Annotated in this window: 54 protein-coding genes and 1 pseudogene (2 of these 55 only partly in view); 36 read left to right on the top strand and 19 right to left on the bottom strand. The window is 70.0% G+C overall.

What is annotated here, in order from left to right:
- The 8 genes in view from SACGLDRAFT_RS10280 to SACGLDRAFT_RS10315 are tightly spaced (at most 19 nt apart) and all read left to right on the top strand, a layout consistent with a single transcriptional unit that may run on beyond the window.
- Nucleotides 1–250, top strand: partial view of an antibiotic biosynthesis monooxygenase family protein gene (locus SACGLDRAFT_RS10280; protein ID WP_040918897.1) — the 3' portion only. The gene continues 104 nt to the left of window position 1, outside the view; the window shows 250 of its 354 coding nt (coding positions 105–354); its start codon lies beyond the left edge, outside the window; the stop codon is at nucleotides 248–250.
- A 16-nt stretch (nucleotides 251–266) separates the two neighbouring features.
- Complete coding sequence (locus SACGLDRAFT_RS10285) at nucleotides 267–1016, top strand: SchA/CurD-like domain-containing protein (RefSeq protein WP_083852942.1); 750 nt, start codon at nucleotides 267–269, stop codon at nucleotides 1014–1016.
- A gap of 14 nt (nucleotides 1017–1030) precedes the next feature.
- Complete coding sequence (locus SACGLDRAFT_RS10290; protein WP_005464300.1) at nucleotides 1031–1507, top strand: cupin domain-containing protein; 477 nt, start codon at nucleotides 1031–1033, stop codon at nucleotides 1505–1507.
- Entirely contained in the window at nucleotides 1504–2772 is a 1269-nt protein-coding gene (locus SACGLDRAFT_RS10295) for a beta-ketoacyl-[acyl-carrier-protein] synthase family protein (RefSeq protein ID WP_005464301.1), read from the top strand. The genes SACGLDRAFT_RS10290 and SACGLDRAFT_RS10295 overlap by 4 nt, the downstream gene beginning before the upstream one ends.
- Entirely contained in the window at nucleotides 2769–4010 is a 1242-nt protein-coding gene (locus tag SACGLDRAFT_RS10300; RefSeq protein ID WP_005464302.1) for a beta-ketoacyl synthase N-terminal-like domain-containing protein, read from the top strand. The genes SACGLDRAFT_RS10295 and SACGLDRAFT_RS10300 overlap by 4 nt, the downstream gene beginning before the upstream one ends.
- Before the next feature lie 19 nt (nucleotides 4011–4029).
- Complete coding sequence (locus tag SACGLDRAFT_RS10305; RefSeq protein ID WP_005464303.1) at nucleotides 4030–4284, top strand: acyl carrier protein; 255 nt, start codon at nucleotides 4030–4032, stop codon at nucleotides 4282–4284.
- A gap of 1 nt (nucleotide 4285) precedes the next feature.
- Nucleotides 4286–4780: an SRPBCC family protein gene (locus SACGLDRAFT_RS10310; RefSeq protein WP_005464304.1), complete on the top strand. Its 495-nt coding sequence runs from the start codon at nucleotides 4286–4288 to the stop codon at nucleotides 4778–4780.
- The gene (locus SACGLDRAFT_RS10315; RefSeq protein ID WP_005464305.1) at nucleotides 4777–5103 is read left to right on the top strand and encodes a TcmI family type II polyketide cyclase; all 327 of its coding nucleotides are present in this window, start codon (nucleotides 4777–4779) and stop codon (nucleotides 5101–5103) included. The genes SACGLDRAFT_RS10310 and SACGLDRAFT_RS10315 overlap by 4 nt, the downstream gene beginning before the upstream one ends.
- 520 nt (nucleotides 5104–5623) lie before the next feature.
- Here SACGLDRAFT_RS10315 and SACGLDRAFT_RS10320 read toward each other — a convergent pair.
- Complete coding sequence (locus SACGLDRAFT_RS10320) at nucleotides 5624–6178, bottom strand: NADPH-dependent FMN reductase (RefSeq protein WP_005464306.1); 555 nt, start codon at nucleotides 6176–6178, stop codon at nucleotides 5624–5626.
- Between the two features lie 215 nt (nucleotides 6179–6393).
- Here SACGLDRAFT_RS10320 and SACGLDRAFT_RS10325 point away from each other — a divergent pair, with 215 nt between their 5' ends.
- The gene (locus tag SACGLDRAFT_RS10325) at nucleotides 6394–6972 is read left to right on the top strand and encodes a TetR/AcrR family transcriptional regulator (RefSeq protein WP_232284118.1); all 579 of its coding nucleotides are present in this window, start codon (nucleotides 6394–6396) and stop codon (nucleotides 6970–6972) included.
- Here the strand turns inward: SACGLDRAFT_RS10325 and SACGLDRAFT_RS10330 are convergent.
- From SACGLDRAFT_RS10330 to SACGLDRAFT_RS10345, 3 genes are all read right to left on the bottom strand, one after another.
- A complete protein-coding gene (locus SACGLDRAFT_RS10330) occupies nucleotides 6953–7147 on the bottom strand; it encodes a hypothetical protein (RefSeq protein WP_005464308.1) in 195 nt (64 codons plus the stop codon). The two genes, SACGLDRAFT_RS10325 and SACGLDRAFT_RS10330, sit on opposite strands and share 20 nt — an antisense overlap.
- Nucleotides 7148–7391: 244 nt before the next feature.
- Nucleotides 7392–7883 carry a ribonuclease E activity regulator RraA gene (gene rraA, locus SACGLDRAFT_RS10335; protein ID WP_005464309.1) on the bottom strand — a complete coding sequence of 164 codons (492 nt, stop codon included), beginning with the start codon at nucleotides 7881–7883 and terminating at the stop codon, nucleotides 7392–7394.
- Between the two features lie 391 nt (nucleotides 7884–8274).
- On the bottom strand, nucleotides 8275–8739 hold the full coding sequence (locus SACGLDRAFT_RS10345) for a DIP1984 family protein (RefSeq protein WP_005464310.1): 465 nt from the start codon (nucleotides 8737–8739) through the stop codon (nucleotides 8275–8277).
- Between the two features lie 274 nt (nucleotides 8740–9013).
- Here SACGLDRAFT_RS10345 and SACGLDRAFT_RS10350 point away from each other — a divergent pair, with 274 nt between their 5' ends.
- The 9 genes from SACGLDRAFT_RS10350 to SACGLDRAFT_RS10390 all read left to right on the top strand — a co-directional run bounded on the left by SACGLDRAFT_RS10350 (nucleotide 9014) and on the right by SACGLDRAFT_RS10390 (nucleotide 22116).
- Nucleotides 9014–9913 carry a DMT family transporter gene (locus SACGLDRAFT_RS10350; protein WP_005464311.1) on the top strand — a complete coding sequence of 300 codons (900 nt, stop codon included), beginning with the start codon at nucleotides 9014–9016 and terminating at the stop codon, nucleotides 9911–9913.
- Nucleotides 9876–11051 (top strand): glycosyltransferase, encoded by a 1176-nt coding sequence (locus tag SACGLDRAFT_RS10355; protein WP_005464312.1) that lies wholly within the window; start codon nucleotides 9876–9878, stop codon nucleotides 11049–11051. Before SACGLDRAFT_RS10350 ends, SACGLDRAFT_RS10355 begins: the two co-directional genes overlap by 38 nt.
- 138 nt (nucleotides 11052–11189) lie before the next feature.
- Complete coding sequence (locus tag SACGLDRAFT_RS10360) at nucleotides 11190–12410, top strand: glycine cleavage T C-terminal barrel domain-containing protein (protein ID WP_005464334.1); 1221 nt, start codon at nucleotides 11190–11192, stop codon at nucleotides 12408–12410.
- Between the two features lie 17 nt (nucleotides 12411–12427).
- Entirely contained in the window at nucleotides 12428–13297 is an 870-nt protein-coding gene (locus SACGLDRAFT_RS10365; protein WP_005464336.1) for a methylenetetrahydrofolate reductase, read from the top strand.
- Between the two features lie 13 nt (nucleotides 13298–13310).
- Nucleotides 13311–15002, top strand: a complete 1692-nt coding sequence (locus SACGLDRAFT_RS10370) for a formate--tetrahydrofolate ligase (protein ID WP_005464347.1) — start codon at nucleotides 13311–13313, stop codon at nucleotides 15000–15002.
- Nucleotides 15003–15042: 40 nt separating this feature from the next.
- The gene (locus SACGLDRAFT_RS10375) at nucleotides 15043–17577 is read left to right on the top strand and encodes a GcvT family protein (RefSeq protein WP_005464348.1); all 2535 of its coding nucleotides are present in this window, start codon (nucleotides 15043–15045) and stop codon (nucleotides 17575–17577) included.
- Nucleotides 17578–17794: 217 nt separating this feature from the next.
- Nucleotides 17795–18628, top strand: coding sequence for an SAM-dependent methyltransferase (locus SACGLDRAFT_RS10380; protein WP_005464349.1), 834 nt, complete (start codon nucleotides 17795–17797; stop codon nucleotides 18626–18628).
- Nucleotides 18628–19494, top strand: coding sequence for a PhzF family phenazine biosynthesis isomerase (locus SACGLDRAFT_RS10385; protein WP_005464350.1), 867 nt, complete (start codon nucleotides 18628–18630; stop codon nucleotides 19492–19494). Before SACGLDRAFT_RS10380 ends, SACGLDRAFT_RS10385 begins: the two co-directional genes overlap by 1 nt.
- 420 nt (nucleotides 19495–19914) lie before the next feature.
- Nucleotides 19915–22116, top strand: a complete 2202-nt coding sequence (locus tag SACGLDRAFT_RS10390; protein ID WP_005464351.1) for a DUF6351 family protein — start codon at nucleotides 19915–19917, stop codon at nucleotides 22114–22116.
- On the opposite strand, the gene SACGLDRAFT_RS10395 is transcribed toward SACGLDRAFT_RS10390, so the two are convergent.
- Genes SACGLDRAFT_RS10395 through SACGLDRAFT_RS10405 form a run of 3 tightly spaced genes read right to left on the bottom strand, consistent with a single transcriptional unit; the run spans nucleotide 22098 to nucleotide 25829 of the window.
- Nucleotides 22098–23120: a glycosyltransferase family 4 protein gene (locus SACGLDRAFT_RS10395; RefSeq protein ID WP_005464352.1), complete on the bottom strand. Its 1023-nt coding sequence runs from the start codon at nucleotides 23118–23120 to the stop codon at nucleotides 22098–22100. The genes SACGLDRAFT_RS10390 and SACGLDRAFT_RS10395 overlap by 19 nt on opposite strands.
- 60 nt (nucleotides 23121–23180) lie before the next feature.
- On the bottom strand, nucleotides 23181–25253 hold the full coding sequence (locus SACGLDRAFT_RS10400; RefSeq protein ID WP_005464354.1) for an amylo-alpha-1,6-glucosidase: 2073 nt from the start codon (nucleotides 25251–25253) through the stop codon (nucleotides 23181–23183).
- A 45-nt stretch (nucleotides 25254–25298) separates the two neighbouring features.
- Complete coding sequence (locus tag SACGLDRAFT_RS10405) at nucleotides 25299–25829, bottom strand: DUF2231 domain-containing protein (RefSeq protein WP_040919838.1); 531 nt, start codon at nucleotides 25827–25829, stop codon at nucleotides 25299–25301.
- A gap of 211 nt (nucleotides 25830–26040) precedes the next feature.
- On the opposite strand from SACGLDRAFT_RS10405, the gene SACGLDRAFT_RS10410 reads away from it, so the two are divergent.
- Nucleotides 26041–26394, top strand: a complete 354-nt coding sequence (locus tag SACGLDRAFT_RS10410; protein ID WP_005464361.1) for a hypothetical protein — start codon at nucleotides 26041–26043, stop codon at nucleotides 26392–26394.
- 2 nt (nucleotides 26395–26396) lie between these two features.
- On the opposite strand, the gene SACGLDRAFT_RS10415 is transcribed toward SACGLDRAFT_RS10410, so the two are convergent.
- Nucleotides 26397–27365, bottom strand: a complete 969-nt coding sequence (locus SACGLDRAFT_RS10415) for a bile acid:sodium symporter family protein (RefSeq protein WP_005464362.1) — start codon at nucleotides 27363–27365, stop codon at nucleotides 26397–26399.
- A 173-nt stretch (nucleotides 27366–27538) separates the two neighbouring features.
- On the opposite strand from SACGLDRAFT_RS10415, the gene SACGLDRAFT_RS10420 reads away from it, so the two are divergent.
- On the top strand, nucleotides 27539–27994 hold the full coding sequence (locus tag SACGLDRAFT_RS10420; RefSeq protein ID WP_005464363.1) for an SRPBCC family protein: 456 nt from the start codon (nucleotides 27539–27541) through the stop codon (nucleotides 27992–27994).
- Between the two features lie 6 nt (nucleotides 27995–28000).
- On the opposite strand, the gene SACGLDRAFT_RS22725 is transcribed toward SACGLDRAFT_RS10420, so the two are convergent.
- Complete coding sequence (locus SACGLDRAFT_RS22725) at nucleotides 28001–28354, bottom strand: Rossmann-fold NAD(P)-binding domain-containing protein (RefSeq protein ID WP_232284187.1); 354 nt, start codon at nucleotides 28352–28354, stop codon at nucleotides 28001–28003.
- 71 nt (nucleotides 28355–28425) lie between these two features.
- A pseudogene (locus SACGLDRAFT_RS22730) lies at nucleotides 28426–29271 on the bottom strand (NAD-dependent epimerase/dehydratase family protein); the annotation flags it as partial.
- On the opposite strand from SACGLDRAFT_RS22730, the gene SACGLDRAFT_RS10430 reads away from it, so the two are divergent.
- The 6 genes from SACGLDRAFT_RS10430 to SACGLDRAFT_RS22500 all read left to right on the top strand — a co-directional run bounded on the left by SACGLDRAFT_RS10430 (nucleotide 29168) and on the right by SACGLDRAFT_RS22500 (nucleotide 35292).
- Nucleotides 29168–30799 (top strand): phytoene desaturase family protein, encoded by a 1632-nt coding sequence (locus tag SACGLDRAFT_RS10430; RefSeq protein ID WP_051036195.1) that lies wholly within the window; start codon nucleotides 29168–29170, stop codon nucleotides 30797–30799. The pseudogene SACGLDRAFT_RS22730 and the gene SACGLDRAFT_RS10430 sit on opposite strands and share 104 nt — an antisense overlap.
- A 67-nt stretch (nucleotides 30800–30866) precedes the next feature.
- Nucleotides 30867–31361 carry a hypothetical protein gene (locus SACGLDRAFT_RS10435; protein ID WP_005464365.1) on the top strand — a complete coding sequence of 165 codons (495 nt, stop codon included), beginning with the start codon at nucleotides 30867–30869 and terminating at the stop codon, nucleotides 31359–31361.
- Nucleotides 31362–31501: 140 nt separating this feature from the next.
- Entirely contained in the window at nucleotides 31502–33775 is a 2274-nt protein-coding gene (locus SACGLDRAFT_RS10440) for a xanthine dehydrogenase family protein molybdopterin-binding subunit (RefSeq protein ID WP_005464369.1), read from the top strand.
- 5 nt (nucleotides 33776–33780) lie between these two features.
- Nucleotides 33781–34251 carry a (2Fe-2S)-binding protein gene (locus SACGLDRAFT_RS10445; protein WP_005464371.1) on the top strand — a complete coding sequence of 157 codons (471 nt, stop codon included), beginning with the start codon at nucleotides 33781–33783 and terminating at the stop codon, nucleotides 34249–34251.
- On the top strand, nucleotides 34248–35063 hold the full coding sequence (locus SACGLDRAFT_RS10450; RefSeq protein ID WP_005464373.1) for an FAD binding domain-containing protein: 816 nt from the start codon (nucleotides 34248–34250) through the stop codon (nucleotides 35061–35063). Before SACGLDRAFT_RS10445 ends, SACGLDRAFT_RS10450 begins: the two co-directional genes overlap by 4 nt.
- A 58-nt stretch (nucleotides 35064–35121) precedes the next feature.
- The gene (locus SACGLDRAFT_RS22500; protein ID WP_198283537.1) at nucleotides 35122–35292 is read left to right on the top strand and encodes a hypothetical protein; all 171 of its coding nucleotides are present in this window, start codon (nucleotides 35122–35124) and stop codon (nucleotides 35290–35292) included.
- Nucleotides 35293–35544: 252 nt separating this feature from the next.
- Here the strand turns inward: SACGLDRAFT_RS22500 and SACGLDRAFT_RS10460 are convergent, their stop codons facing one another.
- A complete protein-coding gene (locus tag SACGLDRAFT_RS10460) occupies nucleotides 35545–35769 on the bottom strand; it encodes a hypothetical protein (protein WP_005464374.1) in 225 nt (74 codons plus the stop codon).
- A gap of 188 nt (nucleotides 35770–35957) precedes the next feature.
- Here SACGLDRAFT_RS10460 and SACGLDRAFT_RS10465 point away from each other — a divergent pair, with 188 nt between their 5' ends.
- Nucleotides 35958–36578 (top strand): L-threonylcarbamoyladenylate synthase, encoded by a 621-nt coding sequence (locus SACGLDRAFT_RS10465; RefSeq protein WP_005464376.1) that lies wholly within the window; start codon nucleotides 35958–35960, stop codon nucleotides 36576–36578.
- A gap of 16 nt (nucleotides 36579–36594) precedes the next feature.
- Here SACGLDRAFT_RS10465 and SACGLDRAFT_RS10470 read toward each other — a convergent pair whose 3' ends face one another.
- Complete coding sequence (locus SACGLDRAFT_RS10470; protein WP_005464378.1) at nucleotides 36595–37560, bottom strand: helix-turn-helix transcriptional regulator; 966 nt, start codon at nucleotides 37558–37560, stop codon at nucleotides 36595–36597.
- An 87-nt stretch (nucleotides 37561–37647) separates the two neighbouring features.
- On the opposite strand from SACGLDRAFT_RS10470, the gene SACGLDRAFT_RS10475 reads away from it, so the two are divergent.
- Entirely contained in the window at nucleotides 37648–39117 is a 1470-nt protein-coding gene (locus SACGLDRAFT_RS10475) for an FAD-binding oxidoreductase (RefSeq protein ID WP_005464380.1), read from the top strand.
- Here SACGLDRAFT_RS10475 and SACGLDRAFT_RS10480 read toward each other — a convergent pair.
- The 3 genes from SACGLDRAFT_RS10480 to SACGLDRAFT_RS10490 are packed head-to-tail and all read right to left on the bottom strand — an operon-like array spanning nucleotide 39076 to nucleotide 41290.
- Nucleotides 39076–39303, bottom strand: a complete 228-nt coding sequence (locus SACGLDRAFT_RS10480; protein WP_005464381.1) for a DUF5703 family protein — start codon at nucleotides 39301–39303, stop codon at nucleotides 39076–39078. The two genes, SACGLDRAFT_RS10475 and SACGLDRAFT_RS10480, sit on opposite strands and share 42 nt — an antisense overlap.
- Nucleotides 39300–40328 carry a YncE family protein gene (locus tag SACGLDRAFT_RS10485; protein ID WP_005464382.1) on the bottom strand — a complete coding sequence of 343 codons (1029 nt, stop codon included), beginning with the start codon at nucleotides 40326–40328 and terminating at the stop codon, nucleotides 39300–39302. Before SACGLDRAFT_RS10485 ends, SACGLDRAFT_RS10480 begins: the two co-directional genes overlap by 4 nt.
- A complete protein-coding gene (locus tag SACGLDRAFT_RS10490) occupies nucleotides 40325–41290 on the bottom strand; it encodes an aldo/keto reductase (RefSeq protein ID WP_005464384.1) in 966 nt (321 codons plus the stop codon). Before SACGLDRAFT_RS10490 ends, SACGLDRAFT_RS10485 begins: the two co-directional genes overlap by 4 nt.
- Nucleotides 41291–41543: 253 nt before the next feature.
- Between SACGLDRAFT_RS10490 and SACGLDRAFT_RS10495 the strand changes: the two genes are divergently transcribed.
- Genes SACGLDRAFT_RS10495 through SACGLDRAFT_RS10510 form a run of 4 tightly spaced genes read left to right on the top strand, consistent with a single transcriptional unit; the run spans nucleotide 41544 to nucleotide 46229 of the window.
- Nucleotides 41544–42587 carry an LLM class F420-dependent oxidoreductase gene (locus SACGLDRAFT_RS10495; RefSeq protein ID WP_005464386.1) on the top strand — a complete coding sequence of 348 codons (1044 nt, stop codon included), beginning with the start codon at nucleotides 41544–41546 and terminating at the stop codon, nucleotides 42585–42587.
- Nucleotides 42587–43447, top strand: a complete 861-nt coding sequence (locus tag SACGLDRAFT_RS10500; RefSeq protein WP_005464388.1) for an undecaprenyl-diphosphate phosphatase — start codon at nucleotides 42587–42589, stop codon at nucleotides 43445–43447. The genes SACGLDRAFT_RS10495 and SACGLDRAFT_RS10500 overlap by 1 nt, the downstream gene beginning before the upstream one ends.
- A gap of 17 nt (nucleotides 43448–43464) precedes the next feature.
- Nucleotides 43465–44175 carry a histidine phosphatase family protein gene (locus SACGLDRAFT_RS10505; protein WP_005464390.1) on the top strand — a complete coding sequence of 237 codons (711 nt, stop codon included), beginning with the start codon at nucleotides 43465–43467 and terminating at the stop codon, nucleotides 44173–44175.
- 2 nt (nucleotides 44176–44177) lie between these two features.
- A complete protein-coding gene (locus SACGLDRAFT_RS10510; protein ID WP_005464392.1) occupies nucleotides 44178–46229 on the top strand; it encodes a M3 family metallopeptidase in 2052 nt (683 codons plus the stop codon).
- Between the two features lie 17 nt (nucleotides 46230–46246).
- Here the strand turns inward: SACGLDRAFT_RS10510 and SACGLDRAFT_RS10515 are convergent, their stop codons facing one another.
- Nucleotides 46247–46987, bottom strand: a complete 741-nt coding sequence (locus SACGLDRAFT_RS10515; RefSeq protein WP_005464394.1) for a YwaF family protein — start codon at nucleotides 46985–46987, stop codon at nucleotides 46247–46249.
- Nucleotides 46988–47267: 280 nt separating this feature from the next.
- On the opposite strand from SACGLDRAFT_RS10515, the gene SACGLDRAFT_RS10520 reads away from it, so the two are divergent.
- On the top strand, nucleotides 47268–47894 hold the full coding sequence (locus SACGLDRAFT_RS10520) for a hypothetical protein (RefSeq protein WP_005464396.1): 627 nt from the start codon (nucleotides 47268–47270) through the stop codon (nucleotides 47892–47894).
- Nucleotides 47895–47945: 51 nt separating this feature from the next.
- Here the strand turns inward: SACGLDRAFT_RS10520 and SACGLDRAFT_RS10525 are convergent, their stop codons facing one another.
- Nucleotides 47946–48935: a malate dehydrogenase gene (locus SACGLDRAFT_RS10525; RefSeq protein ID WP_005464398.1), complete on the bottom strand. Its 990-nt coding sequence runs from the start codon at nucleotides 48933–48935 to the stop codon at nucleotides 47946–47948.
- Nucleotides 48936–49150: 215 nt separating this feature from the next.
- Between SACGLDRAFT_RS10525 and SACGLDRAFT_RS10530 the strand changes: the two genes are divergently transcribed.
- Nucleotides 49151–50242: a winged helix DNA-binding domain-containing protein gene (locus tag SACGLDRAFT_RS10530; RefSeq protein ID WP_040919845.1), complete on the top strand. Its 1092-nt coding sequence runs from the start codon at nucleotides 49151–49153 to the stop codon at nucleotides 50240–50242.
- Nucleotides 50243–50260: 18 nt separating this feature from the next.
- Here the strand turns inward: SACGLDRAFT_RS10530 and SACGLDRAFT_RS10535 are convergent, their stop codons facing one another.
- A complete protein-coding gene (locus SACGLDRAFT_RS10535) occupies nucleotides 50261–51565 on the bottom strand; it encodes a M20/M25/M40 family metallo-hydrolase (RefSeq protein WP_005464402.1) in 1305 nt (434 codons plus the stop codon).
- Nucleotides 51566–51614: 49 nt separating this feature from the next.
- Complete coding sequence (locus SACGLDRAFT_RS10540; RefSeq protein ID WP_005464404.1) at nucleotides 51615–52433, bottom strand: M55 family metallopeptidase; 819 nt, start codon at nucleotides 52431–52433, stop codon at nucleotides 51615–51617.
- Nucleotides 52434–52568: 135 nt separating this feature from the next.
- On the opposite strand from SACGLDRAFT_RS10540, the gene SACGLDRAFT_RS10545 reads away from it, so the two are divergent.
- Both SACGLDRAFT_RS10545 and SACGLDRAFT_RS10550 read left to right on the top strand, forming a co-directional pair.
- Nucleotides 52569–54383 carry an ABC transporter substrate-binding protein gene (locus SACGLDRAFT_RS10545; RefSeq protein WP_005464406.1) on the top strand — a complete coding sequence of 605 codons (1815 nt, stop codon included), beginning with the start codon at nucleotides 52569–52571 and terminating at the stop codon, nucleotides 54381–54383.
- An 8-nt stretch (nucleotides 54384–54391) separates the two neighbouring features.
- Nucleotides 54392–55268: the 5' portion of an ABC transporter permease gene (locus SACGLDRAFT_RS10550; RefSeq protein WP_005464407.1), read on the top strand. 164 nt of this gene lie beyond the right edge of the window; only the first 877 of its 1041 coding nucleotides appear in the window; its start codon is at nucleotides 54392–54394; its stop codon lies off the right edge, out of view.

Here is a 55268-nt window from a genome sequence, read left to right on the forward strand (position 1 = left end):
GAGCGTTCCGGGCCATCTGGGAGACCAGGTGTGTCAGTCCACTGAGGACCCCAACGAGTGGGTGCTCACCAGTCAGTGGCGCAGTGCCGAGGACTTCCTGGCCTGGGAACGGACCCCCGAGCACCGCGCGTTGGCGGCACCCATGATGGCGGTCGTCGAGAAGAGGCGCTCCCTGCGTTACGTCATCCGTCGCGAGACGGTCCGCGAAGTACCCGGACCCGGTGACGCCGTCGACGTCGAATCGTGCTGATCCGGGAGGAGGATCGATGGAACGACATGCTCTGACATTCCCGGTGCGACCGGGGACCGAGGACCGGGTGCGCCGGATACTCGCGAGCTATCCGCGTCCGCGCACCGAGATCGGTGGTGGCAGTCGGCTGCTCGCGACCTCGGTGTTTCTGTGGAAGAACCACGTCGTACGGGTGATCGACGTGGAGGGACCGCTACCGGTGGTGGTGCGACACCTGACGAGCGATCCCGCCATTCGCGAGACCGAGGAGGAACTCAACCCGTTCCTGGTGCGCCCCCGCGACTTCAGCGACCCGGAATCCGTGCGCTGGTTCTTCCGCCGCGCCATGATGACGCGGGTCGTGCACCAGGACGCCGGGCCCCGCCCGTCCGGTTCGCGGGAGGGCCGCACGCGGGTGGCCCTGCGGTATCCCGTGCGGCCCGGCAGGGGGGACGCGGTGGCGCAGATGTTCTCGTGGGGGCAGTCCCTCCCGCTGGGGGCCGCCCTGCGTACCGGCTTGATCGGCACGACCGTGTTCCGCCACGGGGACCTCGTCATCCGGGTCCTCGACGTGGAGGGCGACCCCGATGAGGCGATCGACCGTCTCGGCCCGGCCGTCGTCGGAGGCCCCACCGCGAAGGCGATGACCGAACTGCTGGAGCCGGGATGGAACCTCACCACGGCCGCCGGCCGCGCGCGGTTCCTCTCCGAACAACGCCTGACGTTGGTGACCCACCGCGAGGCGGGCGACGCCACGGAAGGCGCCGAGTTTCCGTCGTCGAGTTGATTGTGGGAGGCATCATGGTGGACACGGTCGAGTCCTCGACCGAGGCGGAACCCGTCGGCGTGCACGAACGTCCGGCCGACCGCCCGTTGTTTCGCGTTCACGAGTCGGAGATCGCCCCGGACCGGCGCCGAGGGGGCGAGCTTCGCACGCTGCTCAGCCCACGCAACGCGGGATCGGTGTCCGGTTTCCTCGGGGTGGCGCGGCTGCGGCCGGGGGAGCGCATCGCCGAGCACTACCACCCGTACTCGGAGGAGTTCCTGTACGTGGCGGACGGGGACCTGACGGTCGACCTCGACGGCGAGCCGTGGAGCCTCGACCGTGGTTCGGCGCTGCTCATCCCCCCGGGCACCCGGCACCGGCTCCGCAACGAGGGGTCCGAACCGGTCCGCGTGATCTTCCAACTCGGTCCCCTCGCCCCCCGTCCCGAACTCGGGCACGTGGACACCGAGTCCGCCACGACCCCCGAACCGGACAGTGGAGGTGGCAGATGACGCGCCGGGTCGCCGTCACCGGCCTCGGGGTCGTGGCGCCGGGCGGGATCGGGGTGAAGGCGTTCTGGGACCTGCTCACCTCCGGCGTCACCGCGACACGGGGGATCACGCTGTTCGATCCGCAGGGGTTCCGGTCGCGGATCGCGGCGGAGTGCGACTTCGACCCGATCGGAGAGGGCCTGAGCCCCGCCGAGGTCGCCCGCCTCGACCGGCACGTGCAGTTCGCGCTCGTGGCGGCCCGCGAGGCGGTGAACGACTCCGGACTCGAACTCGGCCCGATGGACCCGTGGCGGGTCGGGGTGAGCATGGGGACGGCGGTCGGTTCGACGATCCGGCTGGAGGAGGGGTACGTCCAGGTCTCCGGCGGGGGAGCGGAGTGGCTCGTCGACCCCGAGCGCGCCGACCCGTTCCTGTACCACGCGCTGGTCCCCAGCACGCTCGCCGCGGAGATCGCCGACGCGCACGGCGCGCGCGGGCCGGTGCGCACCATCTCGACGGGGTGCACGTCGGGGCTCGACGCCGTCGGGTACGGCGCGATGATGATCGAGGAGGGCGCCGCGGACGTGGTGATCGCGGGAGCCTCGGACGCGCCCATCTCCCCCATCACGGTCGCGTGTTTCGACGCCATCAAGGCCACCAGCACCCGCAACGACGAGCCCGAGGCGGCGAGCCGGCCGTTCGACGCGTTGCGCGACGGGTTCGTCCTCGGCGAAGGCGCGGGAGTTCTCGTGCTGGAGGACCTGGAACGGGCTCGGCGCCGGGGCGCGCGGGTGTACTGCGAGGTCGCCGGGTTCGCCACCTACGGCAACGCCCACCACATGACCGGGTTGACCACCGAGGGCATCGAGATGGCCAGGGCGATCACCATGGCGTTGCGGGCGGCGAAGGCGGCGCCCGAGGAGGTGGGCTACGTCAACGCGCACGGGTCGAGCACGAAGCAGAACGACCGGCACGAGACGGCGGCGGTGAAGCGCAGTCTGGGGGAGCACGCCTATCGGACGCCGATGAGCTCGATCAAGTCGATGATCGGCCATTCCCTCGGCGCGATCGGAAGCGTCGAACTCGTCGCGTGCGTGCTCGCGATGGACACCAGTGTCGTTCCGCCCACGGCGAACTACGAGCACCGCGACCCGGAGTGCGATCTGGACTACGTGCCGAAACAGGCTCGCGAACAGGGCGTCGACCTGGTGCTGAGCGTGGGCAGCGGCTTCGGGGGCTTCCAGTCGGCCGTGGTGCTGGACACGGCGGGAAGGAGGGCACGGTGACCGACGCGGTCATCACCGGGCTCGGCGTGGTGGCACCGACCGGATTGAACACCGACGAGTTCTGGCAGTCCACACTGGACGGGGTCAGTGGTATCGGCCGGATCAGCCGGTTCGACGCGAGCCGCTATCCCGTCCGATACGCGGGGGAGGTCACCGAGTTCGATCCCTCGCGTTCCCTTGACCCGCGCATCGTGGTGCAGACGGACCTGTGGACGCAGTTCGCGCTGGAGGCCACCCGGCAGGCACTGGAGTCCGCCGCGCTCGACCCGAAGGAGTACGACAGCTTCGACATCGGGGTCACGACGTCGGCCGCCTCCGGCGGCAACGCGTTCGGACAGCGGGAGATCGAGGCGTTGTGGGCGCGCGGGCCGCGTTACGTGGGCCCGTACCAGTCCATCGCATGGTTCTACGCCGCGTCCACGGGGCAGATCTCGATCGGTAACAAGCTGCGGGGTCCGTGCGCGGTGGTGTGCAGCGAGTCCGCGGGCGGGTTGGACGCCGTGGCGCACAGCCGTCGGGCCATCCGGCGGGGCTGCCGGGTGCAGGTCTGCGGCGGGACGGAAGCCCCGGTGAGCCCCTACGCGCTCACCTGCCAGTGGCGATCGGGACTGCTCAGCGAACGGGACTCCCCGGACGCGTACCGCCCGTTCGCCCACGACGCCTCGGGCTACGTTCCCAGTGAGGGCGGCGCGGTGTTGGTGATGGAGGACGCCGACCACGCCCGTGAGCGGGGAGCACGTGCTCTGGCGGTGGTGGCCGGACACGCGGCGACCTTCACCGGAGCGCAGTGGTCGGTGAGCGAGGGCGACTACTGGCACCGCGCCGCCGAGGCGCTCGCGGCCGCGATCCGGCTCGCACTCGCGGACGCCCACGTCGCGCCCGAGGACGTCGACGTCGTGTTCGCCGACGGGATGGCGATGCCCTCGGCCGACCGCGCCGAGATCGCCGCTTTACGCCAGGTCTTCGGTTCCACCTTCGACCGGATCCCGGTGACGGTGATGGCGGCGGGGCTCGGTCGCGCGTACTCGGGGGCGGGGGCGTTCGCCGTGGCCGCCGCGACCCTGGCGTTGCGGGACGGCGTGGTCCCCCCGACGTCCGGACTCACCGTCGACGACGTCGCCGTGTCCGCCGACGTGGTCACCGGCGCGCCCCGGCGAAGACCGTTGCGACACGCGTTGGTGCTCGCAAGGGGCTTCGGCGGCTTCAACTCCGCACTCGTGCTCTCGGCGGGTGCGTAACCGAGGAACGGAGGACAACATGAGCGATCCGGACATCTCGATGGAGGAGCTCGGCGAGCTGCTGTCGTCGAGCAGTGGAGTGCGGGTCGACACGGCCGAGTTGACCGCGGCGACGACGTTCGACGACCTCGGACTCGACTCGCTCGCCGTGCTCGGCGTGATCACGGCGATCGAACGCAACCGTGGCGTGGTCCTGCCGCCCGAGGCACAGGAGACGCGCTCGGTGCGGGAATTCCTCACCATCCTCAACGACACACTGCGGAAGGCGGCCTGACATGCCGGGACACACGGAGAACCACGTCATCATCCGCGCGCCGATGGACCACGTCTGGGCGCGGACCAACGACGTCGCCGACTGGCCGAACCTGTTCACGGAGTACGCCGCGGCCGAGGTGCTGGAGGACACGGGCGATCGGGTCCGCTTCCGCTTGACCATGCACCCCGACGAGGAGGGGCGGGTCTGGTCGTGGGTGTCCGAACGACACCTCGACCCGGACACCCGCACGGTGGTGGCGCACCGCGTCGAGACCGGCCCGTTCGAGTACATGCGCATCCGGTGGACCTACCACGAGGTCGAGGACGGCGTGCTCATGCGATGGACCCAGGACTTCGCGATGAAGCCGGACGCACCGGTGGACGACGCGGGCATGACCGAGCGCATCAACGCCAACACACCGATCCAGATGAACGCCATCAAACGGGTACTGGAGGCGGAGGCCGCCGCGCTGCCCGCTCCGGGAACCGAGACACCGAGCTCGGAGACGTCATGAGCCGAACCCTGATCGTCGCGCGGATGGCCGAGACCGACAGGGAGGCGGTCGCCGCGTTGTTCGCCGAGTCGGACGCGGGTCCCCTGCCCCACAAGGTGGGGGTCCGCGCCCGGACCCTCTTCCACTACCACGGCCTGTACTTCCATCTGATCGAGTCGGACGACGGCGTCGACGACCGGATCGAGGCCGTGCGCGGCGACCGCGACTTCCGGGACCTCAGTGCCGCGCTCGACGCCTACATCCGACCGTACGACCCGGACACGTGGCGCTCGCCCGCCGACGCGATGGCCACGGCGTTCTACCACTGGCGGCGGGATGCCTGACCCACGACCGCCGTCGGATCGGTGGGACGGGACCGTGTACCGGGCCCGTCCCACCGTGGCGTCGCCGCTCGGCGGCAGGCATGTCGTCGCCGATCCCCGCGAGCCCCGATCGCCCGTCCGCCGGCACGGGTGGCTCGTCGGGGAGGCGGAGTCGGCGTCCGCGCCCGGCTTTTCCGCCGGCCACGACGGCGTCGTAGCCGTAGTGCAGCCGTAGCGCACACGCATATCGCCGCCCACGGTCGCAACTGTCGCGAGTGGTGGGGTTCCACGCCATCGCGGTGTCCCTAATGGACCCTCCGATGGGGGTGAACTCCGTGCCCTCGCGGCCACTGCCGTAGACGTCCACGGTGAGTTCCCGGTGCGGCACCACGGCGGCCCGTGGTTGTCCGAACTCGTTTTCGCGTATTTTCCGCTGGCTTTTCGCCGGGGGAGCGACGGGAGCCGGATATCGGATGTGGTGAAAGGTGTGTTCCACCTTCGCGGGTGTCCGAGGGCCCGGTCGTGGACACCCGCGAAGGGGTCAGGCCGCCATGGTGTCGGAGGAGAGTCGATCGAGCACCTTGCACAGGCTCTCGATCACCTCGGCGTCCTTCTCCGGGTGCGTTTCGGCGAAGCGGTTCACCGAGCCGGGGACGGCGAGGAGCACCTCGTCGACGACCTTGGCTCCCGCGATGCCCAGGGACTTGCGGATCTCTTCCTGCGCCCACACGCCGCCGTACTGTCCGGCCGCCGTGCCGGCCACGGCGGCCGGCTTGTTCTTGATGACACCGGCACCGTGCGGGCGGGAGATCCAGTCGATCGCGTTCTTCAATACGGCGGGCATCGTGCCGTTGTACTCGGGAGAGAACAGCAGCAGGGCGTCGGCTTCGGAGACGGCGGCGCGCAGTCGTCTCGCCTGCTCGGGCGTGTTCGCCTCGGCGTCGAGATCTTCGTTGTAGAACGGCACCTCGCCGAGCCCTTCGAAGATCTCCACGGTCACGCCGTCGGGCGCGTGCTTGACCGCCGCCTCGGCCAGCTGTCGGTTGTGCGAGCCCGCTCGGAGGCTACCCACGAGCGCGAGGACGCGAATTGCCATGAAAACTCCCGGTTCTCTAAAGCGCTGGAGGTATCGCGACGGTCCTACGTTGACGCGCCGCCAGTAAACGGACCGTGGTCCGTTTCTTGTTTAGCATTGGGGTGGGATGGTGGTCAACGGGACGTGGCCCGAGTTACGCTGAAGCAGTGGCTCGCTCGTCCTCTCCTTCGAACGTCGTGCCCGAGTGTGCTTCGGCTGGTCTTTCGCTCTCACTCGTGCCGATCAACGAACCCGGACGCCAGCGTGCCGACGCCGTCCGTAATCGAGCACGGGTACTCGACGCCGCCATGCGGGTCGCCGCGCGGGATGGTGCGGCCAATCTCACGATGGACGCGGTCGCGGCGGAGGCGAAGGTGGGCAAGGGCACGGTGTTCCGCCACTTCGGTGACCGCACCGGCCTGATAGGCGCGTTGCTCGACCAAGCCGAGCACGAGCTGCAGGAAGGCTTTCTGAACGGCCCGCCCCCACTGGGCCCCGGAGCCGACCCCCACCAAAGACTCCTGGCGTTCGGTTCGGCGGTGCTCCACCACGAGCAGGACCACCAGGACCTCTACCACGCCGTGGTGAAGGACACCCACCGGCGATTCACCGTTCCCGCCCGCCAGGTTCGGTACACCCACGTGACCATGCTCGTGCGGCAACTCGACCCGACCATGGACGCCGAGCTGATGGCCCATACCCTGCTCGGCTTCCTCGACACCGCGTTGACGAATCACCTGCTGCGGGAACGCGGCATGAAACTGGACCGCCTGGAGGCCGCGTGGAAGGACCTCGTCAACCGGTTGTGCTCCTGACCACCGTCGGCTCCGCCTCTTCCTTACGCGACCGGCCGAGGTAGGCGTCGTGCTCGGCCTCCACCCGGTCCGGGAAGACGTCGATCACGCCGCCTCCGATCGGGATCGGCCCTTCCGCGCGGTTGTCGCCCGGCACCGAACGAATCGCGCTCGTGGCGTCGGCGAACGTCCACATCCGCTGCCGAGCCCGCTCCGTCCCGGCGGCGTCGCCGATGCCTCGGCCACGGCTCGCGCCAGTGCGCGCAGGCCACGTAGTGCGCGCGGGTCACCCGCGTCGTGGCGACCACAGTGGTCGGAGCCGCCGACACGGCCGGCCGGATACCGAAACGTGCCATGCGACCACCCCGCTGTGATCTCCGATTGGTCCGGACGAATCTCGGGGATCACGGCGGGAAGTTCGGGCCCGCTGCGCCGCGACGTCAGTCGGCGGGCAGCAGCACCACTCCGTCGTCGTCGGCGTGGAGCACGTCACCGGGGAAGAACGTGACCCCGCCGAACCCCACGGGAACGTCGACGGCGCCCCGGCCATCCTTCGCGCTCTTGCGAGGATTGGTGCCCAGGGCCTTGATCCCGATCGGCAGCTCGGCGAGAGCGGCACTGTCCCGCACGGCGCCGTTGACGACGAGGCCCGCCCAGCCGTTCTCGACCGCCGAGGCCGCGATGAGGTCTCCGGTGAGCGCGGTGTGCACGGAACCACCGCCGTCCACCACCAGCACGCAGCCCTCGCCGGGGGTCCGCAGCAGTTCCTTCACCAGCCCGTTGTCCTCGTGGCACGAGATCGTGCGGACCCGTCCGCAGAAAGCCCGCCGCCCGCCGAACTGGCGGAACTGGGTGTCGCACACCCGCAGTCGGTCCCCGTACTCGTCGACGAGGTCGGCGGTGGGCAGAGGCGTGAGCGCGTCGGTCACCATGGGCCTTTCGTCGTGTGGTCGAGGGTGCGCTCATCCTGCCCCGGGCGGGGCGGGAAACACGAGTGGGACGGCGACCGTACGTGACCAACATCTCGACGCTCCCCAGGCTTTCCGTCCCGATCGGGCCGCCGGAGGTGACCGTGCGTGGTGGCCGCCGGATCGTGACGACCACCACGCACGGCAGCTCGGTCCCCGTACCCACCCTCGTCGTCCGGGACCAACACGACGGTGATGCGATGTACGCCGTGCGTCGTCACCTGTGCGCGTTGCTGGGCCTGCACCGTCAAGGGAGAGTCGAACTCCCGCGCCGCCCTCGGCGCACCGGGGGACCGGAATGACCGCCGGCCTCGGTTTCGTGTTCGCTTCCCGAAGCGACTACCTGCTGCCGATCTCAGTCCGCCAGCTCGGCCTCCCAGTTCACCTTCTGAATGGCGAGGTCGACCTCCCGGAGCTCACGAGCCACCCGATCGGCCCGCTCACGGAGTCCGCGCACGTCGAGCGCGGAGACGTAGGGCAGCTCCGAGCGGAGTTGGCGTCCGTAGTGGCCGTCCTTGCCCGCCGCGGCGTCGGCGGCCGCGGTGAGGAGGTTGTACTGGATGCGCAGCACGTCGCGGCGCGCCAGGGCATCGGTCACCGTGCCCGAGCCCAGCGGGGTGCTCGCGTTGGTGCGGTTGATGCGACGGATCAGCTCCTCCAGCTCCGCGCATGCCTCGACGGCTTCGGACAGCAGGGCGGAGGCGTCCTCGGCGGGAGGCTCGCCCTCCTGGTAACGGGCGTTGTTCGCGATCCGATTCTGGAGTCGCTGGATGCGTCGCTGGGTGTCCGCTCGGGCGGCCAGGGCCTCGGCCAACTTCATCGTCCTGCTCCTCGGGAATGTCCGCTGAGGACACTCTGGCATGAACGCCCCTCACCGTGCATGCGGTTTTCGTCGGACGAGCCGTCGTGGCACGAATGTCCACTCCGGTGGGAGCGGGTGGTTCGGGACCGGACGGGTGACCCCCGTGCTCACCGACCGGGCATATCCGGCGACCGACCGGGGTACTCGGGCGCCCGTGGGAGTGCGTGCGAGGTGACGTGGAACGTGTCCGGCCCGGCCGTGACGTCCGTGCCGCCCGAGGAGCGGGACTAGCGTGCTCACGATCGCGGTTGCCCTCGCGGTGGTCGGGGCGTTCCTCATCGCGGTCGGTTCCGCGCTGCAGGAACGAGTCGTGGTGGGCATGCGGTTCCTGGGCGGCCGGGGAGTGCGATGGCTGTGGCGGCTGGTGAGGCAACCCCGGTGGCTGTTCGGAGCCGCCGTCGCGGGAGCGGGTGTGGGCCTGCACGTGCTGGCCCTCAGCCACGGACCCGTGAGCGTCATCCAACCGGTGGGGACCAGCGGACTGCTGTTCGCGCTGGTGGTCAAGGCGGTGCTGGACCGCCGACGGCTACGGCTTCCCGAAGCACTCGGTGGGGTGGCCATCGTGGCCGGGCTGGTGGGACTGCTGTTCGCGTTACCGGCCACCGGGAAGGACCCGAACCTGTCGACGGCCACCGCGGTGTTGCTCGCCGTCGTCACCCTCGCCACGGCGGCCGTGGCGGTGCTGGTCGCGTGGCTGGTGTACTCGGCCAGCGTGCGGGCCGGGGCGCTGGCGTTCGCCGCCGGGACCACGTTCGGGGTGGGCTCGGCGTTGGTGAGCACGGTCGGGCACCGGATGCTCGGCGATCCCCTCGCGATCTGGGACTGGCCCACCCTTTTGGTGATCGTGTTGCTCTCGACCGGGGGACTCGCCCAGCAGCACGCGTACCGCATGCGGCGCTTCGCGCTCACATTCGCCATGCTGGAAGTCGCGGACCCCGTCACGGCCGCGACGGTCGGCGTACTCGTGTTGGGTGAGCCCCTTCCCGACACGGCGTTGGCGGCGGCCTGGATGGGGTTGTCGGCCACGGTCATCGTGGTCGGCGTCGTCGTGCTCGCCCGCTCGTACCTCGTGGAAACTCCGGGACACACTGCTCATGCGCGTGTTGATAGCGACCGACACCTACCCTCCTGACGTCAGCGGGAGCTCCTTCTTCGCGCATCGCCTCGCCGTCGGGCTGGCCGGCCGGGGGCACGACGTGCACGTGGTCTGTGCGTCCGAGACGGGACCCCGCAAGATCGTGCGGGACTCCGGCGTGTGTCTGCACCGCCTGCGTTCGGTGCCGCTCCTCATTCACCCGAGCGTGCGGTTCGTGCCGCCGCCCGGAGTCCCGGCACTGCTGCGCCGGCTCGTCGCGACGATGCGGCCGGACGTGGTGCACACGCAGGACCACTTCACCATCGGTCGCGCCGCCGTCCGCGCGGCGAAGCGCTGGAACGTCCCCGTCGTCGCCACCAACCACTTCATGCCCGACAACCTGTTGCCCTACCTTCCGCGCCACCTGCATCGGCCGGTGGCCGACGTGGCGTGGCGGGACTTCCGGCGTGTCTACGACCGGGCCGACCACGTCACCACGCCGACGAGGGCGGCGGCGAACCTGCTCGCGGCGAACGGGTTCGACGGCTCCGTGGAGCCCGTGTCGTGCGGTGTGGACACGACGCGCTTCTCCCCGGACGGGGCCCCGCCCGGTGTGCACCGCCGGAAGCTCGGGCTTCCCGACGTGCCCACGGTGCTCTACGTCGGACGACTCGACGCCGAGAAACGGCTCGACGAGTTGATTCGGGCGCTACCGAGGGTGTCGGTCGGGGACGTGCAGCTCGTCCTGGCGGGCACGGGTACCCGACGCGCGGAACTCGAACGGCTCGCCGCCCGGTGTGGGGTGGCGAGACGGGTACGGTTCCTCGGCTTCGTGCCCGACGACCGGCTTCCGTCGGTGTACCGGGCGGCGGACGTGTTCGCGATCCCCGGCGTGGCCGAACTCCAGAGCATCGCGACGCTGGAGGCCATGGCCTGCGCGCTGCCGGTCGTCGCGGCCAACGCCGTCGCGCTGCCGCACCTGGTGTCGCACGGCGACAACGGATACCTCGTGGAGCCGGGGGACGTCGCGGGGCTGGGTGCCGCGCTCGACGCGATCCTGACCTCGGCCGACCTGCGACGCCGGATGGGCGGACTGAGCAGGGCGATCGCCCTCACCCACGACGAACACCGCACACTCGCGCGGTTCGAGGAGATCTACCACGCCGTCGCGCGGGGCCGCGCGGGCCGAGGTTGACGACCGGGCAGGGCGCGGATCACACTGAAGTTGTACATATCACAACTCGATGCGCGATACGCAACAAGCGCAGTCGATTTGGGCACGCCTTCCGAGCGTGAGCGAGATCGTCGCCGGGCGTGAATCGAGGTGCCTCTCATGGCCGAGGTCGTCCAGTCGTCCCGTCCCCGGCGGCCCCCCGCCACGGCCACCGCCGTGTCGGAGCCGTCGATCCTGCTGTACCCGCGGTTGCGGAAGTCCCCCTACTTCCGGAAGTCCCGCGCGCACGGCGCCGCGTGCTACAGCGTCTACAACCACACCTATCACCCACGGCACTACGGCGACCCCGTCGGCGAGTACTGGGCGCTGTTGGAGGGCGTCACCCTATGGGACGTGGGCGTCGAGCGGCAACTGGAGATCACGGGCCCCGACGCGTTCGACTTCACCAACATGCTCGTGCCCAGGGACCTCACCAAGTGCGACGTGGGGCAGTGCAAGTACGTGTTCGTCACGGCGCCCGACGGGGGCATCGTCAACGATCCCGTGTTGCTGCGGCTGGAGCCCGACCGGTTCTGGCTCTCGTTGGCGGACAGCGACGTCGGGCTGTGGGCGATGGGGCTCGCCCATGCGGGTGGCTGGGACGTGACGATTCACGAGGCCGACGTCGCGCCGTTGCAGATCCAGGGCCCACGGGCGAAGGAGGTGCTGACCGAGCTGTTCGGCGCGTCGATCCTGGACGTGCCCTACTACCGGCTGCGCGCCTATGACCTCGACGGCATGCGGGTCGTGGTCAGCCGCACCGGCTACTCGGGCGAGGTGGGCTACGAGATCTACCTTCTCGACGCCTCCCGTCACGCCGAGCGGCTCTGGGACCGGGTGTGGGAGGCGGGCACGCCGTACGGGCTCCGGCCGATCGGCCCCTGCCACATCCGTCGCATCGAGGCGGGCATGCTCGCCTACGGCTGCGACATCACGCTCGACACCAACCCATTCGAAGTGGGCTACGACTACCGCTGGATGGTCGACCTCGACCAGGAGGCCGACTTCGTGGGCAAGGAAGCGTTGCGTCGGGTGAAGGCGGAGGGGGTACGCCGGCTGCTCGTCGGGGTGGAGATCGACGGTGCCCCGCTGGGCAGCTACAACGACGGGTCGATGATCGAGCCGTTCGCCGTGGTCGCGGGTGGAGCGCACCCGGTGGGAGCGGTGACCAGCGCCTGCTACTCGCCCCGGCTGAAGGCCAACATCGGCCTGGCGATGGTGCCGGTGGAGCTGAGCGGTGTGGGTACGCACGTCACCGTCGAGACCCCCACCGGCTACCGGGACGCGAGGGTGGTGGACAAACCGTTCATCGATCCCCGCAAGGAAACGCCGAAACGCTGAAAGCCGGAGGGGCGATCATGGGACTTCACGACCGCGGTCGGCACCGGCCCGCCGTCCCCTCCGGTGTCCTCGCCTCCCGGTTGGACTCGACGCGCTACGAGGTGCTGCCCCTGCCCGGCGTGCTCGACCAGACGGCGCGATTGGCGGAGGGAACGACGGTCACCGTCACGGCCTCGCCGTCCCGTGGTCTCGACGCGACGGTGGAGTTGTGCGAGAAACTCGCCGCGCAACGGTTGCGCGCCGTCGCCCACCTCGCCGCCCGGCAGGTCCGCGACACGCCCCACCTGCGCGATGTGCTCGACCGGCTCGCGGGCGCCGAAGTCGACGAGGTGTTCGTGATCGCCGGGGACGCGCGGACCCCGGCGGGACCGTTCGAGGACGGCCTGTCCCTGCTGCGCGCGATCGAGGAGTCGGGTCGCAGACCCCGACGCGTGGGCGTGCCGTGCTATCCCGAGGGACACCCGCTGCTGTCGGACGACGCACTGTGGGCCGCGCTCACCGCCAAGCAGCCCCACGCCGACTACGCGGTGAGTCAGCTGTGCTTCGACGCGACCGTCGTGTGCCGGTTCCTCCGCCTCGCACGGGAGAGGGGAGTGACACTGCCGGTGTACGTCGGGCTGGCCGGGGTAGTGGACCCGGCGAAACTGCTGCGGGTCGGTGCCCGCATCGGGGTCGGGGACTCCCTGGCGTTTCTGAGGAAGAACCGGGCGGCGCTCGCCGGGTTCACCCGGTCCGCCCACCACGATCCCGGCCGGTTCCTCACCGCGCTCGCGGAACGGACGACCGACGGCGGCTGCGTTCCCGCCGGGCTGCACTTCTACACGTTCAACCGCGTCACCGCCACCGTCGAGTGGGTGGACGCGGCGAGAGCCCGCCGTGCCGAGTGAGGAGCGAGCGTCGATGCCGACGAACCTGGAGATCTCCCGCAACACCGTCCGCAAACCGCTCACCGACGTGGCGGCCGACATGGGCATCGAGCCGCGCTTCGTCGAGCCCTACGGCACCGCGGTCGCGAAGCTGTCGTTGGAGACGGTGAGCGAGCTGGCCGACCGGCCGAAGGCCCGGTACGTCGTCGTGTCGTCGCTGACACCGACCCCCCTGGGCGAGGGAAAGACCACCACCACGGTCGGACTCGGACAAGGCTTCGCCCACCTGGGCAAACGCGCCGTCGTCGCCATTCGGCAGTCGTCGCTGGGGCCGACGTTCGGCATCAAGGGCGGCGCGGCCGGTGGTGGCTACGCCCAGGTGGTGCCGATGGAGACCGTGAACCTGCATCTCACCGGCGATCTCCACGCGGTCACCAGCGCCCACAACCTGCTGGCGGCCATGCTCGACAACCACCTCCACAAGGGCAACGCCCTCGACCTCGATCCGTTCGGCATCACCTGGCGGCGGGTGCTCGACGTCAACGACCGGGAGCTGCGGCAGATCGTCACCGGCCTCGGCGGCCGAGGGGACGGCACTCCCCGGCAGACCGGGTTCGACATCACCGCGGCCAGCGAGGTGATGGCGGTGCTGGCACTGTGCTCGTCGTTGCCGGACCTACGACGCAGGCTCGGGCGGATCGTCGTCGGCTACGACCGGACGGGCAACCCCGTGACGGCGGAGCAGTTGCGGGCCGCGGGAGCCATGTGCGTGCAACTGCGGGAGGCCGTCAAACCCAACCTCATGCAGTCGGTCGAGCAGACCCCCGTGCTGATCCACTGCGGACCATTCGGCAACATCGCGCACGGCAACTCGTCCGTCCTGGCCGACCTCGTCGGTATCCGCTGCGGCGACTACCTCGTCACCGAGGCCGGGTTCGGAGCCGACATGGGAGCCGAGAGGTTCTTCAACATCAAGTGCCGGGCGTCCGGCCTTGTCCCCGACGCCGCCGTCGTGGTGGTCACCGTCCGCGCGATGAAGGCGCACTCGGGACGGTACCGCGTGGTGGCGGGCAGGCCCCTGCCCGAGGAGATGCTGCGGGAGAGCCCCGACGACGTGTACGCGGGGGCGGCGAACCTGCGCAAGCAGCTCGCCAACATCCGGGCGCACGGGGTGACCCCGGTGGTGGCCGTGAACGCCTTCGCCGGTGACGCCGACAGCGAACACCGGGCGATCCTGGACATCGCTACGGAGGAGGGGGTGCGCGCGGCCGTGAGCACCCACGTCGCGAAGGGGGGCAAGGGAGCGGCCGAACTGGCCGACGCGGTGGCCGGGGCCTGCGAGGAGAGCGGCGGGTTCCGGTATCTGTATCCCGACGAGCTACCACTGGCGGACAAGATCGACGTGGTGGCGCGTCGTATGTACGGCGCCGACGGGATCGACCTCAGCCCCACCGCACGGCGGCAACTCGACACCTACACGCGGTGCGGTTTCGGTTCGCTGCCCGTGTGCATTGCCAAGACCCACCTGTCGTTGTCCGACGACCCCGATCGTAAGGGGGCGCCCAAGGGCTGGCGGTTGCCGGTGCGGGAGGTCCGGGCCTCGGTCGGCGCCGGGTTCGTCTATCCGATCTGTGGAGACATGCGCACGATGCCGGGGCTGTCGTCGCATCCGGCAGCGGAGCGCATCGACATCGACGACGCCGGCCGGGTGGTGGGGCTGGCCTGAGTGTCCCCGGTGCCGTCGCGCAGGAACACAGGAGGTCGCCATGAGCGCGTTTCCCACCGAGGCCGACGTCGTCGTCATCGGAGCCGGAATCGTCGGCAACTCGCTGACCCGTCACCTCGCCGAGGAGGGCTGGCGACGTATCGTCCTGGTGGACAAAGGCCCCCTGCCCGATCCGGGCGGGTCCACGGGACACGCGTCGAACTTCATCTTCCCCGTCGATCACTCGAAGGAGATCACCGCGCTCACGGTGGACTCGCTTCGCCAGTACGAAAAGCTCGGCGTCGTCACCACGTGCGGGGGCCTGGAACTCGCGCGTACCCCCGAGCGGGTCGACGAGCTGCGGCGCCGGACGGCCTCGGCTCGCGCGTACGGCGTGGAGGCGGAACTCGTCGACGCGGCCCGCGTGGGGGAGCTGGTGCCGTTCGTGAACACCGACCCGGTGCTCGCGGGATTCTGGACGCCGTCGGTCGCGGTGGTGGACCCGGTGCGAGCCGGGGCGTCGCTGCGGGCGCGGGCCGAGGAACTGGGCGCGCTCACCGTGGTGCCCGACACTGAGGTCACCGGAATCCGGGTGGAGCGCGGACACGTCCGCGGTGTCGAGACGGACGCGGGCGAGATCGCCACCGACACGGTGGTGGTCGCGTGCGGTGTGTGGAGCCCTCGGATCGCGGCGACGGCGGGCGCGCGCATCCCGCTGACCCCCGCCGTGCACCAGATGATCGACGTGGGACCGATCCCGGAACTGGAGCGGACGAACACCGAGATCGCCCATCCCCTGGTGCGGGACATGGACGCGATGATGTACGAGCGTCAGAAGTGGGCGGACCTGGAGATCGGCTCCTACGCCCACCGGCCGATCCTGCACGATCCCTCGGAGATCCCGTCGCTCGCCGAGGCCGCGCTGTCACCCACCCAGCTGCCGTTCACCCCGGACGACTTCCGCGCCCAGTTCGAGGACGCGCGGACCCTCGTCGGTTCCCTGATCGACACGCCGGGGGTCGAGGTCCGCCACGCCATCAACGGGTTGTTGTCGATGACCCCGGACGGCGCTCCCGTGCTGGGGGAGACCCCCGAGGTACGGGGACTCTGGTCGGCGGCCGCGGTGTGGATCAAGGAGGGGCCGGGGGTCGGGCGGATGCTCGCGCAGTGGATGACCCACGGCGAACCCGAGATCGATCTCCACGGGGCGGACATCGCCCGTTTCTATCCGCACCAGCGCACCAAGGCCGCCGTACGCGCGCGAGCGGCGGAGGGGTTCAACAAGACCTACGGCATCGTGCACCCGAGGGAGCAGTGGAGGTCGGTGCGGCCGCAGCGCATCTCGCCGTTCCATGCGCGACAGACGGCTCTCGGCGCCGTGTTCTTCGAGGTCGGCGGCTGGGAACGCCCGCAGTGGTACGGCGCGAACGAGACACTGCTGGAGGAGTTCGGCGACCGGGTGCCACGGCGTGAGCACGAGTGGGACGCTCGCTGGTGGTCGCCGATCGTCGAGGCGGAGCACCTGGCGATGCGGGAGCGCGGAGCCGTGATCGACCTGTCGGCGTTCGCGCAGTTCGACGTCGTCGGTCCGGGTGCGCTCGACTACCTGCAACGTCTGGTCGTCGCGCGGGTCGACCGCCCGGTGGGGTCGCTGGTCTACACGCCCGTGTTGACGCCGCACGGCGGTTTCCGCAGCGATCTGACCCTCGTGCGGCTCGGGCAGCGGCACTTCCGCGTCGTCACCGGCGCGGCGGACGGCGCCCGTGACGCGTTCTGGTTCACCCGGCACCTGCCCGACGACGGCTCGGTGACGTTCACCGAGGTCACTTCGGCGGTCTGCACGCTCGGGCTGTGGGGGCCGCGGGCTCGTGACGTGCTCACCGCCGTCACCGAGGACGACGTCTCGGACACCGCGCTGCCGTTCGGGCGGGCGAAGCACATCACCGTGGACACCGTGGACGTGCTGGCGGTCCGGGTGTCCTACGTCGGCGAGTCCGGGTGGGAGTTGCACGCGCCGTTCGAGCAGGGCCGGCGGCTGTGGGACGTGATCGTGGAGGCCGGTGCGGAGGTGGGCGTCGTCCCCGCGGGCATCGGTGTCTACGGCACCACCGGGCGGTTGGAGAAGGGCTATCGCCTGATGGGCGCCGAACTGGACTCCGAACACGATCCCGTGGAGGCTGGGCTGGCCCTGCCGAAGGTGAAGGCGGCCGACTTCATGGGCAAGGACGCCTACCTGGCGGCACGGGAGAACGGGCCGGTGGCCGTGCTCTGCTCCCTCGCCATGGGAGAGCCGCGCGACCACGTGGACGCCCACGGTGTCGTGCGGTACCCGCAGGGCGGGGAACCGATCCTGGCCCCGACGGGGAAACGCCTCGTCGACTCGCGGGGGAGGCCGTCGCAGGTGACGAGCGCGGGGCCCGCGCCGTCACTGGGCACCTACCTGCTGCTGGCCTACCTGCCACGGGAACTCGCCGTCGAAGGCGAGCGGCTGCTGGTGGAGTACTTCGGCGAACGGTATCCCGTCACCGTGGCGCGGGTGGGCCGCAGGCCGCTGTTCGATCCCGACGACACGCGGATGAAGGGCGCGGCGCGGTGAGCGAGCCGGTTCCGCGGAGCCGGTCGGACGACCCGCGACAACAGCCGCCTGTATAACGCCCTATACGGTCGGGCTCGTCGTGTCGCAACGGGGCACGAGCATCGTTCATAGGGTGCGATTCGTGTCCCAATGGCCGACTCGGTGTGTGACGTCACGGCGTGAGAAGGCACACTATCGTCGTCACCGTAATGATCATGACATGAGGAGTGGGTGCCCGATGTCGGCGAGCAACACCGACCGACTCGCTGAGTCGGTGAACAAGGTCTCGGTGGGTCGTGTGTACGACTATCTGCTCGGTGGGGTGCACAACTACGCGGTCGACCAGGCGTTCGCCGAGGAACAGCTACGGCTGCTTCCCGACATCCGCGACTTCGCGGTGTCCAACAGGGCCTTCCTCGGCCGCGCGGTGAAGTACGCCGTCAGCCAGGGCATTCGACAGTTCGTCGACATCGGATCGGGACTGCCGACCCAGGGCAACGTGCACGAGGTCGCCGACGAGGTGGCGCCGGGAGAGTGCCGGGTCGTGTACATCGACAACGAGCCCATCGCCAGGGCGCACGCCGAGATCCTGCTGGAGAAGACCGCGGACCCGGCTCGTCACCGTGCCATCGACGCGGACTTCTTCGACGGCGGGCTGCTGTGGGAGCGGGTGCTTGCGACCGGGGTCATCGACGAGACGCAACCGATCGCGCTGCTCGCGGTGGCGTTGCTGCACTTCATGCCGCCCGAGACCCACCCGGAGCGGATGCTCGCCTACTACCGCGATCGACTTCCCGAGGGCAGCCTGGTGGTGGTGTCCCACGCCCACATCGACCCGTCGGACACCGAGGCGCTCGCGGTGGCGAAGAAGCTGACCGAGTCGTACACGAAGAAGGCCAACAGCCCGGCGATGCCGCGCCCGCGCGAGGAGATCGCCGCGTTCTTCGAGGGCCTGGAGATGGTGGAACCGGGTCTGGTGTGGCTGCCGGAATGGCGCCCCGAGGGGCAGGATCCGTACAGCGACGACCCCGCGCGGGCGCGTGGCCTGGCGGGCGTGGGAAGGAAGATCTGATGGCCGACCCGATCCCGGAGGTGGAGGTGCTGCGGTACGCGGCCTTCACCACCGACCCTGCCGGAGGCAACCCGGCGGGTGTGGTGTGCGAGGCGTCGCGGCTGGACGAAGCGGCGATGCTGGCCGTGGCGGCCGAGGTCGGGTACTCGGAGACCGCCTTCGTCACCGGCGGGGATCCCGAGCGGCGACGGTTCGACCTGCGCTACTTCAGCCCCCGAGCGGAGGTGGCGTTCTGCGGGCACGCCACCGTGGCCACCGCGGTGGAACTCGGCCGCCGGTTCGGTGAGGGCCAGCTGGTGTTCACCACGCCGGCCGGTGAGGTCCCCGTGGACGTCGAGACCGTCGACGGGGGCGTTCCCCGCGCCACGCTCACCAGCGTGGCCACGACCTCGCGCCCGGCCGACGAGGCGGTGGTGGACGCCGCGCTGACGGCGTTGCGGTGGTCGCGGGACGACCTCGATCCGCGGTTCCCGCCTCACGTGGCCTTCGGGGGCAACGACCACCTCGTCCTGGCGGCGTCCTCGCGGGAACGGCTCGCCGACCTCGACTACGACTTCGACGCGCTCGGCGAGCTCATGCGGGCCGAGGGTTGGACCACGGTGCACCTGTTCCGTCCCGGTGCGCACGGTGAGTTCCACGCCAGGAATCCCTTCCCCGTGGGCGGTGTGGTGGAGGATCCCGCGACCGGCGCGGCGGCCGCGGCCTTCGGCGGCTACCTGCGGCGACTCGGGCACGTCACCGAGCCCACGACGTACCTCGTCCGCCAGGGCGAGGACATGGGGCGCCCGAGCGAACTGCTGGTCGAGGTCACTCCCGACGACCCGAGAGTCCGGGTGAGCGGTCGGGCCGTCGTCATTCCGGCCTGACACTCACCTCGTGCGACCACGGGCGACGGTGACCTCGGCGTCGTTCCGTCGCCGAGAATTCGAAGGTCGTGACAAGACGCCGACCGTCGCCAGTGGACTTTCCGGATCGGTCGATGGGCGGGCGCGGCCCTTTTGCCCGGATCCCTCGGGTGGATCCGGTGTTCCGGCCCGCCCGCACCGGAACGCGAGCGAGGCGTTCGAAACCGTGGGTCCGAATTCCCGATGTCACGCCCCGAAGTTGGGACCACGGAGCGGTGAGCCCGACGCTCACTCGTGAGGAGATCGCGTTCCACTCCGAGTACGAGTGTTCCCGTGCGTGGGACGGCCGTTCGGGCGGTGTCTCCAGGCGTACCCGAACGGAGCATTACCGAAAGGAGTCAAGCGGTTACATTACAGCGGCGTTGTCAATAGGGAGGTCCGGTGAGACGAGGGTCGGCGAGGTGGAGTTTCCTCTCGACGGCGGTCGTGGTGCTGGTGTCCACGCTGCTCGTCATGGTGTCGCCGGTGGAAAGTGGCGCCGCGGAACACGGTGAGCTGTCGTTGCGGGTGCTGTCGGGCCGCGCCGACATGGTGACCGCGGGCGACGCGTTGCTCCAGGTACGGGTCGCGAGGAGGATTCCGGTGTCCGCCGTCGCCGTGCGGGTCAACGGAACCGACGTCACCGACCAGTTCACTGTGGACTACGGGACTCGAACGCTCACCGGCCGCGTGAGTGGCTTGCGGGTGGGGCGTAACGACGTCACGGCCTTCGTGCCCGGAGGGGGACGTCCTCGCGCGCAGCTCACCCTGACCAACTATCCCGCCGTCGGGCCCGTCTTCTCCGGACCCCACCAACAGCCGTTCGCCTGCGAGACCACGAAGTTCCGACTGCCGGTCCTCGGCGAGACGCTCGGCGAACCGATCGACGAGAACTGTTCGATCGAGACGAGAGTGGACTACTTCTACCGCACCAGCGGCAACGCCTTCGCTCCGTGGCCCGCGAACGCCGCCGACTACCCCGACGACCTCGTGTCGACCACGACGTCCGAAGGCAAGCGGGTGCCCTACGTGGTCCGGATGGAGACCGGAACGCTCAACCGTGGCATCTACCAGATGACGGTGTTGCACGACCCGCTCGCGGAACCGGAGCCCGGCCCCACCTCGCCCCCGAAGGGGTGGAACGGGCGAGCCATCTACACGCTCGGCGGAGGCTGTGTCAACGGCTGGTACCGGCAGGGCGACACCACCGGTGGGGTCACCGACGACTTCATGCTCAGCCGTGGCTACGGCGTCATGTCGTCGTCGCTCAACGTCTACGGCGCCAACTGCGCGGACGTCACGGCGGCGGAGACGGCGATGATGGTGAAGGAACGTTTCGTCGAGAACTACGGTCCGATCCGGCACACCATCGGATACGGGTGCTCGGGAGGCTCGTACCAGGCACACCAGATCGTCGACAACTATCCGGGAATCTTCGACGGCATCATCGTGGGGTGCTCGTTCCCCGAGGTGGGGTTCGGGACGGTCAATTTCATCACGGACGCCTGGCTGCTGCACGAGTACTTCACCGGAAGCGACCTCGACTGGTCGATGGAACAGAAACGCGCCGTCACGGGATTCCTGCGGTACGAGACGGCGCCGAACGTGGCCGTCGGGGCGCGTCGCATCTCCCCGACGGCGTACTGCGACATGGTTCCCGCCGAGCAGCGGTACCACCCGGAGACCAATCCCGACGGCGTGCGGTGCGGGGTGTACGACCACGCGGTCAACGTGTACGGCCGCGACCCCGAGACGGGATTCGCACGCAGACCGCTCGACAACGTGGGCGTCCAGTACGGACTGAAGGCCCTCAACGACGGCGTCATCACGGTCGAGGAGTTCCTCGACCTGAACGCGAACATCGGTGGTTTCGACCACGACGCCAACCTCGTGCCCGAACGCACGGAGGGCGATCTCGACGCGATCCGTATCGCCTACCGCACCGGACGGCTCACGAACGGCGGCGGTGGGCTCGCCACCGTCCCGATCATCGACTACCGCGCGTACACCGACGACAGTCCCAACGGCGACATCCACGTGCGCTACCACACCTTCTCGATGCGGGAACGGTTGCGCGCGGCCAACGGTTCGGCGGCCAACCACGTCAGTCTGCTCGAGGACAATCGCTACGGCGGGTTCAGCACGCGCAGTCCTCTGCTGCGCAGCGCCATCGTCAACATGGACCGATGGTTGACCAACTTGGAGAAATCAGGGGCGGCTCCTTTCGACATCGACGACATCGCTGAGGCGAAACCCGCGTCGTTGCGGGAGGGCTGCTATTCCCGCGACGAGGAGCCCGTCTTCGTGGCGCAGCCCTTGGACCGCGATCCGGCGAGTGAGTGCGAACAGTGGTATCCGTCGGCGTCCTTCCCCCGTGAGGTGGCGGGGGAGAGCGTGGCCGCCGACATCATCAAGTGCAGTCTCAAACCGGTGGACCCGGCGGACTACGAGGTCGCGTTCACCGACGAGCAATGGCGGCGGTTACGCGAGATCTTCCCCGACGGGGTGTGCGATTACTCCCGGCCGGGGGTGCAGCAGCAGGGACTGCAGGGCACGTGGCTGCGCTATCCGATAGCGGGAGTGGCTCAGAGCACCGACCGGTAGATCCGCTCGTAGCGGTCGGCCATCATCTCGACGTCGAAGCGGAGCTCGGCTTCCCGACGGCAGTCGTGGGGGGAGAGCTCGTCGACGCGTTGGATGGCCAGGCTCAGGTTCTCGACGTCGTCGCACACGTATCCGGTCCGGCCGTGGGTGACGACTTCGGGGACCGAGCCCCGCCGGAAGCCGACCACCGGGGTGCCGCATGCCATGGCCTCGACCATGACGATGCCGAAGGGTTCCTCCCAGCAGACGGGGAAGACGAGGCAGCGGGCGCCCTGGAGCAGTTCCACCTTGGTGGCGCGATCGGCCTCCCCGAGCCATTCGACCCCCTCGCCGAGCAGGGGAGCGATCTCGCGGTCGAAGTAGGCTTTCTCCTCGGGTTCGCGGCACTTCGCGGCGATCTTGAGGTGGATTCCGGCGCGGCGAGCCGCGGCGATGGCCTGGGGGATGCCCTTCTCGGGGCAGGATCGTCCGAGGAAGAGCGCGTAGTCGTCCTTGTCCTCGCGGAAGGGGAAACGGTCCACGCGAACGGCATTGTGGACGGTGCCGACCCAGTTGAGGTCCGGGGAGAGTCGTCGCTGGGCGTCCGAGACGGCGACGAGGTGCACGCTGTCGCCCAGACCGCGGTAGTACCGGCCCATCTCGCCGTTCACGGGCCCGTGGGCGGTGAGAACGGTCGGCATGGTGCGGCCGCGTGCCATGAGGGGGCCCGCGAGGCTGTGGTCGTGCACGACGTCCGGGTCGATCTTCTCGATGATCTCGGTCAGTTCCGCGGCGTGCGTCACTTCGGGAAGCACCTGGCCGAGCCGATCCTCGTTCGGCCGGTCGTAGGTCGGCACGAAGTCGGCGGGGGTGCCGTTACGGCCGACGCCGACGAGGGTGATGTCCAGTCCGCGGAGGGTGAGCTGTTCGATGAGATCGCTGGCCATGGCCTCGATGCCACCGTAGGCGGTGGGAGGAAGCTCGAACCACGGGGGAGCGATCATAGCGATTCTGGGTTCTCTCATGTTGGCCCCAATTCCCGTGGGGGGATGGGGTAAACGACGCGGTCGCCAATGTCCTTCGACCTAATGAATTAATTCGATACCTGACGGCAGATGGCCGACGCGGACTTCGGTTCCCCTCGCTTCGACGGAAATGCGACTTCCCCCGAGCGGAACGTCGTCGATCAGCAACGCCCCGAAGGATTCCGGGAGCGCGGGGGAGACCCGGAGCCTGCGGTGGGGGAGCGAGGGCTGGAACCGCAGCAGTGTGCGGAGCAGGTGCACCGGCGCGGCCGAGGCCCACGCCTGGGGCGAGCAGGAGGTGGGGTAGGGGACGGGAGTGTCGTACTCGGAACGGTCGAAACCGCACATGAGCTCGGGAAGTCTGCCGTCGAACGCGTCGGCGGCGTCGAAGATCGCCACGGCGACGCGCTGGGCGTGCTCGACGAACCCGTAACGCATGAGGCCCGCCGCGATCAGGGCGTTGTCGTGCGGCCACACGGAGCCGTTGTGGTAGCTCATCGGGTTGTAGGCGCCCATGTCCGACGCCAGCGTGCGAATTCCCCAGCCGCTGAACATTTGGGGGGACAGCAGGGAATTCGCGACGGAGGTCGCGCGGGACTCGTCGACGATTCCCGTCCACAGACAGTGACCGATATTTGACGCTACGGAATCGATGGGTCGTTTGTCGCCGTCGAGCCCCAGTGCGTAACGGCCGAGTTCGGGCAGCCAGAACCGTTCGTTGAATCGCTTTTTCAACTCGGCGGCCCGATGTCGCCAGTACCGGCCGCCCTCGTGGTCGCCGAAGTCCTCGGCCAGCTCCGCCCTCGCCGTGAACGCGCCGTAGACGTAGCCCTGCACCTCGCACAGGGCGATGGGGGAGCGGGCGATGGTACCGTCGGCGAAGTTCACCCCGTCCCAGGAGTCCTTCCAGCCCTGGTTGACGAGTCCACGTTCCGTGGCGCGGTGGTACTCGACGAACCCGTCGCCGTCGCGGTCGCCGTAGTCGTCGATCCAGGCGAGCGCGCGATCGGCGTGGTCGAGCAGTGCCTCGACGCGGTCCCTGCCGATGCCCCACCGGCTGAGTTCGCCGAGCAGCATGACGAACAGCGGGGTGGCGTCCACGGTGCCGAAGTAGATGTGGCTGCCGCCGAGGGCCAGGGAGGCGTCGGCGCCGAAGCGCACCTCGTGCAGGATGCGTCCGGGTTCCTCCTCGCTGTCCGGGTCGACCTTGGTGCCCTGGTGGTGGGCGAGGGTCTGTACGGTGCCGAGGGCGAGCGTGGGGTCGATGGCCAACGACATGAACGACGCCAGCAGCGAGTCCCTCCCGAACAGCGCCATGAACCACGGCGCGCCCGCGGCGACGGCGACGTCGTTGGGGCGTTCGGGGTCGAACATGCGCAGGGCACCGAGGTCCTCGCGGCTGCGTTGCAGGGTGGTGGCGAGGGCTCGGTTGTCGGAGTACCGCAGCACGGGGCTCTCCTCGCGCCAGCGGCGGGCGAGCACGGCGGGCCGGGAGTGTTCGACCGGGCGTTCCCTGGGGAACAGCGGGGCGATCGGGGTGCCGTCGATGACGGGCAGGGCCGCCACGGAGGCGTACCACTCCTCGCCGGGAGCGACGGTGACGCGGAAGCTGACGCGGTCGCGGGAGTAGTCGGCGGGGCTGCCGTCCAGGGTCTGCCCGGTGATCCGCACGCCCCTGCTGGTGGAGTCGAGGTATCGGGTCAGGTGGAGCCCCGTGCCGGTGACCTCCACCGCGTGGTGTCCCTTGTCGCGGATGCGGCCCGCCTTGACCTCGAACACGTCGGCGAAGTCCGCGGTCACCCGCACGCCGACGGTGCAGGTGACCTTCGTGCGGCCGTAGTTGCGGAGGATGAGGTCCTCGCGCATGCCGCCGCCGACGTAGCGTTCGCGGCGCACCAGCAGCGAGCTCTCACCCTCACCCTCGCCGGAGTGGGCGCGGCCGACGAACCGGGCGTGGAACGGCTCGGGAATCTGCACGGTGATCGGCTCGACGGGACGGCCGTCGACGCGCAGGTTCCAGCCGGACAGGATGCGGGTGTCCTGGTAGAACGTGCCCTGCGCGAGCGCGTCGCCGAACTCGCCGTCGTCGCCGCACACGCAGAACGAGGTTCCGTGGACGAGGGTCACGGTCATGCCAGGACCTCCTCGGCGTGGTCGTTCCAGATCACGACCGCGGGGTCAGTGCTCGGAGCCTTCCTGCCACTCGTACACGCCCGCGCCGAGGGCGTAGGACAGATGACCGCCGAGCGCGCCGCCCGTCGCGACCGCGGCCAGGCCGAGGACGCTCCACAGTGTTCCGGCGCCGTGAGAGCCTCGGGTCCGGCAGCGATGTGAGGAAAGGTAACACGCTTCCGCGGCGAGATTGGCCAGTAAGTGAAGCAGGCCGACGCGTCGCTGCACGGTGGACAGTCGGGAGAACTCGGCCAGTCCGGTGACGACGGCGGCCGGTGCGGTGAGAATCCCGAGAGCGACGAGTCGGCGCGCGGCTCTGCGATCGCCGAGGAGGTCGAACACGGCGGAGCAGACCCAGGCCCCGATGGGCACGGTGACGAGCAGTGGGTGTGCGGGGTGTCCGATCCAGGCGCCGCGCAGGGTTTTGTCCACGATGTCGTTCCGCAACAGCCGGCGCAGCCGGTGGGCGAGTGCCTCGGCCACGTCGTCGATGCGGTCCACGGACTCGGAGGCGCGAAGTAGTCGAGGGAGTGTCATCTGGGCTGTGGTACCCGCTTCCGCGGTGGTCAATCCGGAGGCACGAACTTCGGCCACTCCGGTGATGTCGAGCTCGGACCGGTAACGGAGCGGCAATCACCGGATCGAGTGACACGCAATGTGTATAACGACCTATACGCGGGGGCTTTGGGAAGACCGAACCGCCTCTGTACCACGCATGTGACAGTCAACTCCGGGTATCCACACAAGCATGGGGCTGGAGAACATCTGGGTGGCCACACTCACCGGTGGACTGATCAGGGCCGACTGCATCGTGGGTGTCGAAAGCCATCAGACCCCGGAGTTGACGGGCAAACCGGCGCGCTGGCTGCTCGACATCACGCTCGCCGTGCCCGCGGGCAGCGGTACGGGGGACGGGTGGGAGATCTCCCAACTCCACCGCACGTTGGCGCAGACCGACAGCTACCCGGCCCATGCGGCGGAGGAGCTCGCCCGCACCCTCGACCGGTTGCGGCGCGACGGCTCGGCGGGCCTGTTGCGAGCCGTCACCCGCCACGAGAGCCTCCGGTTCGAGTTCCTCCCATTCGACCGGGACGATTCGTGACCTCACGCGGGTTCGGACCGCTGTTGCGGTTCGCGTACCGGGTGCCTGGCCCAGTAGGTCGCCAACGCCGCGCCGGACACGTTGTGCCACACCGAGAACAGTGCGGCGGGCAACGCGGCCAGCGGGGTGAAGTGGGTGGTCGCGAGGCTGGCCGACAGCCCGGAGTTCTGCATCCCGACCTCCACGCTCACCGCGCGACACGCGGTCTCGTCGAGGCGGGCCACCTTCGCGACGAGGTAACCCAGCCCCAGGCCCAGCCCGTTGTGCACGATGACCGCCCCGACGAGCAGCAGCCCACTGGTGACCACCACGTCGGCGTTGGCCCCGACGACCCCGGCGACCACGACGACGACGCCGGTGACCGACACCAGCGGTAGGTACGGCGTCACCCGGTCCACGAGCGCCCCGGCCAGGGCCCGCACGACCACGCCCGCCAGCACGGGGACGAGCACCACCTGCACGATCGAGAAGAACAGGTCCCCGAAGCCCACGGGCAGCTCCGAGCCCGCGAGCCACAGCACCCACAGCGGCGTGATCAGCGGTGCCAGCATCGTGGCTATGGAGGTGAGCGTCACCGACAGGGCGACGTCGCCGCGGGCGAGGTAGACGATGACGTTGGACGCGGTGCCTCCGGGGGCGGCGCCCACCAGCACCATCCCGGCCAGTAGCAGGCCGGAGAGCCCGAACAACCAGCTCACCGCCACCGCCGCCAGCGGCATGACGAGGAACTGCGAGCACAGGCCGATCAGTACGGCCCACGGGCGGCGCAACACCAGCGCGAAGTCGTTGACCCGCAGCGTCAGCCCCATCCCGAACATGATCACGCCCAGCAGCACGGGCACGGCGTCGGACAGTACCGCCGTCTGGTCGGGCAGTGCCAGCCCGACCAGCCCGCCGAGGAGCACGAGGACCGCGAACCAGCGGGAGACGAAGTCGGCCAGCGCCGCGATCGGACCACGTCGGGTGCTCATGATCCCCTTCCGAGTGTCGAAGCGAGAGCCACACTCTACGGCGCACGGCGACCACGGTGAACCGGGTGAAGCCCGGATCACCTCGCTGCGAAGCCGCGCGGTGCCGCCACCGTGTCGAAAAGGAGTCAACCGGCCGCGCTCCGGGTACTGCGGGACGTGGAGGTGGAGCGGACATGATCGAGGTGAGCCGGGTGATGCCGGTGCGGCCGGAGCGGGTGTACGACGTGCTCGCCGACGGCTGGACGTACGCGGGGTGGGTGGTCGGTAACGCGCACATCCGGAAGGTGGACCCGTCGTGGCCCGCCGAGGGCAGCCGCATCTACCACAAGGCCGGGATGTGGCCCCTGCAGGTACCCGACGTCTCCACGGTGACGGCCGTCGCGCCCGGCCGGATGATTGAGCTCGCCGCACGGCTGTGGGTGCTGGGGCGGGCGCGAATCCGGCTCACGCTGAGTTCCGCGGGCGAGCACGGCACCAGGGTCGTCATGGGTGAGGAGGCGGTCAGCGGCCCGGCGAGTCTCCTCCCGGAGTCCGTGCAGGCGCTGGCCCTCAAGCCCCGCAACCTGGAGGCGCTGGCGAGGCTGGAGGACATCGCCGTGAACCGCAGGCCCCGTTCCGGCTCCGGGTGAGGGCTGTCAGTCCTGCGACTGGTGGCTGGGACGGCCCCACGGCGCGGAGGCCCACCGTCTCCACAACGGGGTCGTCGGCTCCGGTGCGAGCGCGGCACTGGAGGTGCCCGCGTGTTCCCGGAGCCCGGCCACCAGGCCGGCCACCGTCTCCGCCGCGTCATGGGCGGGAGCCCACTCCAGCTCGGTTCTCGCGCGGGTGGTGTCGACGAGCGCTGTGTGGTCGGCGAGTTCCAGCCAACCGGGGTGCAGCGGGTGGAGCCCGAGCCGCCACGCGAGGTCGAGCCCGGTCGAGGTGACCGTCTTGGGCACGGGGATTCGGTGGCCGCCCACCGCGGCGGCGAGGTCACGGGCGCGCAGCACGGTTCGGCGGCGAGGTTGAAGGCGCCGGTCACGTCGCGGTCGAGCGCGGCGACGACGGCGGCCGCGACGTCGTCGGCGTGGACGGCCTGCAGGCGCAAGCGGGGCCACAGGGGCAGCGGGAGCCACGGCTTGCCGACCCACCCGCCGGGAATCAGGTCGCCAAGGAGGCGGCGGGCGAACTCTCCCGCCGCCTCGTGCTGCAGGATCACGCACGGTCGGAGGCGGGTCACGGCGATGTCGGGATGCCGCCGGGTGAAGGAGTCCAGGTGGTGTTCCAGCCACACCTTGCCGCGGCTGTAGGCGCTGCCGGTGATGCCGTCGCGGGGCCAGCCCTCGCTCACCCGCGACCACCGGGGAGCGTCCGAGTAGACGGCCGCCGACGAGCCCACCACGAGCCGGGGTACGTTGGCGCGGGCCACGGCACGCAGGAGGTGGCGGGTGCCCGCGACGTTGGTGCGCCACATCGGCGGGTCGTCCCGCCGGGGGTGGATGGCCCACGCCAGGTGGACGACCGCGTCGGCGTCGGCGAGGACGGCGGTGAGCCGAGCGACCTCACCGGGGTCGCCCAGGTCGCACGAGACCCAGTCGGCATGCCGGTAGGGCTCGCTGTCGAGTGGGGGGAACCGGCGGGCGAGACCGATCACGTGCCGGTCGGGGGTCAGGGCGAGCCGTCGCAGCAATGCCGTACCGACGTTGCCGGTCGCTCCGGTCACGACGATCGTGGGGCCCACTGCCATGGTGTGGGAAGTCCCCGGTGGCGGCCGTGGTGAAACGCGGTGAGGGACGCGCGTGGTCGGTGTAGGGTTTCGCCCAGTGGGTACGCCAAGGGCCGTGAGCGCGCTGGGGTCGGACGCCGACGACACGGTGGACGCCGTCGTCGTCGGGGCGGGACAGAACGGGTTGGTCGCCGCCAACATGCTGGCCGACGCCGGGTGGGACGTCCTGGTGCTGGAGGCCACCCCGCACGTGGGGGGAGCGGTTCGTACCGCGGAGCTGACCGAGCCGGGTTTCCGGCACGACGTGTTCAGCGCCTTCTATCCGATGTCGGTCGCCTCGCCGGTCATGCGGGCGCTGGATCTGGAGCAGTACGGGGTGCGTTGGCGACACGCGCCCGCCGTGCTCGCGCACGTGCTGCCCGACGACCGGGTGGCGCTGCTGTCCCGCGATCCGGACGTCACGGCCGCGTCGATCTCGGCGTTCGACCCTCGCGACGGGGACGAGTGGCGCAGACAGTTCGAGGAGTGGTTGCGGGTCAAGGAGCCGTTCCTCGACTTGCTGTTCACCCCGTTTCCCCCGGTCCGGTCGACGCTGCGACTGGCGCGTGTCCTGGGGGTCGCCGACGGGCTGAGGTTCGTGCGCATGCTCGCCAGCCCGGTGCAGACGCTCGGGCGGGAGACTTATCACGGTGAGGGGGCGCGGCTGCTGTTGGCGGGCAACGCGCTGCACACCGATCTCGGTCCCGGTGCGGCGGGCAGTTCGGTGTTCGGGTGGCTGCTCAGCATGCTCGGTCAGGATGTCGGGTTCCCCGTGCCCGAGGGAGGAGCCGGTCGGCTCGCGGACGCGTTGGCGACCCGGCTGCGCACGCGCGGCGGGCGGATCGAGTGCTCCCGTCCGGTGACGCGGGTGCTGGTGGCCGGGGGACGGGCGCTCGGCGTCCGGGACGCCCACGGGGCGCTCGTGCGGGCCCGGCGAGCCGTGCTGGCGGACGTGCCCGCGCCCCTGCTGTACCGGGAGCTGGTTGGCCGGGAGCACCTGCCCGCACGCTTGGTGTCCGATCTGGACCGGTTCCACTGGGACGACGCGACGGTCAAGGTGGACTGGGCGTTGTCGGGGCCCATCCCGTGGAGCAACCCGGACGTCGCTCGGGCGGGAACGGTGCACCTCGACAACGACATCGAGGGGCTCATCCGCTACAGCGCCGAGCTCACCTCGGGCCGTCTTCCGGCCGAACCGATGCTCGTGCTGGGGCAGATGACCACCAGTGATCCCACGCGCTCGCCCGAGGGCACCGAGGTGGCCTGGGCGTACACCCACGTGCCCCAGGGGTTGGAGTGGGACGCCGATCGGTTGCGCCGGTTCGTCGACCGCGTGGAGGGCATCGTCGAACGACATGCCCCCGGCTTCACGGCACGAATCCGCGGCAGGCACGTGCTGGGTCCCGCCGACCTGCAGGAGGCCGAACCGAGTTTGGTCGGCGGCGCCATCAACGCGGGAACGGCGGCCCTGCATCAGCAGCTCGTCTTCCGGCCGGTGCCGGGGCTGGGGCGTTCCGACACCCCGATCGACCGTCTGTACCTCGCGGGCGCGTCGGCGCATCCCGGTGGTGCCGTCCACGGTGGACCGGGAGCCAACGCCGCGAGGGCCGCGCTCTGGCGAGCGGGTCCGGCCGGGGCGGGCTACGGCGGGTTGATGCGTGCCGCGCACGCGGCACTGTATGCGGACTGACACCGCTTCGGGTGGACGGGGCGCATGCCCGGGGTGTCGAAGTCGATGCGACGGGTATCCGGTGACCATGTTCGGCACTGACACCGTCGACCGCGTGCTGGTGACCTATCTCAACGACCACTACGCCGCCGCCGTCGTCGGCTCGGAACTGGCTCGGCGGCTGGCCTCTCAGCAGCGTGGTTCGGTCCGGGCGGACGAGATCGCCGCGTTGGCCGAGGAACTGGCGGAGGACCTGCGGACGCTGCGCCGGGTCATGGCCGACCTGGAGGTGCCCGTCCGCACGTACAAGGCCACCGCGGCGTGGGCCGCGGAGAAGGTCGGCAGGCTCAAGCTCAACGGTCGGGTGTTGGCGCCGTCGCCGTCGAGTCCGGTGGTGGAGCTGGAGGGGATCGCGGCGCAGGTCACGGCCAAGATCGGGATGTGGCGGAGCATGCGGTCGAGGGCCCGGCGGGACGGCAGGCTGGATCCGGACGAGATGGACGAACTGCTCGCCCGCGCCGAACGTCAGCGGGAGACCGCGCTTCGACTGCACGACCACTTCGCGGACGCCGCCTTCGCCTGAACCGGTGACGTCGCTCCTTACACCCGCCACGGAAGACCGAAGCGTCGTGGTGGTGCGGGTGTGAGATACGATTCCGCTCTTGGCGCTCTCCCGGATCTTCGGCATGATCGTCGCCGGAGTCGGAGTGGGAGGCTTATTCAGTGAGCATCGTCGGCACCAAGGTGGTCCGCGTCGAGGACGACAAACTCATCACGACGGGCGGCACCTATATCGACGACCTTCGCGAGGAGGCGCTCACCGGCGCCGTTCACGCGATGTTCGTGCGGAGTCCGATCGCGCACGCGACCGTCACCTCGATCGATGTCGAGGAGGCCGCCGCGGCGCCGGGGGTCGTCGCCGTGTACACCGCGGCCGATCTCGACCTGGCTCCGGGGCGGGCCGGTCCGGTGGCGCAGCCGTGGCTGGCCGACGGCGTGGTGCGTTACGTCGGGGAACCGGTGGCGCTGATCCTCGCCGAGCACCCCTATCAACTGGAGGACGCGGCCGAGCTGGTCGATGTGGACTACGAGCCGCTCGACGTGGTGTCGGACATCGACTCGGCCTTGTCCGGCGAGGTGGTGCTGCATCCGGAACTGGGCGGCAACGTGGTCCAGACCCACGGGGGTGACTTCGCCGAGGACACCTTCGCCGACTGCGAAGTGGTGGTCAGCCGCACCATCGTCAACCAGCGGGTGGCACCCGCGCCGCTGGAGGTCAGGGGAGCGGCGTGCGCCTGGGGCGACGACGGTCGACTGACCATGTGGCTGTCCACTCAGAACGCTCACTCCGCCCGGTCGACCCTGGCCAAGGGACTCGGCATCGACTCGACGGAGATCCGGGTCATCGCCCCCGACGTGGGCGGGGGATTCGGGGCGAAGATCGGCGCCGACCCCGAGGCGGTGGTCCTGGCTTGGGCGTCCCGCCGCGCGGGGCGTCCGGTGCGGTGGTCGGAGAGTCGCAGCGAGAACCTGACGGCGATGACGCACGGCCGGGCGCAGCGCAACACGATCACGATCGGGGGACGTCGCGACGGCACCGTGCTGGCGTTCCGGCTGGAGGTCGTGCAGGACGCGGGCGCCTATCCCCGCACGCTGTACCTGCCGACGCTGACGGAGATGATGGCCTCCGGTGTGTACCGGTTCCCGCGCGTGGAGACGGCCAGCCGGGCGGTGGTCACCAACACCACCCCCATCGCCGCCTATCGGGGCGCGGGCAGGCCGGAGGCGACCGCCGCCGTGGAGCGCGCGATCGACCTGTTCGCCGCCGAGATCGGGCTCGACCCGGCCGAGGTCCGCAGGAAGAACTTCATCCCGCCCGACGCGTTCCCCTACACCACGCCGACGGGCGCCGAGTACGACACCGGCGACTACGCCGCGGCCCTCGACAAGGCGTTGGAGGCGGCGGGCTACGCGGAGCTGCGGGAGGAGCAGATCCGCAGGAGTGCCGTGGGCGACCCGATCGCGTTGGGCATCGGCGTCTCGGCTTACGTCGAGATCACCGGCGCCGACCGGCGCGGTGACAGCGGCCGGGTGGAGATCAACCCGGACGGCACCGTCACCGCCTACACCGGAGTGTCCCCGCACGGACAGGGCATCCACACGACGTTCGCGATGTTGCTGTCCGACCGGCTCGGTGTGCCGATGGAGAAGATCACCGTGAAGCACGGTGACACCGACGAGATCCCCAAGGGGGTCGGCACGATGGGGTCCCGGTCGCTGCAGTACGGCGGGTCCGCGATCCGCAAGGCGGCCGACGCGGTGATCGAGAAGGCCCGCGAGCTGGCCGCCGACGAGCTGGAGGCCGCTCCGGGGGATCTCGAACTGGACACCGCGTCGGGCACGTGGCGAGTGCGGGGCGCGGCGTCGGCGGGCGCGGTGAGCTGGGCACGGTTGGCCGAGCGCGCCGGCGACGACGGGTTGTCGGCCGACGTGTGGGCGGACGAGGTGTCGCCGACGTTCCCGTTCGGGGTGCACGTGGCCGTGGTGGAGGTGGACACGCTCACCGGCAAGGTGACGCTGCGGCGGATCGTCGCCGTCGACGACGCGGGCCCCGTGATCAACCCCGTCACGTTCACCGGGCAACGCCACGGCGGCCTCGCCCAGGGCGCGGCCCAGGCGTTGTTGGAGGTCATGCACTACGACGCCGAGGGAAACCCGACCACGGCCACCTTCGCCGACTACTCGTTCCCCACCGCGGTCGAGCTGCCCGACTTCGAGCTGGTCACCATGGTCACCCCCACCGACCGCAACCCGCTCGGGGTCAAGGGCATCGGGGAGTCGGCGACGATCGGGTCCACCCCCGCGGTGCAGAACGCGGTGGTGGACGCGCTGTCGCACCTCGGCGTGACCCACGTCGACATGCCCGCGACACCGCTGCGGGTGTGGGAGGCGATAGCGGAGGCTCAGGCATCGACGCGAGCAGGGAAGGCGGACTGACAGCGTTGCGCGTCACGATCGAGATCAACGGACAAACGGTGACCGAGGAGGTCGAGGACCGGACCTTGCTCGTGCACTTCGTGCGCGACGTCGCCGGGCTCACCGCCACCAACGTCGGCTGCGACACCACGTCCTGCGGCGCCTGCACGGTGCTGCTCGACGGGGAGTCGGTGAAGTCGTGCACCGTGTTGGCGGCGCAGGCCGACGGCCACCGGGTCACCACCCTGGAAGGCCTGACCGGTGAGGACGGACAGCGGCATCCGCTGCAACGGGCCTTCTCGGAACACCACGGTCTGCAGTGCGGGTTCTGCACCCCCGGCATGATCATGGCGGCGGCGTCGCTGTTGCAGGAGAACCCCAGGCCCACGCGGGAGCAGGTCCGCGAGGGCCTGGAGGGCAATCTCTGCCGGTGCACCGGCTACCACAACATCGTCAACGCCGTGATCGCCGCGTCCGGGCAGGAGGTCGAGAAGTGATCCCGGCTACCCTGCGCTACCACCGGGCGTCCTCCGTGGAGGACGCGTTGGCCGTGCTGGCCGAGCACGACGACGAGGCGAAACTGCTGGCGGGCGGACACTCGCTGCTGCCGTTGATGAAGCTCCGGTTGGCCGCCCCCGAGGTGGTCGTGGACATCGGGGGCCTGACCGAACTGTCGTACGTGCGACTCGACGGCGACGACGTCGCCATCGGGGCCTTGACCCGCTACCACGACCTGGCGCGCGACCCCGTGCTGGCCGACCACGCGCCGCTGGTGGCGCACGTGGCGGGAGTGATCGGGGACCCGCAGGTGCGGCACCGGGGCACCATCGGCGGGTCTGTCGCCCACGGGGACGCCGCCGCCGACCTGCCCGCGGCCCTGCTCGCCGCCGAGGCCTCGTTCGTGGTGCGGGGCCGGGACGGCCTGCGCACCGTCCCCGCGAAGGAGTTTTTCCTCGGGCCGTTCACCACCGCGCTGGAACCCGACGAGGTGCTGACCGAGATCCGCCTGCCCCGCGCCGATCACGTGGGGTGGGGGTTCGAGAAGTTCACGCGGCGCGCGATCGACTGGGCCATCGTGGGAGTCGCCGTGCAGGGCGACAACGTCGGCCTGATCAACATGGCGGGCACGCCGATCCGGGCCGAGGCCACCGAACGCGCGCTGGCCGACGGCGCGTCGATCCCCGAGGCCGCGGCCCTGGCCGCCGAGGACACCAGTCCCGCCGACGAACCACACGCCACGGCCGAGTACCGCAAGCACCTCGCTCGCGTGCTCACCGAGCGAGCCCTGGTACGGGCGCGCCGCGGCTGAGGCGGCCGTCCGGTGAGCGGTTACCGGACCGTGCCGGTCGTTTCCCGTGGTGACACCCGTGGCCGTCACCGTCGTGGTGTACACCCGCAGATCCGGCGTCACAGGGGGGTTCGTAGAGGTCGTCGAGGCCGGTGAGTCCCCGAAGCTCACCGGCCTCGACGCGGGCGTAGGGGCGATCACGGGCACGAGGGTCAACACGCGGTGCCGTGACAGCAGTTCGGCGACGTAGCCCACCCGAACGCGTCGGGGCCGGTCGTCGGCGGAGAACCGAGAGCGCTGCGCAGCTCGCCCCCACCTCTCCTCGGCATTCGACGTCGAACTCCACGTGGTCTGCACCGCGCGGGCCTACGCGCCAAGCGCCTTCGGGGTACAAGAACGCCAGGCCCCGGCACACCACCGGTTCCGCCGAGCTGCTGGACGCCGTGCGCACCGGAGGTGCCGGCGGATGGTCACTCGCCGCGCCCGTTGAGAGCGGCCGAGCTCACCGCCCCGTGCCGCGTTGCCTGATCCGGTACAGGGCGTAGGTCACCCAGAAGGCCAGCGCCGACACCATCATGAGAATCCCGAAGAACCACATCATCCAGTTCGGCTCGGTGGTGACCATCGCGATCACGAACACCGCGACTCCCACGACCGTCGTGAAAGCGACCGAGAGCAGACGTCGACGGGACAGATCGACCTGGGGGCGCTGTGGTTGTTCGGTCATGTGCGCACATTCTGCCAGCCACCCCGAAGGCCGGGGCGGCAATCCCGTGGGACGCCGAACACCCCGCCCCACCGGGGTCGTCGGACCGGTCACCCGCCGGTCCGAAGTGAACGGACTCCGGAAGCGCTCGCGGCGGACCCGGCCGTCGCCGGTGGCCATTCCCGCCGGGAGCCCCTAGCCTGGGGCCCGTGGCGAGGTATGTGGACGTACACCCGGTGAACCCGCAACCGCGCGCGATCGCGCAGGCGGTGCAGGTCCTGCGCTCCGGCGGCGTCGTGGTCTATCCCACCGATTCCTGTTTCGCGCTCGGTTGCGTGGTGGGCAACAAACAGGGCATCGATCGCATCCGCGCGATCCGCAAACTGGACGAACGGCATCACTTCACGCTCGTGTGCCGCGACTTCGCGCAGCTCGCGCGGTTCGTCCACCTCGACAACACGGCGTTTCGGGCCATCAAGGCGGCCGTGCCCGGCCGGTACACGTTCATCCTTCCCGCCACGAAGGAAGTGCCGCGTCAGCTCTCGCACCCGAAGAAGAAGACGGTCGGGGTGCGCATCCCGGACCACGCCGTCGCCCGGGCCCTCGTCACGGAACTCGGGGAACCCATCGTGTCGAGCACCTTGCTCCTGCCCGGTGAGGACGAACCGCTGACGCTGGGATGGGAGATCAAGGAACGGCTCGACACGGTCGTGGACGTCGTGCTCGACTCCGCCGACTGCGGCGTGGAGCCCACCACCGTGGTGGACTTCTCCGAGGGCGCGCCGGAGATCGTGCGCGAGGGCGCGGGCGATCCCGACCGCTTCCGCTGACCCGAGCTCCCGCCGCTCACCCCGGAAGGGTCCGCCGCAGTCCACGCAGCCGTCGCTCGACCTCCGGGGAGGCGCCCACCAGGGTCACCTCGGCGTCCAACGCCATGAGCAATACGGTGTACTGCGTGACCAGCTCGGCCGACTCCGCGCTGAGCCGCACGGCACACGTCTCCGGCCCGGTGGGGCTGATCTCGCCGGGGACGGTGGTGAACAGCCGCCGCCGCAGCTCGTCGGCGGACAACGCCACCACCAGCCGCGCGCCGTGCCGGTACTCGGCGGCGGCGAAGGACCGGGTCAGGTAGGTCGCCGGGTCCGGCGCGGGCAACGTTCGCGGAGTGAACCGGTGGCGGGTGGACACCGGGCGGGTGAGCCGGTCGACGCGGAACGAACGCCAGTCGTGACGGTCGAGGTCGTAAGCGACCAGATACCAGTGACCGCGCACGGTGACCAGATGGTGCGGTTCCACCCGGCGCGCACCGGCGGTGCCGTCCCGGCCGCGGTAGTCGAAGCTCACGATCTCCCGGTCGTGACAGCAGGCCGCGAGCACCGCGAGCACCGCGGGGTCCACGCCCGGCGCCTCCGTCGAGGTCACGACCACGCTGGCGGTCCCGAGGGCGGCCAGCCGGGGCCGCAACCGTCCGGGCAGCCCGCGTTCCAGCTTCGTCAGAGCCCGCACGGCGCTGTCCGCGACTCCGGTGACCCCGGTGCCCGCCGCCGCCACCAGCCCGAGCGCCACCGCCACCACCTCGTCGTCGTCCAACAGCAGCGGGGGCAGGTTCCGGCCCGAGGTCAGCCGGTAGCCGCCCGCAGTGCCGGGGGCGCTCGCCACCGGGTAGTCCAGCGCGCGGAGTCGCTCGATGTCGCGGCGCACGGTCCGGGTGGTGACCCCGAGCCGGGCGGCCAGTTCGGCGCCCGACCACTCCCGCCGGGTCTGCAACAGCGACAGCAGCCGGAGCAGGCGGGACGGCATGGTCTCGTTCACCCGGTCGGTCCTCTCGCTCGCTCGCGATCCCACAATGCCTTCCGTTGCGGACCGATCCTGTCCGCAACAACCCCTAGCGTGCCGGGTATGAGCGACAAGAACAGCAGTATCGAGCAACTCACCGCCCACCTTCCCGACGCCGTGCTCGATCCCGCGTCCGGCGACCACGACGCCGAGCGTGCCGGATTCCAACTGCACCACCCGCACCGTCCCGCGGCGATCGTCGCCGCGACCCGCGCCGAGGACGTGCGCGCCGCCGTGGAGTTCGCCGCCACTCACCGGACGCCGTTCGCCGTGCAAGCCACCGGACACGGGCGTGCCGTCCCCACCGACGGGCTATTGATCAGTACGCGCCGCATGACCGGCGTGCGGATCGACCCGGCCACCCGCACCGCGTGGGTCGAGGCCGGAGCGACCTGGAGCCGGGTCGTCGAGGCGGCGGCACCCCACGGGCTGGCGCCGTTGTCCGGGAGCTTCCCCGGCGTCGGCGCCGTCTCCTACACCTTGAGCGGCGGGGTGGGGCTACTGGCCCGTCGGTACGGCTTCGCGGCCGACCACGTGCGCCGACTCGACGTGGTCACTCCCGACGGGCGGCTGCGCGAGGTGACCGAGCGGTCCGAGCCCGACCTGTTCTGGGCATTACGCGGCGCGGGCGGCCACCTCGGCGTGGTCACCGGCATGGAGATCGACCTGGTACCGGTCACCCACGTCTACGGTGGCAGCCTGCTGGTCGACCTCCAGCGGGCACCCGACGTGCTGGAGGTCTGGCGGCGGTGGACCGAGGACGTCCCGGAGGAGACGACCTCGGCGGTGACCGTGCTGACCTATCCGGACGTGCCGCAGCTGCCGGAGGGACTGCGGGGACGGCCGATCGCCCACCTGCGCGTCGTCCATCTCGGCTCGGCCGAGGAGGGCAGCGCCGTGGTGGAACCCCTGCGTGCGTGCGGCCCGATCCTGCGCGACACGCTGGCCGAGATCCCCTACACCCGAGCCGGGGAGATCTTCGACGAACCCGAGCAGCCCCACCCCTATCGAGGCGACAACGTCGTCGTCCGGGACCTCGAACCCGAGGCACTTTCCGGGCTGGCGCAGGCGGCCGGACCGTCCGCGCGGGTGTTCACGGTGACCGGCATCCGGCATCTGGGCGGCGCGCTCGCTCGCCCACCGCGCGCCGCGAACGTCGTCGGTCACCGCGACGCCCGCTACCTCGTGTCGATCCTTTCCCCGGTGGAAGACGGAGAGGAGAAGCTGGTGAGGAAGCTGCACGACGATGTGCTCGCCTCCTTCGCCGGCGTCGCGCTCGGTCGCGGACTCAACTTCGCCTACCGGGAGCTGGGCCCGGAGGAGTTCCGCTCCGCGTTCTCCGCCGAGGACTACCCGCGGCTGCTGGCGATCAAGGAACGGGTCGACCCGCACGGCCTCTTCCGCCCCGGCCAGGGCGGGCCGCGGGTTGCCCGAGTCGATCCCGCACGTGGTCCGGTGCGGGGGCGTCACCGGCTCACGGGGTGGTGCCGGTCAGGTGATGAAGCCGGGCAACAGTCCCGTCGTGGCGAGTGACCGCCGCCTGCGCAGCCACACCTTGCGGGTGCCGTCGGCGAACAGGCGGACGTTGGACAACTCCCAACCCGAGAACTCGGCGTGGATCGACAGTTGCACGGCCGCGGAGAGCCGGGACACACCGGGAGGCAACTGCACCCGGCGGTACTCCCACTCGCCGTCGACCACCGCTTCCGCGTTCGTCATGGAGTGATCACCTGGATCCCTTCCCCGGTCGCCGAGCCCACCACGACTCGGGACGTCCCTGAGTCGACCGTAACCGAATTGGGCTGGTGAACGGTGGGGTAGCGGTACCGCTCCGTCGGTTCCCCGCCGCGGACGTCGAACCCCACGACCTCGTTGCGTGCGGTCAGGGTTACCCACAGTAGATCCCGTTCGGAGTCGTAGGCCATGCCGTAGACCCCGCCCGGCACCGGGTAGAGCTGGCGCAGCAGCAACGGGTCCACGGAGAACGCCAGGAGACCGCCGCTGCGGGTGTCGGTGACGAACACCCGGCCGTAGTCGTCGGTGACCACGTTCGTGGCGCCCTGACCCGCGCGCAGACCCACGCCGATGTCCCGGCCCTCCAGGTCCACTTCGAACACGGCGCTGCGCAACCGGTCGAGCACGACGGGCTTGCCGTCGGCCACCACGACGTCGTCGGCGCTGTTCAGGCCTCCGGCGATCACCGGGTCGAGGCGACCGTCGTCCAGCACCCCGACGCCCTTGCGCTCACGCAGGCTGAGCAGGGTGCGGTCGTCGAGCACGGTCACGCCGGTGGGGCCGCCCTCGGCGGGAGTGACGCGGACCTCCCCGTCGAGGGTGATGCGCGCGAGCGCGTTCGCGGACGGCACGGGAGCCAGCAGCTCCTCGCCCACGACGGTGAGGTTCTCGACCGGGCCCGGCAACTCCACGACGGTGGGCTCGGGGGCTGGCGCGGCGAGGGCGTCGCGGTCGTAGAGCAGCACCCTGGCCGGGTCGGCCACGGCGACGGCGAGGACACCGTCACGGGAGGTCGCCAGGGCGGTGACGTCGCCGTCGACACCGATCACCGACCCCGCGGGCTCGGTCGTGGTCGCCGGGGACGGGGCAGCGGTCGCCGCGGTGGGGTTCTCGACCACCTGGAGCTCGTCGGTGACCTCCTCCTCACCGGAGCAGGCCGCCAGGGGGATCACCAGCGCGGCGATCAGGGCCGTGGAGGCGAGCTTGGGGAAGGCTGTGCGTGTTCTCATGAGGGCCACCGTTCCGGGTAGCCGAACTCGATGGCGCTGACATCGTCGAGCGCGGCCTTGATCGCTGCGGGCAGGGTCAGGTTCTCGGCGGCGAGGGAACCGGCGAGCTGGTTCTTGTCTCGGGCGCCCACGATGGGAGCGACCACGCCGGGCCGGTCGCGCACCCACGCCAGGGCGACGGCCAGCGGTGAGGTGCCCAGCCCCTCGGCCGCGGTGACGACCGCCTCGACGATGCGGGCCGCGCGTTCGGTGCGGTGCTGCTCGACGTAGTTGGCGTAAGTGGTGGACGCGCCACGGGAGTCGGCCGGGGTGCCGGTGCGGTACTTGCCGGTGAGCACGCCGCGCCCGAGCGGGGCCCACGGCAGCACACCGATCCCGTGGTGCGCGGCGGCGGGCACGACCTCGCGTTCGATGCCGCGTTCGAGCAGGGAGTACTCCGACTGGATCGACACGATCCGGCCCTCGCCGATGGTCGACGCGGCCGTCGCGAGCTGCCAGCCCGTGTAGTTGCACACGCCGACGTAGCGCACCTTGCCGCTGCGCAACGCGTACTCCAGAGCGGACAGTGTCTCCTCCAGCGGCACGGCCGCGTCCCACGCGTGCAGTTGCCACAGGTCGATGTGGTCGACCCCCAGCCTGCGCAGGGAGCCGTCCAACGCCGACAGCAACGCTCCGCGCGAGGCGCCACCCCCGAACGGCCCGTCGGTCCTGCGGGCGACGGCCTTGGTGGCGATCACCACCTGGTCGCGGGGCACCAGGTGGTCCAACAGTGACCCCAGCAGACGCTCGACCTCCCCGTCACCGTAGATGTCGGCGGTGTCGACGAGGGTTCCGCCCGCGTCGACGAACGCCGAGAGCTGGTTGGCGGCGTTCTCGGCGTCGGTGCTGGTCGACCACGACAGGGTGCCGAGTCCCATCCGCGACACCCGCAGGCCGGAGGTGCCGAGCTGACGGCTTTCCATGGCGTCAGAGCCTAACCGTCACCCGTGCGGGTTCGTGACCAAGGAGGGCCGCGGCGCGTCACCGCTCACGACAAACGTCTACTCGTGGGTAACCCTGGGGTGCCGTCCGCGGGGCACGCGCCGCCGAGTCCGCCGGCGGCGGCTATCGTGCCGCTGACGGACAGGCGGAAGTCGACCCGGTCGACGACCTTCGACGGTGGGAGATGTCTTGGCCCCCTATCAGCCCGGTAATGACGGTGTTTCAGCAGGTCGGATGCGGTTGGGACTGAACCTCGGCTACTGGGGCGCGGGTAACGACGCGTCGAATCTGACCTTGGCCAAGGAGGCCGACGCGCTCGGCTACTCGGTGGTGTGGGTCGCGGAGGCGTACGGCTCCGACGCGGCGACCGTGCTCGCCTGGATCGCCGCCCAGACCTCCTCCATCGACGTCGGGAGCGCGGTCTTCCAGATCCCGGCGCGGACCCCGGCGGCCACGGCCATGACGGCCGCGACGTTGGACACCCTCTCCGGCGGACGCTTCCGGCTGGGACTCGGGGTCTCGGGTCCGCAGGTCTCCGAGGGATGGCACGGGGTGCGGTTCACCGCCCCACTCGGCCGCACCCGCGAGTACGTCGACATCGTCCGGGCCGCCCTGCGCCGCGAGAAGGTGCGCTACGAGGGCAAGCACTTCCAGCTCCCCCTGCCCGACGGTCCGGGCAAGGCACTGGCCCTGACGGTGCACCCGGTGCGGGAACACATCCCCACCTATCTCGCCGCGATCGGCCCCAAGAACCTCGAACTGACCGGGGAGATCGCCGACGGCTGGCTGCCGGTGTTCTTCTCTCCCGAGCACGCCCCCGCCCAGCTCGACCATCTCCGGGCCGGGGCCGCCAAGGCCGGCCGCACGCTCACCGACTTCGACATCGCCCCCTCCGTGCCGCTGGTGCCGGGCGAGGACTGGAAGACCTGCGCCGACTCCGTCCGCGCCTACGCGGCGCTGTACCTGGGGGGAATGGGCAGCCGGGAGAAGAACTTCTACAACCAGCTCGCGGTCCGGATGGGCTTCGCCACCGCCGCCGCCGAGGTCCAGGACCGCTACCTCGCCAAGGACTACCAGGGCGCGATGGCCGCGGTCCCGTTGGAATTCCTCGACGCGACCTCCCTGCTCGGCCCGACCGAACGCATCGCCGAGCGCATGACCGCCTTCGCGGAGGCGGGCGTCACCACGTTGAACGTGATCCCGTTCGTCGCGCCGGAGAACGGTGCCGCGGCCCTGCGTACCGCGCTGGAGGCGTTGGAGAGAGCGGGAGTGGCCTGATGGGCTGGTTCGAGGCGCTCGTCCTGGGGCTGGTGCAGGGACTCACGGAGTTCCTGCCGATCTCCTCCAGCGCCCACATCCGACTGACGGCGGCGTTCGCGGGATGGGACGACCCCGGCGCCGCCTTCACGGCCGTCACGCAGATCGGCACCGAACTCGCGGTGCTGCTGTACTTCAGCCGGAAGATCGGCCGCATCCTGCGTCACTGGTTCCTCTCGTTGGGCAACCGCGAGTACCGCTCCGACCCCGACGCCAGGATGGGCTGGCTCATCATTGTCGGGTCGATCCCCATCGGGGTACTGGGCCTGCTGTTCGAGGAGCGCATCGAAAGCGTGTTCCGCGACCTGCGCCTGACGGCCACGACGCTCATCGTGTTCGGGCTGCTGCTGTTGCTCGCCGACCGGATCGGCGGCAAGAACCGCGAGCTCGACCAGCTGACCGTCCCGCACGGCCTCGCCTACGGCTTCGCGCAGGCACTGGCGCTGATTCCGGGGGTGTCGCGCTCGGGCGGCACGATCACCGGTGGCCTGCTCCTCGGCTACAAGCGCGCCGACGCCGCGGAGTACGCGTTCCTGCTCGCGGTGCCCGCAGTACTCGCCTCGGGTGTCTACAAGCTCACCGACATCGGTGAGGGCGACGCGCCGGGCGTGGGCCCGACTCTGCTGGCCACCATCGTGTCGTTCGGTGTCGGCTACGCCGTGATCGCGTGGCTGATGTCCTACATCAAGAACAACAGCTTCCTGCCGTTCGTGGTCTATCGCGTCGCGCTGGGCGTGCTGGTCCTGGTGCTGGTGTTCACCGGGGTGTTGGACCCCGACGCGGGTCCGGTGGAGACCGACGCGGTCGGACAAGGGGAGTGAGGCCGTAGGGTGGCGTCGTGGCTACTGTGATCCTGCTCAGGCACGGCAGGTCGACGGCGAACAACGCGGGCGTGCTGGCCGGCCGCACCCCGGGGGTCGCCCTGGACGACACGGGTCGGGCGCAGGCGGAAGGGCTGGTGGCGCGGCTGGCGGACGTGCCGTTGGCGGCGGTGCTGACCTCACCCCTGCTGCGGTGCAGGCAGACGGTGGCGCCCCTGGTGAAGGCGAGGGGACTGACCCCGCGCACCGAGTCGCGGCTGTCCGAAGTCGATTACGGTGAGTGGTCGGGCGGTCGGCTCAAGGACCTGGCCAAGCAGCCACTGTGGAAGGTGGTGCAGTCTCAGCCGTCGGCCGCGGTCTTCCCCGGTGGTGAGGGGCTGGCGCAGATGCAGGCCCGTGCCGTGCGAGCGATCCGGGAGCACGACGCGCGCATCGCCGCCGAACACGGGGAACGGGCGGTGTGGGTGGCGTGCACCCACGGTGACGTGATCAAGGCGGTGTTGGCCGACGCGCTCGGACAACATCTCGACATGTTCCAACGCACGGTCGTCGATCCGGCGTCGGTGTCGGTGATCCGCTACACCGAGACCCGGCCGTTCGTGCTGCGTGTGAACGACTGCGGGGGCGAGTTGAGCGGGATCGTGCCGTCCGCGCCGAAACGACGGCGCAGGGGCCGCGGACTGTCCTCCGACGCGGAGGTCGGGGGATCGACGGGACGAAAGGATTGATCGTGACGACTGCGGACAACCCGCTGTTGACGGCGAGCGACCTGCCGTACGAGTTGCCGCCGTTCGACCGGATCTCGGGCGAGCATTTCCTGCCCGCGTTCGAGGCGGGGATGGCGGAACAGGCCGCCGAGGTGGAGGCCATCGCGAACAACCCGGAGCCGCCGACGTTCGACAACACGATCGTGGCGTTGGAACGTTCCGGGCAGCTGCTCGACCGAGTCTCGCAGGTGTTTTTCAACCTCCACGCCTCCCACACGAACGACACGTTGCGAGCGGTGCACGCCGAGGTCGCGCCGAAGCTGGCCGCGCACTCGGACGCCATCCACCTGAACCCGGCGTTGTTCGCCAGGGTGGAGAAGCTCTACACCGAACGGGACTCGCTCGACCTGGACGAGGAGTCGGCGTGGTTGCTGCGCCGCTACTACCTGGACTTCGTGCGCGCCGGCGCGGCGCTGCCGGAGGCCGACCGGGAGCGGTTGCGGGAACTCAACACCGAGCTGTCGTCGCTGTCGACCCGGTTTCAGGACAACCTGCTGGCCGACACGAACGACCTCGCGGTGTTGGTGTCCGACCGCGAGGAGCTGGCGGGCCTGTCGGAGAGCACGATCGCGGCGGCGGCCGAGGCGGCCGCGGCCAGGGGCGAGGAGGGCAAGTACCTGCTGACGCTGTCGTTGCCGACGGCGCAGCCGCTGCTGGCGTCGTTGGAGAACCGTAAGGTGCGGGAACGGCTGTTCCGGGCGTCGATGGCGCGCGGCAATCGGGACAACGAGCACGACAACAAGGCGGTGCTGGCGCGGATCGCGCGGTTGCGCGCGGAGCGGGCCGCGCTGCTGGGCTACGAGAACCACGCCGCGTACGTGATCGAGGACCAGACGGCGGGCTCGGTCCGGGCGGCCACGGATCTGCTGCACCGGCTGGCCCCGGTGGCGGTGTCCAACGCTCGCGCCGAGGCGGCCGAGCTGGCCGAGGAGATCGCGCGGTTGGGTGCCGACCACCCGCTGGAGCCGTGGGACTGGGCGTTCTACGCCGAGCGGGTGCGCAAGCGCCGGTTCGACGTCGACGACGCCGAGCTGCGCCCGTACTTCGAGCTGGACCGGGTGCTGCGCGACGGGGTGTTCTTCGCGGCGACGAAGCTGTACGGGCTGACGTTCACCGAGCGCCACGACCTGCCGACCTACCACCCCGACGTGCGGGTGTTCGAGGTGTTCGACGCCGACGGCAGCCCGCTGGGGTTGTTCCTGGGGGACTACTACGCGCGGGAGTCCAAACGCGGCGGTGCGTGGATGAACTCCTACCGGACGCCCTCGCGGTTGTTGGGTCGCAAGCCGGTGGTGGTGAACAACCTGAACATCACCAAGCCGCCCGCGGGTGAGCCGACGCTGCTGACCTTCAACGAGGTGGAGACGGCGTTTCACGAGTTCGGGCACGCCTTGCACGAGTTGATGTCGGACACGCGGTACCCGACGTTGGCCGGCACGAACGTGCCGAGGGACTTCGTGGAGTTCCCGTCGCAGGTCAACGAGATGTGGGTGCTGTGGCCGGAGGTGCTGGCGAACTACGCCCGCCACTACCGCACGGGTGAGCCGCTGCCGCAGCGGCTGGTGGAGAAGCTGCGGGAGTCGCGCGCCTACGGCGAGGGTTTCGCGACCACGGAGTACCTGGCCGCGTCGTTGCTGGACCTGGCGTGGCACACGGTGGACGCCGACACGGCGGTCGACGACGTGGCGGCGTTCCAGAAGCAGGCGTTGGAGAAGGCCGGGGTGGCGATGGCGGAGGTGCCGCCGCGGTATGCCAGCACGTACTTCGCGCACATCTTCTGCAATGGCTACTCGGCCGGCTACTACTCCTACATCTGGAGTGAGGTGCTCGACGCCGACACGGTGGAGTGGTTCCGGGAGAACGGCGGTCTGACGCGGGAGAACGGCGACCACTTCCGGCGGGAGCTGTTGTCGCGGGGCGGGAGCAGGGATCCGATGGTGTCGTTCCGGGGATTCCGTGGCCGTGACCCGGAGATCGAGCCGTTGTTGAAGCGCCGTGGGCTGATGGGAGCCTAGGAAGCGCGCGTGGGCGGTCAGTTCGACAGGCCGCCCACGCGGTCGCGTCGCCGTGCCGGGCGCGTTCCCCCGGTCCAGGGCCAGGTGAGCAGCGCCCACGCGGTGAGGACGAGGACCGCTTCGATCACGAGGTACCAGGGCCAGGGGCCGAGGGCGTCGAGTACCGAACCGGTGTGGGGTTTGCGGTTGAGGTAGCCGTAGTTAGTGCCCGTGGCGCTGTTGAAAAGCATCGCGATCGCGGCCCAGCCCACGGTGATCGCGACGGTGGTGCGGTAGTCGCGCCAGGTGGGGTGCAGGCCCAAGCCCCAGGTGAGGTAGAGGGCGGCCCACACGACGAGCAGGTGAAGGGCCCAGAATGCCAGGAACTCGTGGTGGGGGAAGTCGGGGCTGTCCAGCACGGGGAAGAACAGGGCCTGCGGGGAGAGAGTCAGACACCAGTAGTAGGTGAGGGCGTAGGCCCAGCGGGCCCGCGTCAGCAGCGCGTAGGCGGCGACGAACCCGGCGAGGTCCGACAGGTGGAGGGGGACGCTGTCGACGAGGTCCCAGGCGGGGGAGGTCAGGGTGTAGCCGAGCGCGGCGACGTGAATGGCGAGAAGCCCCGCGCCGAGGACACGGCTGAGACGGCGTGTCGTGGGGGAGTGGCGGTGTGCTCGGCCGAGGAGGACGAGGAGCGCGGCGCCGACGGCGAACACGGTGAGGACCGCCCAGTGGGAGAGGCCGTAGGCGGTGAACTGGTTCGGTGTCGCCGTGGTGTTCATGGCCGAGACGGGAGCGTCGGTGTGCTCTCGCCTTTCATGGTGTCAGGGCTTCGGTCGCGACGACACCCCAGTGTATAACGACCTATACGCTGGGGCTCGGGTGATGCCTACCCCGCGTACCACGGCACCAAGAACATTCCCTCCCGACCAAAACCGCCCAGACGCCGGAGAGGGGAACCGACTCCGCCACAGTGTCATGGGGCAGCGGGAGGGGGCCGGGAGTGGCCCTGCTATATGCATTCAGCGTAACTTCCATGATCCAATTGGAGGAATGCTGTACATGCGTAAGCGTGGTGTCGTCCCCGCCGCCGTGCTAGGACTGGTTGCGGTCGGGCTGTTGCCGGCCTGTGGCGCGGAGGAAGACACTTCCGACGCCGGGGCCGCGAACGACTCCGCGACCACGAGTCAGGCCCCGACCGGCTCGGCCGAAACTCCCGCCACCTCCGCGAAGGACGCCAAGCAGGAGATCACGCCGCCCGGTACCGAGCTGAAGCTGGGTGAGACGGCCACGATCCCGTACACCTACGGTTCCTCGAAGGGCACGATCGGGATCACCGTGACCGAGATCGAGAAGGGCTCCGAGGCGGATTTGGCGGACTTCGAAAATGCCGAAGGGCTCGTGCCGTACTTCGTGAAGTTCACCGTGGAGAACGTCGGGGGTACCGACCTGTCGTTCAGCACGGTGGACTTGCAGCCGGTGGCGGCCAACGGGGAGCTCACCGGTGTGTTCGTCACCGGGGACATCGAGGGCAAGTGCGTGACCGCGTCGGCGGAGGCGGACTTCAAGACGGCGGGCGCGTCCTACGAGTCGTGCTCGGTGGTGGGGTCGTGGCCGGGCGTGGACGTGGTGGGAGCCGCGTACAACCGGGACGACTACGCCGAGAAGCCGATCGTGTGGAAGAAGTGATCTAGGTGGGTGGAGGGCCGGTCACCGACGTGGGCCCTCCACCCACGGGGCTCAGACGAGGCCGAGCTTGGTCACCGCGTCGCGTTCCTCGACGAGCTCGGCGACGGAGGCGTCGATGCGGGCGCGGGAGAATTCGTTGATCTCCAGGCCCTGCACGATCTCGTAGGAGCCGTTCTTGCAGACCACGGGGAACGACGAGATCAGGCCCTCGGGGACGCCGTAGGAGCCGTCGGAGGGCACGCCCATGGAGACCCAGTCGCCCTCGGGGGTGCCGTTGACCCAGTTGTAGATGTGGTCGATGGCGGCGTTGGCGGCCGAGGCGGCGGAGGACGCGCCGCGCGCCTCGATGATCTCGGCGCCGCGCTTGGCGACGCGCGGGATGAATTCGTTCTCCAGCCACTCCCGGTCGTTGACGGCCTCGGCGGCGTTCTGGCCCTTGACCTCGGCGTTGAAGATGTCCGGGTACTGGGTGGCGGAGTGGTTGCCCCAGATGGTCATCTTCTTGATGTCGGACACGCTGACGCCGAGCTTCTTGGCGAGCTGGGCGATGGCGCGGTTGTGGTCGAGGCGGGTCATCGCGGTGAACCGCTCGGCGGGGACGTCGGGGGCGTGGGCCTTGGCGATGAGGGCGTTGGTGTTGGCCGGGTTGCCGACCACGAGCACCTTGATGTCGTCGGCGGCACCGGCGTTGATGGCCTCACCCTGCGGCTTGAAGATGCCGCCGTTGGCTTCGAGCAGGTCGCCGCGCTCCATGCCCTTGGTGCGGGGGCGAGCGCCGACGAGGAGGGCGATGTTGGCGCCTTCGAAGGCCTGCTTGGGGTCGTCGAAGATGTCGATGCCTGCCAACAGTGGGAAGGCGCCGTCCTCCAGTTCGAGGGCGGTACCCTCGGCCGCCTTCACCGCCTGCGGGATTTCCAGCAGGCGCAGCCGGACCGGCTTGTCCTGGCCCAGGAGTTGGCCGGACGCGATGCGGAACAGCAGCGCGTAGCCGATCTGACCGGCGGCGCCGGTGACGGTGACGTTGACAGGGGCCTGCGTCATGACGTTTCTCCTGCTGACGATTTCAGTGCTTGTACTCGGGATGTTATCGGCCGCGTCCGTGGCGGGGCGGGTGCGTCACCTCACCTGAACCGATTGAGCGGTGTTGGCATGATCACCCTCCACTGCGGGAGGTGCCGGGCGAGGCGGACGGCGTCCGGCCTTCCGTGTCCGGGATCCTTGTCGTGTCCGTGGGCGAGGTGGAGGGTGTGGAGTCGATGACTGTTCTGGACGACCGGGCGTTGAACCGTGCGACGTTGGCCCGGCAGTTGCTGCTCGCGCGTGCCGAGTTGTCCGTTCCCGAGGCGGTGGCGCGGCTGTGTGGTCTTCAGGCGCAGGAGCCGCAGGAGCCGTTCGTGGGGTTGTGGTCGCGGGTGCGTGCGTTCGAGCCGGCGATGTTGGACGATGCGTTGCTCGGTCGGCGGGTGGTGAGGACGCATCTCATGCGTCGCACTGTTCATTTGGTCACCGCGGAGGACGCTGTGGCGTGGCGGGCTCGGCACGAGGCGATGCTGCGGCAGCGGGTGCTGGGGGTTTATCGCCGTGAGCTGGCGGGGGTGGATCTCGATGAGTTGGCGGCGGCGGGGCGGGAGGTTCTGGCTGACGGGGAGTCTCGGTCGACGAGGGAGATCGTCGAGGTGCTGGCTGATCGTTGGCCGGGGGTGGGGGTGAGGGCGTTGGGCGAGATGGTGGTCGCCGTGGTGCCGGTGGTGCAGAGGCCGCCGCGGGGGTTGTGGCGGGTGAGAGCGGGGGTGCGTCACGTGCTGTTGTCGGCGTGGGTGGGTCGTGAGGTGGAGCCGTCGGTGGAGGACGGTTCGGACGCGGTCGGGAAGTCGTTGGTGCGGCGGTATTTGGCCGCTTTCGGTCCCGCGACGTCGGCCGATCTGCGGGCGTGGTGTGGGCTTGCGGGGTTGCCCGCCGCGGTGGCCGCGGTGCGGGAGGAGCTGGTGACCTTCCGTGACGAGCGGGGTCGGGAGCTGCTCGATCTTCCCGATGCTCCGCGTCCCGATCCCGACACGCCCGCTCCGGTGCGGTTTCTGCCCGCGTTCGACAACGCGATTCTCGGGTATCGGGACCGTGGTCGGATCGTGGACGAGGTCCATCGTGGATTGTCGGTGGCCGGGGAGCGGGTGGTTCTGGTCGACGGGAGGGTCGCCGCGACGTGGAAGGTCGGGGAGTCGGGGGTGGTGGTGACTCCGTTGCGGCGGCTGGGGGGAAGGGAGCGGGCCGCCGTGGTGGAGGAGGGGCGGGAGTTGGCGTCGTTGTTGTCCGGTGGTGGGGGTCACGACGTCCGGGTGGAGAGGTCGTGACCGCCACCACCGGGTGGCTCAGGCGTGGACGAGCAGGTGTTCCAGGACGCGGGTGCCGAAGCGGAGGCCTTCGACGGGGACGCGTTCGTCGATGCCGTGGGCCATGGCGCGGTAGTCGAATCCTTCGGGCAGCCACAGGGGTGCGAAGCCGTAGCAGTCGATGCCGAGTTGGCTGAAGGCTTTGGCGTCGGTGCCGCCGCCGAGGCAGTAGGGCACGACGACGGCGTCGGGGTCTTGGGAGCGTAGTGCGTCGCTCATGGCGTCGAACCACGGCGAGTCCACGGGGGCTTGGACGGGCAGGCTGCGGGAGAGGAATTCGCGTTCGATGTCGGGGCCGATGAGGGCGTCGACTTCGGACAGTAGGGCTTCCTCGGTGCCGGGGAGGACGCGGCCGTCGACGCGGGCTTCGGCGGTGCCGGGGATGACGTTGACCTTGTATCCGGCGGACAGGACGGTGGGGGTGACGCTGTTGCGGACGGTCGATTCGACCAGGGGGGCGGCGTCGCCGAGGCGGTCGAGGGTGGCGTCGACGTCCTGGAGGTCGATGTCGACGCCGAGGGCTTTGCCGGTGCGTTCGAGGAAGGCTTCGACGGTGGGGGTGAGGACGATGGGCCAGTTGTGGGCGGCGAGGGCGTGGACGGCGCCGACGAGTCGGGTGACGGCGTTGTCGTCGTTGCGTCGGGAGCCGTGGCCGGCGCGGCCGCGGGCGGTGAGTTTGAGGTGGGCGGTGCCGCGTTCGGCGGTGCCGATGGGGTAGAGGCGGATCTTGCGTCCGTTGGTGTCGCGGACGTGGTAGGTGTAGCCGCCGGATTCGCTGATGGCGGCGGCGCAGTCGGCGAAGAGGTCGGGGTGGTGGGTGGTGAGCCAGTGGGCTCCGTATTCGCCGCGGTCTTCTTCGTCGGCGACGAAGGCGAGGACGATGTCGCGTCGGGGTCGGCGTCCGGTGGCGGCGAGGGAGTGGAGGGCGGCGAGGACGGTGGCGCAGAAGTCTTTCATGTCGACGGCGCCGCGTCCCCAGACGTAGCCGTCGGTGACGGTGCCGGAGAAGGGGTCGACGGTCCATTCGCTGGCGTCGGCGGGGACGACGTCGAGGTGTCCCTGGACGAGGAGTGCGGGCAGGTCGGGGTTGGTTCCGGGGACGCGGGCGACGACGTTGGCGCGTCGGGGCGCGGATTCGAGGATGGTGGGTTCGATTCCGGCGCCCGAGAGGACGGTGGCGCAGAATTCGGCGGCGTCGCGTTCGCCTCGGGCGTCACCTGCGCCGTGGTTGGTGGTGTCGAAGCGGACCAGTTGTGCGCAAAGGTCCACGACGTCGGCTGTCACTGGGTCACACCGCCCTTGTGTTGGTTCGTGGTTCGGTTTGCGGGGTTCGTCAGCCGTATTTGCCTTGTACGGCGCCGTCGGCGATGGCGGTGACGATCTTGAAGGCTTTCATGGCGTCGGTCATGGTGTCGGCGTCGAATCCGACGGTTCGGACGCCGGTTTGTTCGACGGTTGGGATGACGGCGGCCGCCTGGGCGAGGTGGCTGGCGTCGAACTCGACGTCGATGTGGTGTGGGGTCGTGATGGGGGTTCCCCGTCCGGCGCGGCGCATGCTTTCGGTGGCGGCCGCGGTGAGGTCGGCGGCGGTGCGGGACGGGGGGAGGCAGATGGCGGCGTAGCGGCTGACGCATTCCTTGACGGCGACGGTGGCGGCGTCGGGTGCGTAGTCGTGGGCGTCGTCGCAGGTTTTGTCGTCGCCGCTGACGAGGAGGACGGGGACGCCGTACTCGGCGGCCAGCGCGGCGTTGAGGCGGCCTTCGCTGGCGGGGACGCCGTCGAGCCAGACGCCGGTGATCTGGTTGGGCAGGTAGGTGTGGGAGAGGACTCCGTCGCAGCCCGCGCCGGCGTGGTAGCCGAGGAAGACGACGCCGTCGACGCCGGTGTCGATGCCTTCCATCATCGACAGTGGTTTGTGGCGTCCGGTGATCATGCGGGCGCGGGGGTCGAGGTCTTCCAGGAGCACGTTGCGCTGGGAGGAGTGCGCTTCGTTGACGAGGATGTCGGTGGCGCCGCCTTCGGCGAGGCCCGCGATGACGGCGTTGACGTCGCCGGTGAGCAGGCGGCGGAAGCGTTGCCACTGTTCGGTGCCGGGGACGACGTCATCTGTCCAGGTGACACCGGTGGCGCCTTCCATGTCGGCGGAAATCATGATCCTCACGGGTGTCCAACCTAGCCGGGATGTCACAGGTTGCACACCGGGGCCCGCAAATCGTTGACATCGCGATGTGAGGAGTGATTACTTTTCCGCTCCGGCATCCTCTCGTATCCCAGTGAGGTGTACATAGTGAGGTGGACTCGTGTTCGGCGTCGGCTCGCGTCCGTGGGCGCGGTGGCCGTAACGCTGTTGACGGTGGGGTCGCTGGTGCCCGTGGCGACGGCGCAGGAGGACTCGCCGCGGGTGTTGCGGGTGGCGTTGGTGCAGGAGATTGACCACCTGAACCCCTTCACGGCCAGTTTCGCGTCGAGCGCGATGATCGGCCGGTTCGCGTGGGAGTTCCTCACGTTGCCCTCGGCGGAGGACGCCACCCCGACGGGTGGGGTCGCCGAGTCGTGGGAGGCGTCGGAGGACAAGCTCACGTGGACGTTCACGATCCGCGAGGGGATGACTTGGTCGGATGGTGAGCCGGTGACCGCGGAGGATGCCGCGTTCACGTTCAACAAGATCATGTCCGATCCGAAGGCGGCCGAGGCCAACGGCAGCTACGTCGAGAACTTCGAGGAGGTCACCGCGCCCGACGAGCGCACGCTGGTGATCAAGACGAAGCAGCCGCAGGCGAGCATGACGGCGTTGGACGTGCCGATCGTGCCGGAGCACGTGTGGTCGCAGATCGAGGACATGCACGACCCGGTCACCGACAGTGTCGAGGTCGTGGGGGTCGGTGACGGGCCGTTCCTGATCGCGGAGTACCGGCCGAACGAGCTGGTGCGGATGACGGCGAACGAGGACTACTGGCGGGGCGCTCCGGCCTACGACGAGCTGCACTTCATCAAGTTCGAAAACGCCGATGCGGCGGTGAACGCGTTGCGCAACGGCGAGGTCGATTTCGTCAACCGGCTCACGCGGGCGCAGTTCGACAGCTTGAAGAACGAGCCCGGTGTGGAGACCAACCAGGCGTCCGGGCGGCGGTACCGGGAGTTGTTGATGAACCCCGGTGCGCGGAACGCCGACGGCGACGAGATCGGTGACGGTCACCCCGCGTTGCGGGACGTGCGGGTGCGGCGCGCGATCGCGATGGCGATCGACCCGAAGGTGCTGGTGGACAAGGTGCTCGGCGGGTACGGCGAGTTGCCGGGCGGGTTGGTGCCGCCGATCTACGAGGACTTCCACTACCAGCCTTCGGAGGACGAGCGGTACACGTTCGACCCGGAGGCGGCGAACGCGTTGCTGGACGAGGCGGGCTACGAGCGGGGCCCGGACGGGATCCGGGTGGACTCCGAGGGCAGGCGGTTGGAGTTCCGGTTGACCGGCCGCGCCAGTGAGGACTACGCGCAGCGCGCGAGCGACTACATCGTGTCTTGGTTGAAAGACGTCGGGATCGCGGTGACGAAGAACCTGGTGTCGGACAACGAGGTGGACGAGACCACGTCGTCGGGTCACTACGACCTCGCGTTCTCGGGGTGGGGCACGAACCCGGACCCGGACTACATCCTGGCCAAGCAGACGTGCGCGGCGCTGCCCGCGGCGTCGGGCAGTAGCAGTAGCAACGCGTTCTTCTGCGACGAGACCTACGACGAGCTGTACGCCAAGCAGGCGGCGGAGCTGGACCCGAAGAAGCGGGCGACGCTGGTTAAGCAGGCGCAGGCGCGCTACTACGAGATGGTCCCGAGCTTCGTGCTGGGCTACGACAACGTGTTGGAGGCCTACCGGTCCGACCGGTTCACGGGCTTCGTGCAGCAGCCCGAGGGTGAGGGCCAGATCATGGAGCAGACCGGCTACTGGGGCTTCTACGGTGCCGAGCCGGTGGAGGCCGCCGGTGGGGAGTCCTCGGGGCTGTCGACGGGCGCGTGGCTGGCGTTGGGCGCGGGCGCGCTGGTGCTGGTGGCCGTCGGGGGCACCGTGGTGGTGCGGCGCCGCTCCTCGATCGACGACAGGGAGTGACGTCGACCGTGACGTTGACCTCGTCCGCCGCCGCGCCGGGTCCGGGCCATAAGGGAACGGACCGGCGCGGCGGCGTCGCCGGTGTGGGGCCCACGGTGCGCTTCGTCGCGGCGAAGCTGGGTGGGGCGCTGGCGAGTTTCGCGCTGGTGGTGGTGCTCGGGTTCCTGTTGTTCCGGATGATTCCGGGGGACCCGGTGGCGACGATGACGCGGGACCGGCCCACGAGCCCGGAGCAGTTGGCCGCGTTGCGGGAACGTCTCGGGTTGGACAAGCCGATGGCCGAGCAGTTCCTGGACTACGTGCTGGGGCTGCTGCGCGGGGATCTGGGCACCTCCTACATGTACAACCGGCCGGTGGCGCAGATGATCGGCGAGCGGTTCTGGCCGACGGTGCTGCTGGTGGGCACGGCGACGGCGCTGGCGGTGGCGCTGGGCCTGTGGCTGGGAGTGCGGGCGGCGTGGCGGCGCGGCAGCGCGTTCGACCGGGTGAACACCGGGGTGGCGTTGACGTTGTGGTCGGTGCCGCAGTTCTGGCTGGGGCTGTTGCTGTTGATCGCCACCCAGGGGTTGTTCCCCAGCCGGGGGATGCGCTCGCCGGTGATCCCGGACGACCCAGTGGCCCAGGTGCTCGACGTGGCGCACCACCTGGTGTTGCCGTGCGTGACGTTGCTGGCGGTGATCTACGCCCAGTACATGCTGGTGATGCGGTCGTCGCTGCTGGAGGAGATGGGCGCCGACTACCTGACCACGGCGCGGGCGAAGGGGCTGCGGGACGACCTGGTGCGCAGGCGGCATGCGGTGCCGAACGCGTTGCTGCCGACGGTGACGTTGGTGTTCCTGCAGTTCGGGATGGTGGTGTCGGGCACGGTCACGGTGGAGACGGTGT

It is taken from the genome of Saccharomonospora glauca K62, from assembly GCF_000243395.2.
Classification (GTDB): Bacteria; Actinomycetota; Actinomycetes; order Mycobacteriales; family Pseudonocardiaceae; genus Saccharomonospora; species Saccharomonospora glauca.

Excerpts from the sequence above, each read along its gene's own strand:
- SACGLDRAFT_RS10285 (WP_083852942.1), top strand. The coding sequence starts at position 267 with ATGGAACGACATGCTCTGACATTCCCGGTGCGACCGGGGACCGAGGAC.
- SACGLDRAFT_RS10320 (WP_005464306.1), bottom strand. The coding sequence starts at position 6,178 with ATGGCAATTCGCGTCCTCGCGCTCGTGGGTAGCCTCCGAGCGGGCTCG.
- SACGLDRAFT_RS10345 (WP_005464310.1), bottom strand. The coding sequence starts at position 8,739 with ATGAAGTTGGCCGAGGCCCTGGCCGCCCGAGCGGACACCCAGCGACGC.
- SACGLDRAFT_RS10380 (WP_005464349.1), top strand. The coding sequence starts at position 17,795 with ATGTCGGCGAGCAACACCGACCGACTCGCTGAGTCGGTGAACAAGGTC.
- SACGLDRAFT_RS10375 (WP_005464348.1), top strand. The coding sequence starts at position 15,043 with ATGAGCGCGTTTCCCACCGAGGCCGACGTCGTCGTCATCGGAGCCGGA.
- SACGLDRAFT_RS10360 (WP_005464334.1), top strand. The coding sequence starts at position 11,190 with ATGGCCGAGGTCGTCCAGTCGTCCCGTCCCCGGCGGCCCCCCGCCACG.
- SACGLDRAFT_RS10500 (WP_005464388.1), top strand. The coding sequence starts at position 42,587 with ATGGGCTGGTTCGAGGCGCTCGTCCTGGGGCTGGTGCAGGGACTCACG.
- SACGLDRAFT_RS10525 (WP_005464398.1), bottom strand. The coding sequence starts at position 48,935 with ATGACGCAGGCCCCTGTCAACGTCACCGTCACCGGCGCCGCCGGTCAG.
- SACGLDRAFT_RS10405 (WP_040919838.1), bottom strand. The coding sequence starts at position 25,829 with ATGACACTCCCTCGACTACTTCGCGCCTCCGAGTCCGTGGACCGCATC.
- SACGLDRAFT_RS10365 (WP_005464336.1), top strand. The coding sequence starts at position 12,428 with ATGGGACTTCACGACCGCGGTCGGCACCGGCCCGCCGTCCCCTCCGGT.
- rraA (WP_005464309.1), bottom strand. The coding sequence starts at position 7,883 with ATGGTGACCGACGCGCTCACGCCTCTGCCCACCGCCGACCTCGTCGAC.
- SACGLDRAFT_RS10480 (WP_005464381.1), bottom strand. The coding sequence starts at position 39,303 with ATGACGAACGCGGAAGCGGTGGTCGACGGCGAGTGGGAGTACCGCCGG.
- SACGLDRAFT_RS10295 (WP_005464301.1), top strand. The coding sequence starts at position 1,504 with ATGACGCGCCGGGTCGCCGTCACCGGCCTCGGGGTCGTGGCGCCGGGC.
- SACGLDRAFT_RS10400 (WP_005464354.1), bottom strand. The coding sequence starts at position 25,253 with ATGACCGTGACCCTCGTCCACGGAACCTCGTTCTGCGTGTGCGGCGAC.
- SACGLDRAFT_RS10435 (WP_005464365.1), top strand. The coding sequence starts at position 30,867 with ATGTTCGGCACTGACACCGTCGACCGCGTGCTGGTGACCTATCTCAAC.
- SACGLDRAFT_RS10530 (WP_040919845.1), top strand. The coding sequence starts at position 49,151 with ATGACTGTTCTGGACGACCGGGCGTTGAACCGTGCGACGTTGGCCCGG.
- SACGLDRAFT_RS10315 (WP_005464305.1), top strand. The coding sequence starts at position 4,777 with ATGAGCCGAACCCTGATCGTCGCGCGGATGGCCGAGACCGACAGGGAG.
- SACGLDRAFT_RS10485 (WP_005464382.1), bottom strand. The coding sequence starts at position 40,328 with ATGAGAACACGCACAGCCTTCCCCAAGCTCGCCTCCACGGCCCTGATC.
- SACGLDRAFT_RS10370 (WP_005464347.1), top strand. The coding sequence starts at position 13,311 with ATGCCGACGAACCTGGAGATCTCCCGCAACACCGTCCGCAAACCGCTC.
- SACGLDRAFT_RS10330 (WP_005464308.1), bottom strand. The coding sequence starts at position 7,147 with ATGTGGACGTTCGCCGACGCCACGAGCGCGATTCGTTCGGTGCCGGGC.
- SACGLDRAFT_RS10515 (WP_005464394.1), bottom strand. The coding sequence starts at position 46,987 with ATGAACACCACGGCGACACCGAACCAGTTCACCGCCTACGGCCTCTCC.
- SACGLDRAFT_RS10540 (WP_005464404.1), bottom strand. The coding sequence starts at position 52,433 with ATGATTTCCGCCGACATGGAAGGCGCCACCGGTGTCACCTGGACAGAT.
- SACGLDRAFT_RS10355 (WP_005464312.1), top strand. The coding sequence starts at position 9,876 with ATGCGCGTGTTGATAGCGACCGACACCTACCCTCCTGACGTCAGCGGG.
- SACGLDRAFT_RS10395 (WP_005464352.1), bottom strand. The coding sequence starts at position 23,120 with ATGAGAGAACCCAGAATCGCTATGATCGCTCCCCCGTGGTTCGAGCTT.
- SACGLDRAFT_RS10520 (WP_005464396.1), top strand. The coding sequence starts at position 47,268 with ATGCGTAAGCGTGGTGTCGTCCCCGCCGCCGTGCTAGGACTGGTTGCG.
- SACGLDRAFT_RS10490 (WP_005464384.1), bottom strand. The coding sequence starts at position 41,290 with ATGGAAAGCCGTCAGCTCGGCACCTCCGGCCTGCGGGTGTCGCGGATG.
- SACGLDRAFT_RS10305 (WP_005464303.1), top strand. The coding sequence starts at position 4,030 with ATGAGCGATCCGGACATCTCGATGGAGGAGCTCGGCGAGCTGCTGTCG.
- SACGLDRAFT_RS10495 (WP_005464386.1), top strand. The coding sequence starts at position 41,544 with ATGCGGTTGGGACTGAACCTCGGCTACTGGGGCGCGGGTAACGACGCG.
- SACGLDRAFT_RS10385 (WP_005464350.1), top strand. The coding sequence starts at position 18,628 with ATGGCCGACCCGATCCCGGAGGTGGAGGTGCTGCGGTACGCGGCCTTC.
- SACGLDRAFT_RS10410 (WP_005464361.1), top strand. The coding sequence starts at position 26,041 with ATGGGGCTGGAGAACATCTGGGTGGCCACACTCACCGGTGGACTGATC.
- SACGLDRAFT_RS10475 (WP_005464380.1), top strand. The coding sequence starts at position 37,648 with ATGAGCGACAAGAACAGCAGTATCGAGCAACTCACCGCCCACCTTCCC.
- SACGLDRAFT_RS10415 (WP_005464362.1), bottom strand. The coding sequence starts at position 27,365 with ATGAGCACCCGACGTGGTCCGATCGCGGCGCTGGCCGACTTCGTCTCC.
- SACGLDRAFT_RS10460 (WP_005464374.1), bottom strand. The coding sequence starts at position 35,769 with ATGACCGAACAACCACAGCGCCCCCAGGTCGATCTGTCCCGTCGACGT.
- SACGLDRAFT_RS10290 (WP_005464300.1), top strand. The coding sequence starts at position 1,031 with ATGGTGGACACGGTCGAGTCCTCGACCGAGGCGGAACCCGTCGGCGTG.
- SACGLDRAFT_RS10310 (WP_005464304.1), top strand. The coding sequence starts at position 4,286 with ATGCCGGGACACACGGAGAACCACGTCATCATCCGCGCGCCGATGGAC.
- SACGLDRAFT_RS10420 (WP_005464363.1), top strand. The coding sequence starts at position 27,539 with ATGATCGAGGTGAGCCGGGTGATGCCGGTGCGGCCGGAGCGGGTGTAC.